This window comes from Pseudomonadota bacterium, from assembly GCA_023229365.1.
Classification (GTDB): domain Bacteria; phylum Myxococcota_A; class Polyangia; order JAAYKL01; family JAAYKL01; genus JALNZK01.
Genome location: JALNZK010000021.1, coordinates 1 through 56,237, shown reverse-complemented (window position 1 = coordinate 56,237; position 56,237 = coordinate 1). Strand labels below are relative to the sequence as shown.

54 protein-coding genes, 2 tRNA genes and 1 pseudogene (1 of these 57 running past the window's edge) are annotated in these 56,237 nt (G+C 69.2%); 27 read left to right on the top strand and 30 right to left on the bottom strand.

Going from position 1 to position 56,237, the window contains the following annotated elements:
• Positions 1-227 carry the 5' end (the start) of a DegQ family serine endoprotease gene (locus tag M0R80_12105; protein ID MCK9460372.1) on the bottom strand. It extends 1,231 nt beyond the left edge of the window, so only the first 227 of its 1,458 coding nucleotides appear in the window; its start codon is at positions 225-227; its stop codon lies beyond the left edge, outside the window.
• A 98-nt stretch (positions 228-325) separates the two neighbouring features.
• On the opposite strand from M0R80_12105, the gene M0R80_12100 reads away from it, so the two are divergent.
• On the top strand, positions 326-1,795 hold the full coding sequence (locus M0R80_12100) for a GspE/PulE family protein (GenBank protein ID MCK9460371.1): 1,470 nt from the start codon (positions 326-328) through the stop codon (positions 1,793-1,795).
• Positions 1,796-1,880: 85 nt separating this feature from the next.
• Positions 1,881-3,200, top strand: a complete 1,320-nt coding sequence (gene lat / locus M0R80_12095) for an L-lysine 6-transaminase (GenBank protein MCK9460370.1) — start codon at positions 1,881-1,883, stop codon at positions 3,198-3,200.
• A 6-nt stretch (positions 3,201-3,206) separates the two neighbouring features.
• On the opposite strand, the gene M0R80_12090 is transcribed toward lat, so the two are convergent.
• The 10 genes from M0R80_12090 to lexA all read right to left on the bottom strand — a co-directional run bounded on the left by M0R80_12090 (position 3,207) and on the right by lexA (position 11,051).
• The gene (locus M0R80_12090) at positions 3,207-3,704 is read right to left on the bottom strand and encodes a cyclic nucleotide-binding domain-containing protein (GenBank protein MCK9460369.1); all 498 of its coding nucleotides are present in this window, start codon (positions 3,702-3,704) and stop codon (positions 3,207-3,209) included.
• A 1-nt stretch (position 3,705) separates the two neighbouring features.
• Positions 3,706-4,893 (bottom strand): NAD-binding protein, encoded by a 1,188-nt coding sequence (locus M0R80_12085; protein MCK9460368.1) that lies wholly within the window; start codon positions 4,891-4,893, stop codon positions 3,706-3,708.
• A 107-nt stretch (positions 4,894-5,000) separates the two neighbouring features.
• Complete coding sequence (locus M0R80_12080; protein ID MCK9460367.1) at positions 5,001-5,378, bottom strand: hypothetical protein; 378 nt, start codon at positions 5,376-5,378, stop codon at positions 5,001-5,003.
• Positions 5,371-5,751, bottom strand: a complete 381-nt coding sequence (locus M0R80_12075; protein MCK9460366.1) for a P-II family nitrogen regulator — start codon at positions 5,749-5,751, stop codon at positions 5,371-5,373. Before M0R80_12075 ends, M0R80_12080 begins: the two co-directional genes overlap by 8 nt.
• The gene (locus M0R80_12070; GenBank protein MCK9460365.1) at positions 5,748-7,526 is read right to left on the bottom strand and encodes a DUF1538 domain-containing protein; all 1,779 of its coding nucleotides are present in this window, start codon (positions 7,524-7,526) and stop codon (positions 5,748-5,750) included. Before M0R80_12070 ends, M0R80_12075 begins: the two co-directional genes overlap by 4 nt.
• Positions 7,527-7,622: 96 nt before the next feature.
• Complete coding sequence (locus M0R80_12065) at positions 7,623-8,027, bottom strand: type II toxin-antitoxin system VapC family toxin (protein MCK9460364.1); 405 nt, start codon at positions 8,025-8,027, stop codon at positions 7,623-7,625.
• Positions 8,024-8,251 carry an AbrB/MazE/SpoVT family DNA-binding domain-containing protein gene (locus tag M0R80_12060; GenBank protein ID MCK9460363.1) on the bottom strand — a complete coding sequence of 76 codons (228 nt, stop codon included), beginning with the start codon at positions 8,249-8,251 and terminating at the stop codon, positions 8,024-8,026. The genes M0R80_12065 and M0R80_12060 overlap by 4 nt, the downstream gene beginning before the upstream one ends.
• Positions 8,252-8,312: 61 nt before the next feature.
• Entirely contained in the window at positions 8,313-9,803 is a 1,491-nt protein-coding gene (locus M0R80_12055; protein MCK9460362.1) for a DNA polymerase Y family protein, read from the bottom strand.
• Positions 9,781-10,416 carry a recombinase A gene (locus tag M0R80_12050; GenBank protein ID MCK9460361.1) on the bottom strand — a complete coding sequence of 212 codons (636 nt, stop codon included), beginning with the start codon at positions 10,414-10,416 and terminating at the stop codon, positions 9,781-9,783. Before M0R80_12050 ends, M0R80_12055 begins: the two co-directional genes overlap by 23 nt.
• A complete protein-coding gene (gene lexA, locus M0R80_12045) occupies positions 10,416-11,051 on the bottom strand; it encodes a transcriptional repressor LexA (protein ID MCK9460360.1) in 636 nt (211 codons plus the stop codon). Before lexA ends, M0R80_12050 begins: the two co-directional genes overlap by 1 nt.
• 102 nt (positions 11,052-11,153) lie before the next feature.
• Between lexA and M0R80_12040 the strand changes: the two genes are divergently transcribed.
• From M0R80_12040 to M0R80_12030, 3 genes are all read left to right on the top strand, one after another.
• Positions 11,154-12,011 (top strand): esterase family protein, encoded by an 858-nt coding sequence (locus M0R80_12040; protein MCK9460359.1) that lies wholly within the window; start codon positions 11,154-11,156, stop codon positions 12,009-12,011.
• Positions 12,012-12,074: 63 nt separating this feature from the next.
• The gene (locus tag M0R80_12035) at positions 12,075-12,596 is read left to right on the top strand and encodes a hypothetical protein (protein MCK9460358.1); all 522 of its coding nucleotides are present in this window, start codon (positions 12,075-12,077) and stop codon (positions 12,594-12,596) included.
• Positions 12,597-12,636: 40 nt separating this feature from the next.
• Complete coding sequence (locus M0R80_12030; GenBank protein MCK9460357.1) at positions 12,637-15,069, top strand: hypothetical protein; 2,433 nt, start codon at positions 12,637-12,639, stop codon at positions 15,067-15,069.
• Between the two features lie 3 nt (positions 15,070-15,072).
• Here M0R80_12030 and M0R80_12025 read toward each other — a convergent pair whose 3' ends face one another.
• Both M0R80_12025 and M0R80_12020 read right to left on the bottom strand, forming a co-directional pair.
• On the bottom strand, positions 15,073-15,405 hold the full coding sequence (locus M0R80_12025; protein ID MCK9460356.1) for a helix-hairpin-helix domain-containing protein: 333 nt from the start codon (positions 15,403-15,405) through the stop codon (positions 15,073-15,075).
• Positions 15,402-15,695 (bottom strand): hypothetical protein, encoded by a 294-nt coding sequence (locus M0R80_12020; protein MCK9460355.1) that lies wholly within the window; start codon positions 15,693-15,695, stop codon positions 15,402-15,404. The genes M0R80_12025 and M0R80_12020 overlap by 4 nt, the downstream gene beginning before the upstream one ends.
• 221 nt (positions 15,696-15,916) lie before the next feature.
• On the opposite strand from M0R80_12020, the gene M0R80_12015 reads away from it, so the two are divergent.
• On the top strand, positions 15,917-17,386 hold the full coding sequence (locus M0R80_12015) for a leucyl aminopeptidase (protein MCK9460354.1): 1,470 nt from the start codon (positions 15,917-15,919) through the stop codon (positions 17,384-17,386).
• A gap of 33 nt (positions 17,387-17,419) precedes the next feature.
• Here M0R80_12015 and M0R80_12010 read toward each other — a convergent pair whose 3' ends face one another.
• Entirely contained in the window at positions 17,420-19,471 is a 2,052-nt protein-coding gene (locus M0R80_12010; GenBank protein MCK9460353.1) for a zinc-ribbon domain-containing protein, read from the bottom strand.
• A gap of 230 nt (positions 19,472-19,701) precedes the next feature.
• Positions 19,702-21,126, bottom strand: coding sequence for a zinc ribbon domain-containing protein (locus M0R80_12005; GenBank protein ID MCK9460352.1), 1,425 nt, complete (start codon positions 21,124-21,126; stop codon positions 19,702-19,704).
• Positions 21,127-21,300: 174 nt separating this feature from the next.
• Between M0R80_12005 and M0R80_12000 the strand changes: the two genes are divergently transcribed.
• Positions 21,301-22,839, top strand: coding sequence for an outer membrane protein transport protein (locus M0R80_12000; protein ID MCK9460351.1), 1,539 nt, complete (start codon positions 21,301-21,303; stop codon positions 22,837-22,839).
• A gap of 24 nt (positions 22,840-22,863) precedes the next feature.
• Positions 22,864-23,937, top strand: coding sequence for a hypothetical protein (locus M0R80_11995; GenBank protein MCK9460350.1), 1,074 nt, complete (start codon positions 22,864-22,866; stop codon positions 23,935-23,937).
• Between the two features lies 1 nt (position 23,938).
• Here M0R80_11995 and M0R80_11990 read toward each other — a convergent pair whose 3' ends face one another.
• The 3 genes from M0R80_11990 to M0R80_11980 are packed head-to-tail and all read right to left on the bottom strand — an operon-like array spanning position 23,939 to position 28,075.
• Entirely contained in the window at positions 23,939-24,907 is a 969-nt protein-coding gene (locus tag M0R80_11990; protein ID MCK9460349.1) for a hypothetical protein, read from the bottom strand.
• A gap of 1 nt (position 24,908) precedes the next feature.
• Positions 24,909-27,014 (bottom strand): PEP/pyruvate-binding domain-containing protein, encoded by a 2,106-nt coding sequence (locus M0R80_11985; protein MCK9460348.1) that lies wholly within the window; start codon positions 27,012-27,014, stop codon positions 24,909-24,911.
• Positions 27,011-28,075, bottom strand: a complete 1,065-nt coding sequence (locus M0R80_11980) for an SMP-30/gluconolactonase/LRE family protein (GenBank protein ID MCK9460347.1) — start codon at positions 28,073-28,075, stop codon at positions 27,011-27,013. Before M0R80_11980 ends, M0R80_11985 begins: the two co-directional genes overlap by 4 nt.
• Before the next feature lie 105 nt (positions 28,076-28,180).
• Here M0R80_11980 and M0R80_11975 point away from each other — a divergent pair, with 105 nt between their 5' ends.
• Entirely contained in the window at positions 28,181-29,365 is a 1,185-nt protein-coding gene (locus M0R80_11975; protein ID MCK9460346.1) for a hypothetical protein, read from the top strand.
• A complete protein-coding gene (locus tag M0R80_11970; GenBank protein MCK9460345.1) occupies positions 29,343-30,488 on the top strand; it encodes an A/G-specific adenine glycosylase in 1,146 nt (381 codons plus the stop codon). The genes M0R80_11975 and M0R80_11970 overlap by 23 nt, the downstream gene beginning before the upstream one ends.
• Positions 30,489-30,646: 158 nt before the next feature.
• Here the strand turns inward: M0R80_11970 and M0R80_11965 are convergent, their stop codons facing one another.
• Together M0R80_11965 and rpoZ are read right to left on the bottom strand one after the other, a co-directional pair.
• The gene (locus M0R80_11965) at positions 30,647-31,003 is read right to left on the bottom strand and encodes a hypothetical protein (GenBank protein MCK9460344.1); all 357 of its coding nucleotides are present in this window, start codon (positions 31,001-31,003) and stop codon (positions 30,647-30,649) included.
• Between the two features lie 502 nt (positions 31,004-31,505).
• Positions 31,506-31,748, bottom strand: coding sequence for a DNA-directed RNA polymerase subunit omega (rpoZ, locus tag M0R80_11960; GenBank protein ID MCK9460343.1), 243 nt, complete (start codon positions 31,746-31,748; stop codon positions 31,506-31,508).
• Between the two features lie 271 nt (positions 31,749-32,019).
• Between rpoZ and hrpB the strand changes: the two genes are divergently transcribed.
• From hrpB to M0R80_11935, 5 genes are all read left to right on the top strand, one after another.
• The gene (gene hrpB / locus M0R80_11955) at positions 32,020-34,575 is read left to right on the top strand and encodes an ATP-dependent helicase HrpB (GenBank protein MCK9460342.1); all 2,556 of its coding nucleotides are present in this window, start codon (positions 32,020-32,022) and stop codon (positions 34,573-34,575) included.
• A gap of 66 nt (positions 34,576-34,641) precedes the next feature.
• The gene (locus M0R80_11950) at positions 34,642-34,917 is read left to right on the top strand and encodes a Smr/MutS family protein (protein MCK9460341.1); all 276 of its coding nucleotides are present in this window, start codon (positions 34,642-34,644) and stop codon (positions 34,915-34,917) included.
• Positions 34,918-34,940: 23 nt separating this feature from the next.
• A complete protein-coding gene (locus M0R80_11945; protein MCK9460340.1) occupies positions 34,941-35,480 on the top strand; it encodes a rhodanese-like domain-containing protein in 540 nt (179 codons plus the stop codon).
• Complete coding sequence (locus M0R80_11940; protein ID MCK9460339.1) at positions 35,477-35,956, top strand: DoxX family membrane protein; 480 nt, start codon at positions 35,477-35,479, stop codon at positions 35,954-35,956. Before M0R80_11945 ends, M0R80_11940 begins: the two co-directional genes overlap by 4 nt.
• On the top strand, positions 35,949-36,818 hold the full coding sequence (locus M0R80_11935) for a DsbA family protein (GenBank protein MCK9460338.1): 870 nt from the start codon (positions 35,949-35,951) through the stop codon (positions 36,816-36,818). Before M0R80_11940 ends, M0R80_11935 begins: the two co-directional genes overlap by 8 nt.
• Before the next feature lie 1,669 nt (positions 36,819-38,487).
• Here the strand turns inward: M0R80_11935 and M0R80_11930 are convergent.
• Positions 38,488-39,177, bottom strand: a pseudogene (locus tag M0R80_11930) (response regulator).
• A gap of 182 nt (positions 39,178-39,359) precedes the next feature.
• On the opposite strand from M0R80_11930, the gene M0R80_11925 reads away from it, so the two are divergent.
• Positions 39,360-39,752 carry an IPT/TIG domain-containing protein gene (locus M0R80_11925; GenBank protein MCK9460337.1) on the top strand — a complete coding sequence of 131 codons (393 nt, stop codon included), beginning with the start codon at positions 39,360-39,362 and terminating at the stop codon, positions 39,750-39,752.
• Between the two features lie 12 nt (positions 39,753-39,764).
• Here the strand turns inward: M0R80_11925 and M0R80_11920 are convergent, their stop codons facing one another.
• Positions 39,765-40,700, bottom strand: a complete 936-nt coding sequence (locus M0R80_11920; protein ID MCK9460336.1) for a CAP domain-containing protein — start codon at positions 40,698-40,700, stop codon at positions 39,765-39,767.
• Positions 40,697-41,590, bottom strand: coding sequence for a diguanylate cyclase (locus tag M0R80_11915; protein MCK9460335.1), 894 nt, complete (start codon positions 41,588-41,590; stop codon positions 40,697-40,699). The genes M0R80_11920 and M0R80_11915 overlap by 4 nt, the downstream gene beginning before the upstream one ends.
• A 69-nt stretch (positions 41,591-41,659) precedes the next feature.
• Between M0R80_11915 and M0R80_11910 the strand changes: the two genes are divergently transcribed.
• Together M0R80_11910 and ybeY are read left to right on the top strand one after the other, a co-directional pair.
• The gene (locus M0R80_11910; protein ID MCK9460334.1) at positions 41,660-42,691 is read left to right on the top strand and encodes a DUF1730 domain-containing protein; all 1,032 of its coding nucleotides are present in this window, start codon (positions 41,660-41,662) and stop codon (positions 42,689-42,691) included.
• Positions 42,688-43,149: an rRNA maturation RNase YbeY gene (gene ybeY, locus M0R80_11905; protein ID MCK9460333.1), complete on the top strand. Its 462-nt coding sequence runs from the start codon at positions 42,688-42,690 to the stop codon at positions 43,147-43,149. The genes M0R80_11910 and ybeY overlap by 4 nt, the downstream gene beginning before the upstream one ends.
• Positions 43,150-43,449: 300 nt before the next feature.
• On the opposite strand, the gene M0R80_11900 is transcribed toward ybeY, so the two are convergent.
• Entirely contained in the window at positions 43,450-43,752 is a 303-nt protein-coding gene (locus M0R80_11900) for a hypothetical protein (GenBank protein ID MCK9460332.1), read from the bottom strand.
• Positions 43,753-43,796: 44 nt separating this feature from the next.
• Entirely contained in the window at positions 43,797-44,504 is a 708-nt protein-coding gene (locus tag M0R80_11895; GenBank protein MCK9460331.1) for a Crp/Fnr family transcriptional regulator, read from the bottom strand.
• Between the two features lie 169 nt (positions 44,505-44,673).
• Between M0R80_11895 and M0R80_11890 the strand changes: the two genes are divergently transcribed.
• From M0R80_11890 to M0R80_11860, 7 genes are all read left to right on the top strand, one after another.
• Positions 44,674-45,405, top strand: a complete 732-nt coding sequence (locus tag M0R80_11890; protein MCK9460330.1) for a sigma-70 family RNA polymerase sigma factor — start codon at positions 44,674-44,676, stop codon at positions 45,403-45,405.
• 11 nt (positions 45,406-45,416) lie between these two features.
• Positions 45,417-45,980, top strand: coding sequence for a zf-HC2 domain-containing protein (locus M0R80_11885; protein ID MCK9460329.1), 564 nt, complete (start codon positions 45,417-45,419; stop codon positions 45,978-45,980).
• A gap of 11 nt (positions 45,981-45,991) precedes the next feature.
• Entirely contained in the window at positions 45,992-46,483 is a 492-nt protein-coding gene (locus tag M0R80_11880) for a hypothetical protein (GenBank protein ID MCK9460328.1), read from the top strand.
• Positions 46,483-47,796, top strand: a complete 1,314-nt coding sequence (locus M0R80_11875; protein ID MCK9460327.1) for a hypothetical protein — start codon at positions 46,483-46,485, stop codon at positions 47,794-47,796. The genes M0R80_11880 and M0R80_11875 overlap by 1 nt, the downstream gene beginning before the upstream one ends.
• 129 nt (positions 47,797-47,925) lie before the next feature.
• The gene (locus M0R80_11870) at positions 47,926-49,716 is read left to right on the top strand and encodes a PEGA domain-containing protein (GenBank protein ID MCK9460326.1); all 1,791 of its coding nucleotides are present in this window, start codon (positions 47,926-47,928) and stop codon (positions 49,714-49,716) included.
• Positions 49,717-49,744: 28 nt separating this feature from the next.
• Positions 49,745-50,182 (top strand): hypothetical protein, encoded by a 438-nt coding sequence (locus M0R80_11865; GenBank protein MCK9460325.1) that lies wholly within the window; start codon positions 49,745-49,747, stop codon positions 50,180-50,182.
• A 26-nt stretch (positions 50,183-50,208) separates the two neighbouring features.
• The gene (locus M0R80_11860; protein ID MCK9460324.1) at positions 50,209-51,126 is read left to right on the top strand and encodes a PEGA domain-containing protein; all 918 of its coding nucleotides are present in this window, start codon (positions 50,209-50,211) and stop codon (positions 51,124-51,126) included.
• A gap of 18 nt (positions 51,127-51,144) precedes the next feature.
• Here M0R80_11860 and M0R80_11855 read toward each other — a convergent pair whose 3' ends face one another.
• The 3 genes from M0R80_11855 to M0R80_11845 all read right to left on the bottom strand — a co-directional run bounded on the left by M0R80_11855 (position 51,145) and on the right by M0R80_11845 (position 54,385).
• Positions 51,145-52,869 carry a protein kinase gene (locus tag M0R80_11855; protein ID MCK9460323.1) on the bottom strand — a complete coding sequence of 575 codons (1,725 nt, stop codon included), beginning with the start codon at positions 52,867-52,869 and terminating at the stop codon, positions 51,145-51,147.
• 52 nt (positions 52,870-52,921) lie between these two features.
• Positions 52,922-53,347 (bottom strand): hypothetical protein, encoded by a 426-nt coding sequence (locus M0R80_11850; protein MCK9460322.1) that lies wholly within the window; start codon positions 53,345-53,347, stop codon positions 52,922-52,924.
• Positions 53,348-53,425: 78 nt separating this feature from the next.
• Positions 53,426-54,385 carry a tetratricopeptide repeat protein gene (locus M0R80_11845; protein ID MCK9460321.1) on the bottom strand — a complete coding sequence of 320 codons (960 nt, stop codon included), beginning with the start codon at positions 54,383-54,385 and terminating at the stop codon, positions 53,426-53,428.
• 167 nt (positions 54,386-54,552) lie between these two features.
• Between M0R80_11845 and M0R80_11840 the strand changes: the two genes are divergently transcribed.
• Positions 54,553-54,625, top strand: a tRNA-Lys gene (locus M0R80_11840).
• A 51-nt stretch (positions 54,626-54,676) separates the two neighbouring features.
• A tRNA-Glu gene (locus M0R80_11835) sits at positions 54,677-54,748 on the top strand.
• A 63-nt stretch (positions 54,749-54,811) separates the two neighbouring features.
• Here the strand turns inward: M0R80_11835 and M0R80_11830 are convergent.
• Both M0R80_11830 and M0R80_11825 read right to left on the bottom strand, forming a co-directional pair.
• On the bottom strand, positions 54,812-56,026 hold the full coding sequence (locus M0R80_11830; protein MCK9460320.1) for a tyrosine-type recombinase/integrase: 1,215 nt from the start codon (positions 56,024-56,026) through the stop codon (positions 54,812-54,814).
• Complete coding sequence (locus M0R80_11825) at positions 56,023-56,211, bottom strand: DNA-binding protein (GenBank protein ID MCK9460319.1); 189 nt, start codon at positions 56,209-56,211, stop codon at positions 56,023-56,025. The genes M0R80_11830 and M0R80_11825 overlap by 4 nt, the downstream gene beginning before the upstream one ends.
• Positions 56,212-56,237: the final 26 nt, after the last annotated feature.

Here is a 56,237-nt window from a genome sequence, read left to right as displayed (position 1 = left end):
GGCAGGTTCACCTTCGTCTTCGTCTGGATGTTGACGACCGCGGGGGCCACCTTCTCCACGAGCGGCGCGAACGAGAGCTGCGGATCGTAGGTCGTGGGCTTGAGCGGCCCGCCCTTCCCTTTGTCCGCGCCCTTGTCGCCCTGGGCGCCGGCCGCGCCGCACGCCACCGCCGCGACGACCACGACGAGGCAAGTCAACCAGATCCTCTTCGCCTTGACTCTCGGCATCCCGTTGCCTCCCTTCGACATCGCGTCTTGCCGGTTCCGGAACACGCGAGGCGGCATCTTTATTTCACGGCCGCGCCGGGCTTGCTATGCTCGCCGTCGTGATCAAGCACTACCGCATCTTCATGGCCGCCCTCCTCCTCGCGGCGGCCGGCGCGCTCGTCCGGCACGCGCCGTCCTTCGGGTGGGCGATCCCCGCGCCCCCGTGGCCGTTCCTCCTCGCGGCGGTCGTCCTCCTCGTCGCGAGCCTCGTGCCGTTCCGCAAAGGCCCCAAGGAGGGTGCCGGCGCCCGGCGCCGCGACTTCCGGCCCGAGGCGCTCGCGGCGGTGGCGGCCCGCGTCGCGTCCTTCGCGAAGGCCGAGGCGCCCGACGTCCCGCTGCTCGTCGACTACACGGTGTTCCAGGCGATCGCCGCCGGGGCTTCGGACATCCACTTCGATCCGAAGCGCGACGGCATCGGCCTGCGCTACCGCATCCAGGGGATGATGACGGACGTGTGCACGATCCCGCGGCCGCTCGCGCAGCCGATCGTCAACCGGCTCAAGGTGATCGCGAACCTCGTCGTCTACCGCGAGGCGCTGCCCCAGGACGGGCGCTTCGGCGCCGAGTCGAAGAACCCGGGCACCGTCCAACGCGAGCTCCTGCGCTCCGGGCTCGCGAGCGCGGACTTCCGGATCGCCTTCATGCCGACCCTGCACGGCGAGCGGATCGTGATCCGCATCCTGGGCGGCGGCGACCGCCGGCTCGACCTCGCGGATCTCGGTCTGGACGAGCAGGATCTCCGCACGATGAGCCGCCTGCTCTCGCTCCCGCAGGGGATGATCGTCCTCACGGGCCCGACCGGATCCGGGAAGACGACGACGATCTACGCCATGCTCCGCGAGATCCAGGCGCAGCACCGGTCGGTCCGCTCGATCGCCACGCTCGAGGACCCGATCGAGGTCGATCTCGAGGGGATCAACCAGTCGCAGGTCGACGAGGAGCGCGACTTCACGTTCGACAAGGGGCTGCGCGCCTTGCTGCGCCACGATCCGGACGTGATCCTCGTCGGCGAGATCCGCGATCTGGAGACCGCGCGCATCGCGATCCAGGCGGGCATGACGGGGCACCTGCTCATCACGACGGTCCACGCCGGCTCGTCCGCGGCCGCCTTCTCGCGCCTGCTCGAGATGGGCGTGGCGGCGTACTCGCTGAACGCGGCGGTGACCGCCGTAGTCGCCCAGCGGCTGGCGCGGCAGATCTGCCCGCACTGCCGCAAGGAGCGCGGCCCCACCGAGCACGACCTGCGCGACCTCGGCGTCGCGGTGCCGCCGCCCGGCCTGCGGATCTTCCACGGGGCCGGCTGCGAGGCGTGCGGCGGCGAGGGGTACCTCGGCCGCACGGCGCTCTTCGAGATCCTCGAGGTGACCGAGGAGATCCGCAAGGCCGTCACGGACGGCGCGGCGATCGACGCCATCCACGCGATGGCGCGGCGGGCGGGCATGCGGACGCTCTACGAGTCGGCGATCCGAGCGGTCTCGCTCGGCGTCACGACGCCCGAGGAGGTCGCGCGCACGGTGACGCGGGAGTGAGCCCGCGGCCCCTTTCTTCCCCCGAGCGTTAGGGGGTGTTGCTAATCGTCAACTGATAGTAAGAAGGCTTGTAAGGAGGACGAACATGTCGAAATACACAATGGACGCTGGCAAGGTGATCGACACCCTGAAGAAACACATCCTCGTCGACGGCTTCCACCTCATCATCGACCTCCAGAAGAGCCACGGCTCGTACATGGTCGACGCCGCGACCGGCAAGGAGTACCTCGACTTCTACAGCTACTTCGCCTCGCTCCCGGTCGGGCACAACCACCCGAAGCTGCACGGCGACGCGGAGTTCCTCGAGTCGCTCAAGTGGGCCGCGATCGCGAACCCCGCGAACTCCGACATCTACTGCAAGGAGTACGGCGCGTTCGTCGACCGCTTCGCGGCGCTCGTGAAGCCCGCGTACATGAAGTACATGTTCTTCGTCGCCGGCGGCGGCCTCGCCGTCGAGAACGCGCTCAAGGCCGCGTTCGACTGGAAGGTCCGGAAGAACCTCGCCAAGGGGATCCAGGGCGAGAAGGGCCAGCAGGTGATCCACTTCCGCGAGTCGTTCCACGGCCGGACCGGCTACACCATGTCGCTGACGAACACCGACCCGACCAAGACCGACTTCTACCCGAAGTTCAAGTGGCCGCGGATCGTGAACCCGAAGCTCCGCTTCCCGGTGACGCCCGAGGTGATCGCGGACGTCGAGAAGGTCGAGAAGCAGGCGATCGACGAGATCGAGAAGGCCTGCCGCGACAACAAGGACGACATCGCCTGTCTCATCGTGGAGTCGATCCAGGGAGAGGGCGGCGACAACCACTTCCGCAAGGAGTTCTTCCAGAAGCTCCGCGAGCTCGCCGACGAGAACGAGTTCCTGCTCATCTTCGACGAGGTCCAGTCCGGCATGGGCGTCACGGGCAAGCTCTGGGCCTACGAGCACTACGACATGCGGCCCGACCTCTTCGCCTTCGGCAAGAAGGCCCAGGTGTGCGGCGTCATGTGCTCCGCGCGCATCGACGAGGTCGAGGACAACGTGTTCAGGAAGTCGAGCCGCATCAACTCCACGTGGGGCGGCAACCTCGTCGACATGATCCGCGGCGTCAAGTACGCCGAGATCATCCAGGAGGACGGCCTCGTCGAGAACGCGGCCAAGGTGGGCGCGTACTTCCTCGAGAACCTGAACGGCCTCGCGGCCAAGAGCGGCGGCAGGATCTCGAACGTCCGCGGCAAGGGCCTCTTCGTCGCGTTCGACATGAAGGACACCGCGGCCCGCAACGAGCTGCGGACGAAGTGCTGGGATGCCGGGCTCGCGACGCTCGCGAGCGGCACGAAGTCGGTCCGCTTCCGCGGCTGCCTCAACGTGACGACGAAGGAGATCGACGAGGCGATGCGGCTCCTCGAGAAGAACCTCTAGCCTCCTCTACCCGTCCTCGATCTCGGACACGAACGCGGTGAACATGGTGACGAGATCGTTGTTGGTCTTCGTCAGCCGTTGCGCCTGGACGCGGGCGACCTCGCGCGTGATGAGCAGGCCGAGGCGCGGGTGCTCGTCCCCCATGGCGTCGAAGTCGTTCTTGGACAGGGAGTAGCACTGGGCCTCGGTCTCGGCGACGACCGCCGCGCCGCGGCGATCGGTCGCGAGGAGCGCGGGCTCGCCGAACACGGCGTTGGCGCCGGCGTCGATCATCGCGACCGGGTAGGTGTCGCCCTGCGGCGTCTTCTTCTCCACGCGGACGCGGCCCCGGTGCAGGATGTAGCAGCACGTCCCCTCCTCGCCCTCCTCGAGGATGACGGCGCCCGGCTCGAACCTGTGCGCGACGAGCGCCCCGACGAGGTGCTCGGCGTCCTTCGGGCACTCGGCGAAGGCGCGGGCGAAGATCGGGATCGCGGCGAGCCGCTCTTGAAGCGTGGGCTCCATCTCAACCCTCCTTCCGCTCGATGACGATCGCCAGGGTGTTCGCCTTGACGACGTGATCTTCCGGCGGGTTCAGCCGCGGCTGGTTCGCGACGAGCGTCTTGACCGCCTTCAGGTTCTCGACGAGCCGCTTGACGTCCGGGGTGCGCTGGGCCTCGCGCAGCGCCTCGGCCTTGCGCTCGGCGTGCTTGCCCGTGTGCTCGACGAGCCCGATGACCAGGGCGCCCGGCCGCTCGCGGCCGATCTCGGCGCGCAGCTCGGCGAACGGCCGCCCGATCAGGGCGTCCGGGATGCGGCACGTGACGACCTGCCCCTCGCCCTGCCCCTGGACGAGCGCGTTGAACGTGTTCACGAGCCCGATGCCGTCCATGGCGAGCCGGAGCAGCTGCCCGCCGTACCTCCGCGGGTAGATGATCTCGTCGACGATCCGCGAGTTGCGCAGGAACGCCTCGTGGCTCTCGTCGAGGAGCTCCGCGACCACGTGCGCGTTGCGGACGTGCTTCGCGAGGACGAGGGCGGCCATCACGGTGCGGGAGTCGATCTCGAAGTCGTTGCTCCCGGGCTTCGACTCGTCGGCGAGCAGCAGCACCGCGCTCGCCTTGTCCGGCGCGGCGAGCTTGAGCGTCTTCTCGGCGTAGTGCGGCCCGCGGACCACGCGGACGCCGGTGAGATCCGGATCCGACATCAGGTCCTCGGCCCGCTCGGCGTCGATGTCCGCGACGACGACGACGTTCTCGGCGCCCAGGTCGCGTTCCGCGAGCAGCCCCTCGAGCAGATCGGCCATGCGCTCCTTCCAGCCGAGCACGAGGAGGTGCTTCCTTTGATTCACGGCGTGGTTCAAACCTCTCACCTCCTTGATCTTCCTCGCCGTGAGGGCCGAGGTGATGTTGGCGCCGAGCAGGACCGCGAACGCCATCGCGAGACAGAGGACGACGATCGTCAGCGCCCGGTCCGCGGCGATCGCGCGCGGGCGCAGGAGCGCCCCGAAGCCGTCGGTCGCGACGGCGACGAACACCAGCCCGCTCACGACGACGAGGGCGAAAAGGAACAGGAGATAGAAGGAGACGCCCTCGCGGCGGAAGAGCCGCAGGTTGTCGTAAAGCCGCGCGAACGGGGACACGAACCCCGCCTTGAGGAGCTCCGCCAGGCCGCTTCTCCCGCCGCCTATCACCGGTTTCGCCGGTTCGAACATCAGGCCCCTCCCCTCGCGCCGCGAGATGGTCAGTCCGCTCTATATAGCATCTCACCGCGGTGAAACGAAGCGTGTGCGCGCAACGCGCCCCGGGTCGCCGAGGCCCGCTAGCAGGGCCCTTGGCCGTGCCCAGGCAGCGCGAACGGCGTCACCGCCGCCGGCCTCTCCATGTACAGGAACGCCTGCGGGCGCTCCGCGATCCCGACCTTCTCGTAGAGGTACTCGAACAGCTCGTCCGCGCGCTCCTCGGGCGCGAACACCGTCAGGATGTCCTTCTCCGCCTCGCGCCCCATGCCGCTCCTCCGCCCCCCCCCGGCGAACGCCGCGCCGCGGGCGTTGTGCAGGAAGGCGGTGGCGACGCCCTTGTCGACGCGCAGCGCCTCGAGGATCGGCAGCGCCTCCCCGCGCGGCAGAACGCAGACGACGGCGCGGCTCGGCCGGGCGAGCTCCTTCGACCACCGGCGTGCGGCGGCACCGTCAGTCATCGGCCTCCTCGCACTTCCGCTCGAGCCGCTCGAGAACGTTCCGCGGGACGTACGTCGCGGCCTTCTCGAGCGGGCGGACGCAGATGAACCCCATCCCTGGGGTGTCCAGCTTGCCGGCCAGGTACATGCTCTCCATGACGCGATCGGTCTGATCGGTCGACACGACAATGTCGACGACCTCCTTCTCCACGTCCACCGCGACGCCGAGGATGCCGAGCCGCTCGCGCACGCCGTACCCACGGGCGTAGTGGACGGTCGCACCCTGCGCACCGGCCTGCCGGGCCGCCTCGACCACCGCGTCGGCGCCCCCCTTCTGCACCACGCACGTGACCAGCGCCACGTCCGTGAGCACCGTGATCTCCCTCTCGCTCATAGCGACTTGACCTCCGATAGCGCGACCTGTGCCCTCTCCGCAGCCCGCCGCCGGATCCGCCGTTGCACGAAGAGCCCGGTCGCCAGGACCGACACGATCGGGCAAACCGAGGCCATGGCGAGGATCCCGAAGCCCTCTACGACGCTGACCGCGTCACCCAACCCGAGGCCGATCGCCAGGACCAGCGGCACGGTGACCGGGCCGGTCGTGACGCCGGCGCTGTCCCACGCCACGTTGACGTAGTCCTCGTCCGAGAAGGCGGTGAGGAGCACGGCCGCCGCGTAGGCGGGGATGAGCAGGTACGCGATCTTCACGTCGAAAACGATCTTGGTCACGCCGAGCGCGATGCCGAGACCGACGCCGACCGCCACCGAGAACGACAGGAACGACTTGCGGAAGGCGCCGTTCGTCATGTTCTCGACCGTGCTGCCCATGGCGTTCAGCGCGGGCTCCGCCAGGGTGGCGCCGAAACCGAGCGCCCAGGCGAACACGAGCGCGATGGCGATGCCGAGGGAGTAGGTGTAGATGGGCGACTGCGCCACCGCGTCGATCGCCGCGAACGCCGCCGGCATGAGCCCGCCGGCCTGGTTGCCGAGCTTCGCGAGGCCGTAGGTGAGGCCGAGGTTGAAGACGATCATGCCCAGCACGGCGAGGGTGACGCCGTACGCGACGATCTGCGGGTTCCTGATCTTCTTCCGGAGGACCGCCTTCATGACCAGAATGAGGAAGAGCAGGAGCGGCACGATCGCCCGCAGGCCCATGACGATCTCGGCGCCCGGGGTCCGGGCGTACCACGGGATCGACGTCTGCGAGGCCGCGGCGGCGGCGGCGGCCCGCGCCCCGTCGATGATCATATCTGGCGTGTAGGCGTTCACGAGCACGATGCCCAGGATCAGGATGAACAGGATCGGGAACAGAGAGGCCAACGTGACGATGCCGAACCCGGAGATGGTGGAACCGCCCCTCCCGGCGGCCGCGCTCACGCCGATGCCGAGGGAGAGGACGAGGGGCACGGTGACCGGACCCGTCGTGATGGCGCCGCAATCCCAGGCGAGGCCGACGATGGCCGAGAGGTGCGGGTGGAGCATGGCGTAGATCGTGAGGCCGATCGTCGGGATGATGGTCGCGTAGATGATCCTGGCGAGCCGCCACCCGTAGAGGAACCGCAAGGTCCCCAGCACGGCCGCCACCCCGACCCCGGCTCCGACGACGAGCACCAGCGCCGTCGACCACTGGTTGAGCAGCGCGTAGAGGTACGGCGCCTGCTCCACGCGGATGATCGAGCCCGCCGCCTTGAGCGCGCCGATCGCCGGCTCCGCGAAGGTGACGCCGACCCCGAGCAGCAGGGTGACGAGCAGGACTGCCGGGAGGGGGAGCTTGGCCGGGAGCGAGTCGCCGATCGCCTCGCCGAACGGCATGAGCCCGACCTTGAGCCCCTCGAGAAACAGCATCAGCCCGACGATGACGGCGCAGATCCCGGCGACCACGACGTACCGATCCTCGATCCGGCCTTGCAGAATGAGGATCTGGAAGAGGACGAGCCCCAGCGCCAGCGGCACGACCGCCCTCAGCTGTTCGACGGCGCGGACGCTCACGTAGGGTTTCAGTATCCTGAACACGTCCACCAGGCGCAAAACAAGCCGCGGCGCGGCCGACGGGATCGCCCGCCCGTGCTCGTCGGTGGTCGGCTTGGGTACGAGGTCGTTGTAGCTCAGCGACTTGTGGGTCGCGGATATCTCGCGGGCGTAGTCTCCGTAGCGATACGAATTGGCCATGGTGCTCCCGCGATCCGTCCCCCAACTTGGGAAGGGGAATTATAGGGACGGTTCCCGGGTTCCACAAGGCTGTAGTCGGCAGCTGCGCTGATCGATCTACGCGGGCTCCATGACGGAGAGCCCCTTGAACCACCTGCGGTAGAAGCCCCGATCACGAGTGAGGAGCCTTTCCGCGTGATGCTTCGCGTGAGAGGCCACGAGGAAGTCCGGGATCAGGTGGTCGCACTTCCCGCCGCTCCTCCGATAGGCGCGCCACGCCTCCCCTGCTGTCAGCGCCGCATCGCGGCCGGACGGTACGAAGGTCGCACCGAGCGTCTCGAGCGCTTCGAGGCACGCCTCGCGGGTCGCGAACCACGGCCGCAACTCGGCCAAAACGACGTCGCAAACGATGATCGCCCCCTCGTGTATGACGCGCCTGAGAGCGCGCTGGGACGCTTCGACATGCGCGGGATCCGCAGCAAAGACGTCGAGCAGGACCGAGGTGTCGACGGCGGTGATCATTCGACCGGCCCCCGCGTTCGGGAGAGGTAGTCGTCCACCCCTCTCGCGCGCTTGACGATACCGGTGACCGCGGCCACCGGATCTTCCGAGAGCTCCCGTTTCTCGCCCACGAGCCGTCCCTCGGCGGCCTCGAAATCGATCACGGTTCCCGCGCTGATGCCGAGCCTGCGGCGGAGCGCCATCGGGATCGTGACTTGCCCTTTTTCGGAAACGATCGCCTTCATGGGCGCGCCTCGCTTTCCTACCATCAAAGTAGTTTTTCCTACTTCATTGATCAAGACTCCGTCACGCCACCTCGCCGTGCAGGAACCAGCGGCGGCGGCGGCGGTCGAAGTACACCCACAGGATCCGGCCGTTCTTCGTCTTCGCGAAGTAGTACTCGCGGTGCACCTCGCGCTGCCACCAGCCGCCGGAGATCACGTACGGCCCGTCCGCCCGGCTCACCGGCGCGTCCGCGAGGCCGCCGAGGTGGATCCCCTGCGGGCCGCCCGCCGGACGCGTGCCGAGCGGCGTCGGGCGGGCGCGGATCCGGCGGACGAGCGGCATGGGGAGAGCCGCCGCGCTGCCCGAGGACGGGAAGACGGCGCGATCGAGCGGCTCCCAGGCGAACTGCGCCTCCGGCAGGTGCCCCTCCGTGAGCCGCGCCCGCACCACGGCCGCGTCGCCGAGCTCCGCGCGCAGCCGGGCGAGCGCCCGGTTCGCCGCGTCGAGATCGCGTCTCCCGCGCTCGGCGAACAGGCGGAGCTGCTCGGGATCGGCCTCGACGGCGCGCGCCTCCAAGGCCATGCCGACCGCCCCCGCGCCGAGCTCCGTGGCCTCGAGGCGCAGGCGCACGAGCTCCACGAGCACGCGCGCGTCCAGGGTGGGCGCCGCGGGTCGGAGCCGCGCGAGGAGCGGCGGGTGGTGGTCCAGATCGATCCGCAGCTCAAGCTCGGCGACCGCCTCCCTGCGGGCGGCGAGCCGCGCGAGGATCGGGTCGAGCAGCCCCTTGGCGAGGAACCCGAGCCGCTCGGCGTCCGCGTCGGCGTAGTCGAGCGCGATCTCCGCGGCGAAGCGCTCCGAAGGCGCCCTGGGCGCGAGCGGCCGCCACGCATCCCCCCGCGCGAGGAGGGCGAGCGCGTGCACCTCGGGGCCGAAGCGCGTGAGGAGCCCGTCCGGCGGCAGCGCGAGGAGCTGCGCGATCGTGACGACGCCGAGCCGCGCGAGCGCTCCCCTCGCGGACGGCGGCAGGTCGTAGCCCGCGAGCGCCGTCCTCCCGGCGGCGGCGCGCTCCTCTTCGGGGCTGCGCGTCGCGACGGCGCCCTGGACCGACCGGGCCAGGGCGTAGGCGCCGAACCGGCTGAACCCGACGGCCACGCTCGCCTCGAAGCCGATCTCCCGGAGGGCGGCCCGCACGGTTCGCGCGAAGGCCGTCGCCGAATCGTGCAGCCGCTCGAGGCCGGACGCGGCCAGCCAGAAGACCCCCGGCGCGTCGGCCGACGGCTCGACCCCGGGCGAGAACCGCGCGAGGAGATCCGCGACCTCCCCCGCCGCGCGCGACACCTCCGCGGCCGGGACGGTCCCCGCGCGCAGCTGCGGGCACAAGGCGAGCGCGGTGCCGTAGCGCTGGCCGGGGCTCACCCCGAGCCTGCGCGCCTCGGCGTCGGCGCACAGGATCTCCCCCTGCGGCGCGTCCCGAGCCACGACGGCGGCCGGGGCGCCCTTCCACTCCGGGTGCCGGCGGCCGAGGAGCTGCAGCGGCAGCGCCGGGAGGTCAACGCAGGCCAGCCGGTCCACGGCACGGCTCCGCGTGGATCGTCCCCGAAGCGCCCCGCTTGTCGCGCACGATCCGGATCTCGAGCCGATGCTCGCCGCGGCGCCGCGCCTCGCCGCGCAGGGAGACGAGCGGCCCGAGGCGCATCCCCCGATCGGCGTCGGCGAGGAGGATCACGGCGGTCCCGTGCCGGCGCGCGAGGCCCGCGAGCCGCGACTCGTACGCCGCGGGGAACGGCGCGGCGGCGCCGTCGTCGGAGGCCAGGTCGAGGACGGCCAGGCCCAGCGCTCCGGAGCGGATCAGCCTGTCCGCGGCGCGCGGGATCTGCGCGGCGGACGAGAGGCGGACGACGATCAACGCGCCGAGATCGACCCCGGCCGCGGCGACGTCCGGCGGGAAGAAGCTGCTTTTTTCCGAGGTCACCCAGGCCGCGATCTCTCCGCGCCGCTGCGCGCCCCGCACCGCCGTGAACGCCGCCGTGAGCTGGGCCGGCTCGTCCCCGGCCGCGAGCTCCACGAGCCTCCCGGCCAGGGCGTCGAGGCCCCAGCTCGGCGCGGAGCGGCGGGCGCTCGCGGCGCCCCGGTCGACGTGCCTGGCGTCGAGGATGTCGGCGAGCGAGGGCGCCGGGCGCGGCATCAGCGGGCGGCCGCGAACGGCCCCTCCAGGTAGCGGCGCACCTCGATCACCACGCCGAGGACGGCGAGTTCTCCCTGTGCCGGGACGATCGGCGCGAACGCGGGGTTGGCCGGGTGGAGCTCGGCGCGCCCGCGCACCCGCCGCAACCGCTTGACGGTCGCCTCGTCGCCCACAAGCGCCACGACGATGTCGCCCGAGGACGCGGTGGATTGCCGCCGCACCACGACGACGTCGCCGGGGAGGATGCCGGCCCCGCTCATGCTCTCGCCGCGGACGCGCAGCGCGAAGAGCCCCTCGTCGAGTGAGGGGACCTGCACGCTGATGTATCCACCGTCGGGCTCCTCGATCGCGGCCGTGAGGTCGCCGGCCTGGACCCGGCCGAGCAGCGGCACGAGCGCCGGCGTGCCGAACACCGAGGCGGGCGGCAGCCGGTATCCGCGGGCGACGCCGCTCTCCTTGACCAGCTTGCCCTCGGCCACGAGCCCCTCGAGGTGCTCCCGGGCCGACTGCACGGAGCGGAAGCGGAACGCCTCCTGGACCTCGCGCACGGTGGGCGGCCGACCGGCGAGCAGGCGTTCGCGGACGAACTTCAGGACCTGGCGTCTCGTCTGACCGGGCGGCGTCTTCGGGGACATGCGGGACCTCCTCTCGGCACCTGGATCCCTGATACCATACAAATGTATGGCACACAACGGCCTTCGCGCCGCGAGGAGAAAAATGCGTGCTATGGATCTTCGATGCGGGCCATCCCGATACTCGCCGCCGCGCTCTGCGCCTGCGCCGCGCCCGAGCCCCGCCTGGAGTACGGCGAGGTGCGATCCGAGATCCTGGACGAGGAGCTCGGCTTCTCGGTGCTGCGCGCGCCCGCCGCCCCGGACGTCGATCCGCGCGATCTGCCGATCGTCGTCCTGCTCCACGGGATGGGCGACGATCACCGCTCCCTCGACAGGTTCGGCCTCTCCGCCCGCCTGCTCGACGCCATGGAGAGCGGCCGCGTCCCGCGGGCCCACCTCTCCATGCCCGACGGGGAGCGCGGCTTCTACACCAACTGGCACGACGGCAGCCACCCCTACGAGGACTACATCCTCGAGGAGGTGCTCCCCGCGGCCGAGGCGCTCCTCGGCGTGCGCCCGACCCGCGAGCGCCGCGTCATCCTCGGCGTGTCGATGGGCGGCGGCGGCGCGCTGCAGATCGGCATGCGCCACCCGGAGCTGTTCGGCGGGTGCGGCAGCCTCTCGGGGCTCCTCCTCGACGAGGCGGACGCGAAGCGGCTGCTCCGCACCTCGCGGATGCGCTTCTTCGTGGATCTCGAGCGCGTCTTCAGCGACGGCAGCGACCAGGAGTTCTTCGACGCGCACAACATCTACGAGATCGCCGAGCGCAGGAAGGCTGCTTTCGACCAGCGGATCTTCCTCGCGGCCGGGTCGCGCGAGGATCCCGAATTCCTCCGCACGACGAAGCACTTCCGCGACCACCTGGCGGCGCTGGGCATCGATCACGTCTTCACGGAGTACGACGGAGGGCACGGCTGGCGGTACTGGGCGCCGGTCATCGAGGAGGCTCTGCGCGTTCTCCTCGACCGAGGTAACCTGTAGCCCGGCAAGGTGTTTTGGAGTATAGTGTCCACGTTTTCGTATCCATTTCGTAGAGGAGGATCCATGCTGCGCGCATCCGCCGTCGCCCTCGCGCTCGTCGCCATCCCGGCCGTCGCCCTCGCCGATGTGCCGGTCGGCAGCTCCTACGACGCCATGCTCACGGCCGGCCACAAGCTGTACGTGAGCGGTGACACCAAGGGCGCGCTCGAGAAGTACGAGGCGGCCAAGGAAGCGACGAGCGGCAAGGCGGCGGCGTACTATTTCATCGGCGCGGCGAAGGCGAAGCTCGGCGAATTCCCCGAGGCGGTCGCGGCGCTCAACACGGCGGCCACGATCGCCGGGGACAAGGACGTCGTCCTCCACGCGAAGGCGATGTTCGCCACCGCCGTGGTGCAGGAAAAGAGCGGCGATTGGGACGCCGCGTACGACGCGTGGAAGAAGCTCCTCGAGTACGCGGAGGCGCACGCGGACGCGAAGAGCTTCCCCGACTCCGCCAGGTCGAGGATCGGCGCCATCGAGAGACGCCGCACCCTCGAGACCGAGGGCGCCGCGATTCGCAGCCGGGCCGAAAACAAGGGCGAGTAGGGACGGGCGGCCGGCCGGGCAGGTGTGAACGAAGCAAGAGATGGGCAGTCGAAGCGACAAGCCGGGTTTCCAGGAACGCGATTCCGCTTGGAGGGACAAGAAGAGTCGCGACGACACACCCTCCTTCATTCGCGACGTGCAGGCTCGTGCCGAGCTGCTGAACCCGAACAGGAGCGGGGAGAGCATCCCCGTCCTGGCGATGCCCAAATCCGTCCGGCTTTGGCGCAAGATCCGGTGGCCGCTCTTCGTCGCGATCGTCGTGCTGCTGCTCGCCGTCATCGGCGTCTTCACGAACGACAGGCTCGTCGCCCGCAGCGTGGAGAACAAGATCGAGGAGGCCGCGGCGGTCGAATCGAAGGCCGAGATGGACGGCCTGGTCGCGATGGAGAAGGCGCTCGCCGCGCTCGCTGATCGCCATGCCGGCCGCCGGAACGCTCAGGCCGCCAACGCGTGGCACTCCGTCCTCCTCGCCGAGCTGTTCGGCCCGAAGGACAAGTACCGGCAGGCCGCGTCCCCGTCGCTCGCGCTCATCGAGAACGACACGACGGCGCTCGGGTTGGCGGCCCGCGCCGGCGCCGAGCACCTCGACGGGCGCGACGAGCAGGCGATCCGGCTCGCCGACCAGGGGCTCAAGACGTTCCCCGGCGATCCGCGGCTCGGGCTCGTTCGCGCCTGGGCGTTCCGGGCGCTCGGCCGCGCCGACGACGAGGCGAAGGCGATCGCCGACCTCCGGCAGAGCTCGCCGCACTACCTCCCGACCGCGCAGATCGCGCTCCTGAACGCGATCGACGACGGCGACATCCTCGCGGTGAAGGGGTACTCGGCCGAGCTGCTGACGCTCTCCCCCGGGGACCTGATCGGCGCGCTCGGCTCCATCGCCGTGCGGTTGCCGGAATGGGACGAGGTCGCCGACCCCGCGCAGGCGGCCGCGCTGCTCGACGACATCTCGACGCTCAAGTCGCACTTCGGCGACGCGCCGGCGAACATCGGCGCCTTCGGCTTCCTCCTCTCCGGCCGCACCAACCTCGCGTCGGGCGACACGAAGGAGGCGGTCGCCGACCTGCGCGCCTCCCTCGCCAAGAAGAAGTCGGACAAGACGCTGGCGTGGTACGCGCTCGCGATCAGGCGCGAGGACGGCCCGGCCGCCGCGCTCGAGATCCTCTCCTCCGCGGACGAGCGGAAGTGCGTCGAGATCGCGAGCATCAAGACCCGCTGCCACCTGGACCTGCACCACGTCGCCGCGGCATCGAAGACGATCGCCGCGATGAAACCCGGCGCCTCCGGCGAGCTCGCCTGGATCCTCGCGGTACGGAGCGGCGACGCCGAGGGCGCGAAGGCGGCGATGCCCGCTTCGATCGACGCCAGGCTCCAGTGGGTCGCCCTCGAGATGCACGATCTGCTGCGGCGCAGGGGCGACGCGAAGGGGGTCTCGGCGCTCGCGGAGCGGTTCGAGGAGGAGGCGTGCTCGGACGCCATCCGCGCGTGGCACGCCTGGAGCGTGAACCGACTCCAGGCCGCCTTCGAGTCCAAGGCGAAGCGGGACGTCCCCTGCGTCGCGGCGCTCTCGGCGCGGTTGATGCGCGGCCACATCGCGCCCGCCGCGCTGCGGAAGGCCGCGGACGCGGCGGTGGCGGCGAGCGAAGGGGATCTTCGCGCGCGCGTGGACAGGGCGCTCGCGATCTGGCTCACCGAGGGGCGCGAGGCGGCCGTCGGGGAGCTCGACGAGGTCGCGAAGATCGAGCCGGAGGGCACGGGGATCCTCGCGGCGCTTGCGGATGCGTACACCGCCATGGGGCTCGCGGAGCGCGCGGTGGAGGTGCTCGCTCCGTGCAAGAGCGCGGAGTGCGCCGGCCTGCGCATCGCGGCCTTCAGGCGATCGAAGACGCCCGAACGCGCCACGGCGGAGCTCGACGCCGCCCTGGCCGAGGGCGCCGACGCGAAGGAGCCCGGAATCGCCGTGGCGCTCATGGAGCGGGATCTCGCGGCGGAAAAGTTCGACGAGGTCATCGCGAGCGCGGAGGCGGCGTTCCCGACGGCGGGCTGCTGGGCCGCGGAGATCGCGGAGCTGAAGGCGAAGGCGCAGAGCGCCAAGGGGGACCGCGGCAACGCGGATCGCACGCTCTCGAGCGCGGCCGACAAGGTCGTCAAGGGTGTCGGGATCGACGAGTCCTGGGCGGCCAAGATCGCCCTCGTCCGGATGAACCTGGATCGCGGCGGCGCCTTCGTGTTCAAGGCGTTCGGCGTGACGTTCGAGATGTACAAGTCGGGGGTGAAGGACGCCGAGCTGTCGTACTCATACGCCGTCGCGAACATCGATCAGGGCAACGATCGCGGCGCCCTGCGCTACCTCCGAGAGGCGATCGACCTGGATCCGTCGTTCGTTCCCGCGTACACGCGGCTCAAGCTCCTCGACAAGCTCCCGGAAGAGCTGGCCGCGCTGCTCGAGCGCACCCTGCCCGGCGTCCAACCCTGATCGCTACTTGCTCAGCTTGACCTTGGACTTGAGCGTCGTCGGCCCCTCGACCGCCAGGTAGGGCTTCATCGACTGGAAGCTCTTCTTGCCGATGCCCTTCACGCGCATGATCTGGTCGACCTGCTTGAACGGCCTCTCGGCGCGGTACTTCACGATCGCCTCGGCCTTGGACGGCCCCACGCCCGGAAGCAGCGAGAGCTCGGCGACCGTGGCGGTGTTGATGTTCACGACGGCGTTCGCCGCGGATCCCGCCTCGGCGGCGAGCGCGCCGCCGCCCGCCGCACAGATTGCCGACATAACCACGAACGCGATCACGATGCTGTTGGCCTTCTTCATCTCTCTCCTCCTGGCCGCCTGAACGGCGGTTGGTTGTAGCCGCTCCCCGCGGCCTTCTCGTCCGCGCGGCGCCTGTCACCGTTGTCGTAGCGCCGCGGCTCCCACTGTCGCACCTGGATGCTGCCGCTCACCGGCAGGCAGTCCAGCTTCCCGGAGATCGAGCCGTCGCGGTTTTCCGTGGCGACCCCGATCTCCAACCAGATCCCCTTGCTCGCCCCCGGCTTCTCGATCACCGTGTAGATCTTCATCACGCGGCGAGCGGCGGGCTCCCCTTCTTCCTTCGCTTCCAATCTCCGTCTCCTTTTTTTTTGCCTCCGCTCCGGCTCCGTCGCGACGAGCACGCGGACGCACTTTGCACGTCGCGTGCCAGGAGCGGATCGCCGAAACGGCGCTCCGGGAATCGCCTCGCGCGGCGGCGCCGCCGGCGGCCGGCGCCGGACGCCGCCGGCGTTTGACAAAGCGGGACCCGCCGGGCATCTTGGATGGCCGCCGGGGGGCGGGAGCAGGGAAGATGCGAGTCGAATGGACCGGAAAGCGGATGGATGCGTGCGACGCCGCGCTCGTCGTCGTGCTCTTCCGCGAGGGCGCGGACAACCGGGCGTTTCACGACCTCGACGGGCGGAGCGATGGCGCCATCCGCGCGCAGGCGTCGGAGGAGTCGTTCAAGGGACAGGAAGCCCGCGTGCTCGAATGGCGCGGCGATCTCGGCGGTCGGACGCGCCGGGTCGCGGTGATCGGGCTCGGCGACCGTGGGGCAGCTGCGGCGGCGGTCAGGGATGCCGTGGCAAAGGCGTACGTCGTCGCGACCAGGCAACGGGTGAAGACCGCCGCGCTCTTCGTGGACGCCGACGCCTCACAGCTCCTCGGCTGGGCGGTCGAGGCGCTGCACCTCGCGAGCTACAGGTTCGACGCACACCGTTCGAAGCCCGCGACCGGCGCGGAGATCCGCAAGTTCGCCGTCGGGATCCACGCGACCTCCGGACGATCCGCCGCTCGGGCCGCGTTCCACGAGGCCGCTGCCCGAGCCGCTGCGGTCAACCTCTGCAGGGATCTCGTAAACGAGCCCGCGAGCTCGCTCGGCCCGTCACAGTTCGCGGCGACGGCCAGGCGGATCGCGCGGGAGAAGAAGCTCGTCTGCCGCGTGTGGAACGCGGCGCAGCTCGAGCGGCGCGGTATGCGCCTCGTCCTCGCCGTCGCGGTGGGCTCCGGGGTCGAACCGCGGCTCGTCCACCTGACGTACAAGCCGACGCGTCGCGCGCGCCGACGCGTCGTGCTGGTCGGCAAGGGGGTGACCTTCGACTCCGGCGGGCTCTGCATCAAACCCGCCAGATCCATGTCCGACATGAAGACCGACATGGCCGGCGGCGCGCTCGTGCTCGCGGCGGTCTGCGCGGCGGCGGAACTGGGCGTGGACGCCGAAATCCACGCACTGATCCCGCTCGCCGAGAACGGCGTCGGTCCGGGCGCGAGCCGGCCCGGCGACGTCGTCGAGGGCTACTCCGGCACGACCGTCGAGATCGTCAACACCGACTGCGAAGGGAGGCTGCTCCTCGCCGACGCGCTCTCCTACGCCAGCGAGCTCGGCGCGGACGAGATCGTGGATTTCGCGACCCTGACCGGTTCCTGTCCGGTCGCGCTCGGCCCTTGCCGTGCCGGGTTTCTCACATCAGACGACGCCCTCGCACGGCGTTTCGAGACAGCCGCCGGTTCGGCCGGCGAGCTCGCCTGGCGGCTCCCGCTCGCGGACGAGCTCGAGCGCGATCTACGCAGCGACGTCGCGGACATCAAGAACCAGGGCGGACGGTTCGGTGGCACCATCACGGCGGGCCTCTTCCTGAAGCGGTTTGTCAAGGCGGAGATCCCGTGGCTCCATGTCGACATCGCCGGACCGGCGCGCGCGGAGCACGCGACGCCGTTGTGCCCGCGCGGCGCGACCGGTTACGGCGTGCTGTCGTGCCTCGCGTTCCTCGCCCGGAGCTGATCGTCCGAGAGGCCCGGTTCCGCCGGGCGCCGGCTAGAACTTGAAGGGGTAGGTCACGGTGAGCGAGCTCTGCGTCTGCGGGAACCGCGCTCCGCGGACGGCGCGCGCAGCGCAGAGCCCGGCCGGGGTCCCCGCGAAGGTGCCGGTCGTCGTCGCGCTCGTGACGCGCCCGGTCGGGGCGATCGTCGCCTGGACGGTGACAGTGCCGGTCTGCCCCTGGCCGCACTTCGAAACCGCCCCCGAAACGGCGTTCATCCCCGCCTGAACCTGGGGGCGTTCGAGCTTCGCCGGCAAGCTGCCGCCGCCGCCGGCACTGCCGCCGCCGGTGGTCCCCCCTGCCTTGGGCTCTTCCTTCTTCTTCGCGGTGCCTCCGCCAGAGCCGCCGAGCAGGTCGTCGAGCTCGTCGACGCCGCCCTTCTTCGGCTTCGTTCCGGTGTCGGTGCTCGCGGCCGAGCTTCCGCCGGTGCCGCCGCTCGCCGTGTCCTTGGTCTCACCCTTGTCCTTGGTTCCGCCGCCGCCGCCGCTCCCGGCCTTCTTCGTCTCGCCGGCCTTCTTCGTCTCGCCGGCCTTCTTCGTCTCGCCGGCCTTCTCGCTGCCGGCCGCGGCGGTGTCCTGCTCCGAACCGCCCGACGACTGATCCTGCTCCGCTTGGTTGAGCTTGTTCTGGAGCGCGGCGACGTCCTGCGTGGTCCCGCCCTTCGCCATGAGCGCGGCGATCTGGGCCTTGAGCGCCTCCACCTCGGCGTTGTTGACGGTCGGGGCCTTGGGCTCCTCCGGCTGCAGCAACACGACCACCACGACGACGGCCGCGATGAGCACCGCCACGCCGCCGCCGATGATCCCGATCTTCGCCCCGAGGCTTATGCCGGTGTGCTGCGCCGCGAGGACCGGCGCGCCAAGCGACGGAGCGAACCCTCCACCACCTATGGAAATCAAATCGTCGAGACCGGTCTTCTCGGGTCCGCCCATCGAGCTCGCCATCGAGCGGATGTCGATGAGGCCGGACGCCTCGCCGCCCATCGAGAAGCCGCCGCCGGATTTCGCCGCCGGCGCCTCCGCTGAGCTCGCCAGCGCCTGCAGGTTGGACAGCGAGAACAGCACCGAGTTCTCGTTGCGCTGCCCGGTCATCATCGATTGGGCGGCGCTCACGCGCGGGCTCGCGGCCGCGGGCGCACCCGCGCCGGCCGACGAGAAGATCCCTCCGCCACCCGCCTCCGCGTCTTGGCTCTCTCCGAAGAGATCCCCGCCGCCTTCAGCGCCGTCGAAGAGGCCGCCGCCGGCCGCACCGCCGCCACCGCCTCCGAACAGACCACCCGCATCGCCAGCCGCGCCGGAGGAGGCCGCGGAAGAGAACACGTCGCCGGGGGTCGCCGCCGCCGCACCGCCTCCGAAGAGGCCGCCCGTCGGCTTCGCATCGAACAAGCCGCCGGCCTTCGGCGCCGCCGCCGCTGCCGGCGAGTCGAACAGGCCCCCGCCGCCCGCCGGTGCGTCGAACAGACCCCCGCCACTCGCCGCCGGGGAGTCGAACAGGCCCCCTCCGCCGCCCGACGGCGCGTCGAACAAGCCACCGCCACTCTCCGCCGCCGGAGCCGCCGCGAACGGGCTCGCAGCGACCGCCGCTACCGCCGCGGGCGCATGCGCCGCCGGTGCACCACCGCTGAAGTCGGCAACGTCGCGAATCGGTTTCCAGTCGTCGAACCCCTCGCGCCAGATGAACATCTCCCAGTCCAAGTTGCCGCCAGCGAGGTACTCCTTGATCTGGTCTGTCGTGTACGGACCCTGCTGGTTGCCCTCGACGACGATGTGCCACACGGCCTCGCCGCCCGTGCTCGCGCCACCTTGCTGGTAACCCGAATAGTCGAACACGCGCGTCTCGGCGTCACCGTCGTCGGCCCCGACGTCGGCCGCAGGCATCGGGGGCGGTGCCGCCATGGGAGGCGCAGCCGCCGCGGCCTCGGCCTGGGCGTCGCCGCGAATGACTATCGACTCGTTGCACTTCTTGCAGCGGATTTTGAAAATCTTGCCTTTGATCTTTTCATCCGCGATGGAGTACTTGGCGCCGCAATTCTCGCAAACGATTTTCATTTCACTTCCTCGGGTTGTTCTGCCGCCTCTACCGATCGAAGCGGCGTGCCCCTACGCCCATCCACAGGCACACCAGCCGAACGCAACTGCACATATTAAGTAAACAACCATATCGAATCAAGGTGGTCAGGCTTTAAAATGCCGTTCTCACCTACAGACGAGCATACGCGGACGACGATCTGAGAGTACTGCAAGAAAATCGATCTTGATGCATTAAAATGCGTTTTCGCTCAACGCCCGCTCCGCCTGCCAGAACGCCACTCCGGATAGGGGACCAGCCTCGCGGAGTCGTGTGGGCAGAAGCGCGCGTCGGAGCCGTATCCTCTGTGGCACTTGGGGCAGACCATCCCAGGCGCGTCGGGCGGGGGGACGCTCGGCGAGCTCCCCGGCGACGCGATCGCCGTGCCGTCGAGCGGGCAGAAGCGCGAGCCAGCCGGCAGCATCTCCCCGCACTTGGGACAGCTGACCTTCGAGGGGTCCTGCTTCGGCGCCTTCGGCCAAGCACCGCCGTCAGCATCTTCGTCGTCTTCGTCCACGCGCGCGGCTGTTCTTTTACGAAAAACGATTACGATGATGACCACGCCCGCCGCCACGACGATGACCAAGCAGACGGCTAGGATGAGCAGCAGCGGTGCGCCTGCGGGTTCGGGCGCGGCGATCGGCGCCGGAGTGGAGTTCGTCGCGGCCGGGCCCGAAGCCCCTCCGGCCTCGGAGCCCGCGGCCGCCGGCGCTCCGAGCTCTCTCGCGGGATCGAGCCGGACATGGAGGAGGTCGCTCAGATCTGGGAAGACGACACGCACGGACGCCGAAGCCTTCTTCCCCTCGGCCATCGCGATCACCTCGTAGCCGCCCTCCGACTCGGCCGCCGTGGCTCCCGCCTGGAAGCATCCGCCGCGCGACATCAACCCGCCCACCTCGACGCCGTTCTGCTGCGCGAGCCAGACTGCGGCGGCGTCGAACCTGCACCCGCTCGCGTCGAAGCCCGAGGCCTTGAAGCAGATCCGTTCGCCCGGACCGATCTCCGCATCTCTCGGAAAGACTTGGATCCGCATGATCTCGCCCTGCCGCTCGCACGCAGGGGGCGCCTCGCCTGCGACCTCGGGCTCGGGGCTCGGCGCAGGCGTCTCAGGCTCCTTCGCGCCGACGGGCTCGCCCTTGAGGGACGTGCCGGACCGCTCGAAGACGCGGCGCTCTTCGAGCGACAGCACGCAGTGGTCGCCCTTGAGCGTCCAGTCGTAGTCGGACTTCACCTTGTACTCGATACGGTTATCGTTGATCGCCACGTAGAAGTATTCGTCGCGTTCGTACTTCGAATCGTCGGGGGCGGTCTCGCACACCCTCTCCCAGCGCGCGCCCGTGATCTTCTCGCTCTTCGTGATCAAGCGCGGATTGGCCGAGGAGCACCTGTCGGTCCGCAGGCCGCCCTTCGTGAACACGAGGTGGTTGCCCTGCGCGACGATCTCGACCTCGACAACGCTCGAGTTCGAGTAGGACTTCGGCTCCGGCCCGCAGTTCTCTCCCCAGCTCCCGATCTTCACGGAGGTGCTCGCCGAGACGCGCTTCCACTGGCCGGCGTACTTGTCCGCGGAGCCGCTGGCGCAAGGCGCCGCGACCGCGACCACGAGAGCGATCAGGAGTGCCGGAAGACATCTCATCGATTCCCCAAATACCCCTCGCCGAGCGCGACAGCGACGACACTAGAAAACTAAACAGTTTCACCGCATTGGTCAATTTCGACGTGCCGAGGCGTCGGCGGCTGTTGCGCTCAGCCTGGCGTTTTGCATACTCTATGGAATTATCGCGTGGCGCGGACGCGGTGGAGGTTGTCTTTGCAGAGGTGCGCCTTCAGATGCTCGACTCGGGAGATCCTCGCCGCGGTGGCGCTCCTCACGGCGCTCCTGGCGACGCCCAAGCCGGCGAGGTCCGCCGGCGCGCTCTCTTGGTTCGGGAACGAGGCGCGTTCGGCCGCGATGGGCGGCGCGGGATCCGGCGCGGGCGGAGGTCCGGGGCAGCTCCTCGCGAACCCGGCGTTCATGTCTTTCCACGAGGGCGGCCTGTGGATGACGTTCTCGGTGAGCCCGAGCTTCCTGCACATCCGTCCCAAGGACAGGCCCGCGGGCTACGACATCCCGGACTCCATCTACCAGTCCCACCCGTCCGGTTGGGGCATCGATCGACCGGTGCCGACGAGCCTGTTCACGCACGAGCGCGGCGACACGTCCGATATCGACCCGACGATGCTGTTGTCCATCGTCGCGATCGGTTCGATCTTCCACGAGGATCTGCGGGTCGGCCTCGGCTTCACCACGCCGCTGCCGGGGATCATATCCATACGGACATGGTACAACGACGAGCGCGAGCAGCACTTCTCGAACAGGCTCCACTTCGAACGGTTCGGCGAGTTCGACTCCGCGATGACGTTCTACCCCGGGCTCTCGTTCTCGCCGCTCGACTGGTTCTCGGCCGGGCTGACGCTCCAGATCGATCTCGCGATGGCGCTCGACTCGCGCATCTTCCTCACCGAGAGCACCACGTGGGACTACTCGTACCTGAACACCGGCGGCCGGGTCGTCCCGATCGTGCGGCCCATCGTCGGGCTGGCGTTCCGCACGCCCTTCGGCCTCGGCCTCGGCGTCGTGTACCGCCACGAGGCGTACACCGCGGTCGACGTCGACATCGACATCCGCGTGTGGAACGGCGAGCGGTACATCGAGGACACCGGAGAGCTCAAGAAGAACTTCGGGCAGAGCCACAGGAACGTGTTCGGCTACAAGCCCAAGGAGATCGCCGTCTCGGCCTCCTACGAGCGCAAGCGTTTCTCCGCCGAGCTCGTCGGCACCGTGGAGCTGTGGTCCGACTACCTCGATCGCCACGCCAACCAGTGGACGCACCCCGTCGCGCCGGGCGACACGCAGGAGGTGAGCTGGCAGGATCCGCGCTTCGACGACGTGGTCAGCGTCAGGGCCGGCGCGGAGATGCGGATCACCGACCTGTTCGCCCTGCGCGCGGGAGCCGCGTACTCCCCGTCTCCGATGCCGTCGCAGACCGGCCGGTACAACTACGTGGATAACGACCTGCTCCTGTACAGCCTCGGCGCCGGGTGGCGGTTCGACGTGCGCGGGCACACGGTGACCGCGGATCTCGCGGCTCAGCTCTGGCAGATGATCGAGCTCACGGTGCTCAAGTCGCGCATCGGCGCGGACCAGGGCGGGATCGTCGACGAGGTGCCGGACACGGTCACGGACTTCGACGGGGTCCCGCTCGCGGACGGCCAAGGCCTGCAGACAAACAACCCCGGCTTCCCGGGGTACGAACTCGGAGGTTTCGCCCTGAACCTGGCGCTCACGTTGGGGGTCGTCTTCGACTGACGCCCCGAAGGAAGGGAACCGCAGATGACACGACGCATCCCGACGCCCCGGTTCGTTTTCACGACGGCCCCGATCCTCGCGCTCGTCACGATGCTCGCGGCGGCCGGTTGCGGCGGCAAGCAGGGCACGGGCCTCGACGGCGGCTCGACCGACACGGACACCGACTCGGATGTCGACACGGACACCGACTCGGACACCGACTCGGACACGGAGTTCGACGCCGGACCGGACTCCGGGCCGGGCGCGGATCTCGTCGGCAAGTGGGGCGCCCTCATCAACGTCACGATCATCCAGGAGGTCGGCATTCCGCTCGTGCCCGCCGATCAGTGGACCGCGTCGCGCAACTTCTACCTCGTGACGCTGACGACCGACGGCGCGGGCAACCTCACCGCGCACGAGGAGTTGTGCGCGCTCAAGCTGAAGGTCCGGGCGTGCGGCGTCGAGATCGGGAACAACACGTCGGGCGTGTCGCAGAACTTCGTGGATCACATGGCGATCAACGAGCGGCACGTGACCGTGGCGTCGAGCGAGCCCGGCACGCCCTGGGTTTCGGACATCGTCTACGAGGTTCGCGGCGCCGATCTCTGCAACGGCGAGTGCAACCCGGACGTCGACGCGGAGTGCGATCCGCTCCCGGCGAACGACTCGGCCGAGATCGGCGTCACGAACGAGTGCGGCGGCGAGTGCGACGGGGTCGAGTGCGATCAGGACGAGGACGGGCAGCCCGGCGTGACCAACACGCTGACCGGCCTGCTCAATTGCGACACGTACGTGACGCAGCGCTGGTGGGCGCGCCTCGACGGGGAGATCGTCGACGGGAACACGATCGCGGGCGCCGTCGTCGACAACTTCAGCGAGCAGACGGTGATCGCGGCGACGAGCGTCTGCGACACGGGCTCGCCGGACACGCGCTCCGAGGAGTGCCCGGCGCACCAGTACTTCAAGATGATCCGGCTCGCGGACGGCGCGGGCTGCGACGACGTCCTCGCGCTCACGGACTGCGACGAGGACGCGGCGACCTGCGACGTCAACGCGGTCCTGCCGCTCGACCCGAACAACGACAACGAGGCCGACTGCCCGGACGACGGCTGCGATTAGCCTATTTCACGGGCGGGATGTAGTCGAGGTTGAGCTGGACCTGGCTCAGCACGCGGAGCTCTGCGCACCCCTGCGGCAGCTCGACGGAGTCGACGGTGCGCCGGAAGAGCCGGGCCGTCGCGAAGCCGAGGAGGGGGGCCTCGAGCAGGTCGAGGTACAGCTCGTGCACGAGGTTCGCGGGGATGATCCCGGAGCCGTCGTCCTCCCAGTTGCAGTAGATCCACATCTTGGAGGCGCCGTGCTGGTCGATCATGAACTCGCCGTAGATCTCGCCCGCCTCGTCGTCGGCCGGCGTCCAGGTCACCTCCATGTCCTCGTCGTCGTACATGACGTAGTCCTTGTTCTCGACCACGAGCGGCGTGACGCCCATGCCGTCGAGGAAGATCTCCTCGGTGCCGGCGCCGCCCTCGGCCCACAGCACGATCGGCTCGTCGGCGACGAACGGAGGGTTGTCGATGTCCTGGTACTGGTAGTTGAAGCTGGTGTCGGGATCCATCTGCACCCACTTCACGAGGCCGTCGACGTACACCGTGCCCCAATCGAGGTTCGCCGGGAACGGCACGCAGTCCTCCTCGCTGTTGCAGATCTCGCCGCCCTCGCACGCGGGGCTGCAGCTCCAGAGCGAGTACTCGTAGAGCTTGCAGTCTCCCTCGTCCTGCTGGAGCAGCGCCGTCGTGTTCCAGTTCACGGAGTCCGCGATCGATCCGCCGATCACCGCGTACTGGAAGGTCCCGGTGTCCCGGGACGCGACGTCGAACGCGCCGACGAGCGTGTTCTGATCGCACGGACCGTCGATGCCGAACACGTGGCCCTCGGTGTCGATCCCGGCGTCGGAATCCGAATCGGCGTCGGTGTCCGAGTCCGTGTCCGTGTCCGTCCCGCCGTCGCCCGCGGCCGCGTCGTCATCGCCGCAGCCCCACGCGAGGCACGCCGCGACGAGAATCGCTCCTGCCGTCGAAATGCGTCTCATCTCACCCTCCTCCGCCGGAATTCCACCCCGGGTACGGCCTCGCCTGCTTGATGACGAGCCCGTACGGGTTGTCCGGTTCGATCCACTCATCCTCGAATTTGAACTCCGTGTCCATGCCGTAGAAGTCGCCGGCCTCCTTCGGCCCGTACTCCTCGGCGAAGAAGGTGTGGATGATGCTCAGCTTCTCGCTCAGGGCGAGGACCTGCTCGCGCGCCAGCACGTTCTCGTCGTCGGGCACGAGGTTGGAGTGGCCGAGGTAGACGATCGGCTTGCCGGGGACGGCGTAGTACACGAGGAGCTGGTCGGTCGTCAGCCCCGGATCCGGGAGCACGACCGAGAAGCCGCCCTTCTGCACGTTGATGTAGTGGCCGGGCTCGAGCCCCGCCGAGTCGAAGATGTTCGCCGTGATGGCGACGCCGTTCGCCTCCTCGTCCGGGAACGAGCGGTGGACGAGCAGCGCCATGCCCACCTTCCGGTGGTCGATCGAGCGGTACTCGCGCTCCTCGAACGCCCGGAACCGCCACGTCGCGGCCCACACGGTGCGCACCGCGTCGAACACGTTGTCGTCGGGGTCGTCCAGGTCGCCGGTCTTCGACTCGTACAGCCCGGCGCCGGTGAACCCGTCGAGATCCTCGGCGTTGGTGCTCGACCGGAACCGGCACGGGATGCCCGGGTACTCGGTCTTCAGCTTGTGGATCAGCATCTTCGCGAACCCGAGATCGACGGGCGCCGACTTCATCGCCTCGCGCAGCTCGGCGAGCCGCTGATCGCGGATCGCCGGATCGCCCTGGAACTCCTCGTCCGCGAGCATGTCGTCGACCCAGTCGAGGAAGCCGTTCCGCTCCATGAACTCCCAGTAGTAGCGGACCGGGACCGCGAACGCGTCGGGGTACGGGATCAGCGGCTCCCCGGAGTCCTCGTCGACGATGTGCGGGAACGCCGAGTAGTGGCTCGCCTTGCCGCCGAACGCGGGGATCGCCTTGTCGAGCGCCATGCCGAGCGTCTCCTTCGGCCCGATCTTGAGGACGTCCTCCACGTCCCAGAGCCCGGTCACGGAGAGGTCGAGGTCGGGCACGCCGACCTCGCTCGGCTTGTGCTCCTCCCACCAGGCGTCGGCCTCCTCCTTCGTCACCTCGACGATGCTCCAGTCGAACTCGTTCACCTCGAACCGGACCCACCGGCCCTCGAGCTCGCGGAGCTCCTCGTCGTCGAACGCGCCCTTGAGCCCCATGTTGGGCGTGCCGCGGTTCTGGGACAGCACGTTGACGTGGGAGAGCGGCGTCTGGAACTGCTCGGTGACGATGCCGCTGCACACGGAGATGTCGTTCGGCACCTCGTCGAGCACGGCGATGTCGCGGAACGAGAGGTAGCTCTCCGCGAGATCGTCCGCGTGGAAGAAGCGGAGCTGGCCCATCGACATCCCGAGGTTGAGCGGCTGGTAGTCGATGCCCGCGTACAGCTCGTCGTTCGTGATCACCGGGACCGTGTCGGGCAGCTTCGCCGCCTCGGCCTCGACCGTCTCGGACGTCGGGTGGAAGAAGAGGTTGTCGCCGACGTAGACGTTCGGCTGGATGAGGAGGAACGCCTTCTCGATCATCCCGGCGGTCGCGGTGTCGTACGGCGCGATCTCGTAGACCCAGGCGTCCGGCCCCTCGTAGTAGCTCAGCGCGCCGAGCAGGAAGCGCCGCGCCGGGTCGTAGTACTCGGTCGTGTTGAACTGCCCGAGATCGGTGATGTACGGCTTGCCGTCCCCGGACAGGTGGCTGGAGCAGAAGTCGAAGTGGATCGGGTACGTCCCGGTGTTCTGGAAGTAGAGGGCGTCCTCGCCGTCGTACTGATCGATGACCGTCTTCACCGAGCGCCCGCCCGAGATCGTCGCGGACATCGGCGCCGCCGCGAGCTGGAGGTAGTCCTCCCAGCACCCGATCTGCCGGGAGAACTCGGGCTCGCCGCCGCCGTCGACCTCCTCGATCACGCACTCCCAGCTCGGCCCCGCGTCGGCCGCGCCGCCGCCACCGCCGCACCCCGCCGCGGCGGCCGCCACGGTGATCGCGAGCGCGCCCGCCGACACGGCCAACCCCGACCTCGAGACAGACTTCAATCTCATGGGTACACCCTCGGTTTGCCGGAAACGCCGACGTACACCTCGAAGACGTGGTGATCCCAGCCGCCGGCGAAGTAGATCGACTTCGCGTCCCAACCCCCGGCGCCCGTGCCCCAGTCGAAGTTCGGGAGGTACTGCTGCCAGGACGGCCGGATGAGGGGATCCGGTTCCACGATCCCCTCCGGCGAGATCCTGTAGACGCAGCTGTCGTCCCAGCTGCCTTCGCACCCGTAGTCGCAGATGTAGACGTACCCGCAGGCGTCCACGCCGATGCCGTCGAGGCAGCCCGAGCCCACGTTCTCGGCGAACACCTCGATCTCGCCCGGCTCCCCGTCCTCGTCGATCGGGAGGCGGTACACGTCGCCGCTGCCGCAGAACTCGCCGATGTACAGCGCGGTGTAGTCCTCGTTGAACGTGACGCCGTTCGGGTTGGTCATGCCGCTCACGAGCAGCAGGCTCTCCCCGGTGTACGGATTGAGCCGCCACACCCTCCCCGCGTTGTGCTCGGAGAAGTACACGAGGCCGTTCTGCCCCACGGTGATGCCGTTCGGGTAGGAGAGCCCCGTCATCACGGTGGTGCGCGTGCCGGTGTCCGCGTCGACGCGCACGATCGACCCGGCCTGATCGTTGCAGTAGACGATGTCGCCGGTCGGCAGCGCGCGGAGCCCCGCGCGGAAGTTCGTGTTCGCCACCCAGAAGACCGGATCGCCCGAGTAGGGCGACTTGAACAGCGAGGAGTCGTCCGAGCCCACCACGTTCCCGTCGCCGTCGAACGCCAGGTCCTCGGACGCGATCGCGTTGCCGACCTGCACGATGTCGAGCGGCCCCGTGATCGGGTCGTCGCAGTCGATGCCGGCGTCGCCGTCCGAATCCGTATCCGAGTCCGCGTCCGTGTCCGAGTCCGTGTCCGAGTCGGAATCGGTGTCCGAGTCCGAGTCCGAATCCGAATCCGAATCGGAATCCGAGTCCGTGCCGGACATGAAGAAGTACGGCGGATCCTGCGCGCAGGACGCCGCGCCCGAGAGAGCCAGGATCGTGAAGACAAAGTACAACTGTTTTGCCATCGTTCGAGTCCTCTGCTCCCTATGTGCCGAGCCCCGGTTCCTTCCGGCAGAAAAACATTCTATCACATCCGCTCGGCAGTCCAGGGGACGTGCTATCCTTCCGGGATGGACAGGAACGTGATGAAGACGACGACGGTGCTCCTCGCGGCGATCCTCTCGGCGCTCGCGGCGGCGGCGTGCGACGGCGAGGCGGCGCAGGGGGGGCTCCACTGCGACACGGACACGGGCTCCTCTGCGGACTCCGACTCGGACGCGGACTCGGACACGGATACGGATTCGGACACCGACACCGACACCGAGCCGACGGAACCGTGGGTCTCGATCGTCTCTCCCGACGACGGCTCCTTCGCGCCGAACCCGGTGGAGCTCGTCTTCGAGGCCGGCGGCGGCGTCGCGACGGTCGAGTTCTTCGCGGACGAGATCTACCCGCTCCAGGACGCGCCGCTCCCCGCGGATCAGGGGACGCTCGTCTACGAGTTCTCCTCCGTGAACGCGCTGCGCGACGTCTCGCTCGTCGGGTACGACGGCGACGGCGTCGAGGTCGCGGAGGACGCGGTGAGCTTCGTGCCCTCTTGGGCGGAGTGCGCGATCCCGGATCAGGGCGGGTTCAACCGCTACACGGTCGAGGCGATGAACGACTGGCTCAGGTTCCCCAGGGACGAGACCTACCCGTACTGCTGGGAGTACTACGGCGACGTCTGCGGCGACAACTGGGGGCAGATCTACGACGGGATCTACGCCGGCGAGACGCTGTTCGGCGGGGGCGGCGACTGCTTCTGCTCCGGCCACACGCTCGAGATCTTCCTCGACGCCTGGCGCCGCTACCGCGAGGAGAACGGGCTCTCAGGCGACGCGCTGTTCCAGGTCGACTCGAGCATCCTGACCCTGGACTCGGTGGACATCGGCGAGTTCTACCAGTGGTGGCAGGGGTTCGGCGTCGGCGACACCGCGAGCGCGGCCGAGGCGTTCGAGTCGCAGGGGATCGGCGAGAACGTCTACGAGGAGGACTGGGACACGGTGCTCCCCGGCGACTACGTCAACCTCTCGCGCTCCACCGGCAGCGGCCACGCGGTCATCTTCGTCGACTGGATCCTGGACGGCGACGTGGAGATCGGCCTGCGCTACTACGGCTGCAACGGCTCGGGCGACTCGTGCGCGGTCGAGAGCTCGGAGCACAACGTCGCGGGCGTCAGCGGGCCGTCGTTCAACACCGAGCTCTTCTACGACTACGGCGGCACCGTGCTGCCCGCCTACCTCTTCATCGGCCGTGTCTACGAGCCGACGATCTAGGAGCGCCGCCGCCCTGCTCGCCTGGTACGTCCGGGCGAGGAAGCCGTTGCCGTGGCGCGACGATCCGTCCCCCTACCGCGTCTGGGTCGGCGAGGTGATGAGCCAGCAGACCGCGCTCCCGATCGCGGCGCGTAGGTTCGAGGAGCTCGTCGCGGAGCTGCCGGGCGTCGAGGCGCTCGCCGCGTGCGACGAGCCTGCGCTCGGGCGCCTCTGGGCCGGGCTCGGCTACTACGCGCGGGCGCGCAACCTCCGCAGGGGCGCGGCGTACATCGCCGGCGAGCTCGGCGGGCGGTTCCCGACCGACGCGGCAGGCTGGCGGCTCGTGCCCGGCTGCGGCCCGTACACCGCGGCGGTGATCGCGAGCGTCTGCTTCGGCGAGCGGGTGGCGAGCGTCGACGGGAACGCGGTGCGCGTCGCGAGCCGCCTCCTCGCCCTGCGCGATCCGTGGAGCAAGGAGGGCGGGCGCGCGATCGCCGAGCTGCTCGGCGCGATGGTCGGCGGCGCCGAACGGCCCGGCGATCTCAACCAGGCGATCATGGAGCTCGGCCAGGAGATCTGCGCCGTGCGCTCCCCGCGGTGCGGCGAGTGCCCGGTGGCGATCGCGTGCGCGGCGCGGCGAGAGGGGATCGTCGATCTCTGCCCCCCACCCAAGCCGCGGCCGGCGCCCGTCGACGTGGCGCTCGCGGCGATCGTCCTTCGGCGCGCGTCGACGGGGAGGATCGCGCTCGCGCGGCGGACCGACGGCTTCCTCTCGGGCACGATCGGCTTCCCGCTCGCCCCGCCGGAGATCGCAGCCGCGCTCGGGGCTCGGCTCCTCGAGGGCGGGTTCAGGCACACCATCACGCGCCACCGGCTGACGTGCTCCGTCGCGGTCGTGGAGTGTCGCGGCGCGTCGCGCGCGTTCCCGAAGCCGCTTCTCGCGCTCGTCGAGCCGAAGCCGCTCTGGCTCACCCCCGCCCAGGCCGAGTCCCGCCTCGAGGCGTCGCTCGATCGCAAGGCGATGGCGGTGCTGCGCGAGGCGAGCGGGACGAAGGCAAGCGGGACGAAGGCAAGTGGGACGAAGGCAAGTGGGACTACGGGGACTTGGGGGACAGGTGGGATTGCGGGGTCCCAATGGTTCTAGTTGTCCCCGCTGTCCCACGCTTCTTCGTCCCACTCGCCCAGGACAAACGCGGGGGCGGCTCGCGCCAGCCGCCCCCACTCGGGCTCAGGCCCCTCTCCCCGACCCTCTCCCGGCGGGAGAGGGCAGGGTGAGGGTTTCGGATCAGGGGCTCGCGCGGCTCATGCCGCCGCCTCGGACGGGGCCTTCTTGGACCCCTTGGCGACGCGCTTGAACCTCTCGAGCTCGACCAGCACCGCCTTGTCGTTGCGGAAGACGCTGCGGGCCACGGCGAGCGCGGTCGCGTACCTTTGGTAGCGCGCGTCCTGCGCCTGGGCGAACCGCTCGTGCAGCGCCAGGAAGCCGCTCTGCGCCGCGTCGTGCTCGATCCGCTCGGTGCGCTGGGCCTCGACGTCCGTCTCGAGCTGGGCGAGGTCCACGCCGCTAAGCTCCCAGCCCTTGGCCTGGATCAGGAAGACCAGCGCCTCCAAGAGATCGTCGAACGTCTTCATCGGATGATAGGCCAGCTTCGTTTTCATAGGACAGCTCCTCTCGTCACCCGCCTTCGCACGGAGCGAAGGCGAGCGGGTCCGCGCGTGTTCGCACGGCGGACACTCAGTGTGACCTTCCGGTCGTTTGGTTTTACGGCCCGTTGCGCGCCGGGCCGTCGCTCCGACGCTATTGCAATCCAGATGCCAACGGCATCTCGGCTGCCTCGCCGGGCATCTCGGCCGTGTCCCCCGGGCAGCGCGGCTGCCTCAAGAGGCATCTCGGCCGTGTCCCCCGGGCAGCGCGGCCGTGTCCCCCGGTCATCTCGGCTGTGTCCCCCGGGCAGCGCGGCTGCCTCAAGAGGCATCTCGGCCGTGTCCCCCGGGCTTCTCGTCTGTGTCCCCGGGCATCTCGGCCGTGTCCCCCGGGCAGCGGGGGTGTGCCCCGGAGGTCACAGTGTGGCGTTCGGGATACAGGTGGCGGCGGGCGCTCCCGAGCTCGAGGCTGGGCTCGACCGCAAGGCGATGGCGCTCGTGCGAGGCCGCGGCGCGCTCAATGGCGCGGGCGGCGGACCGTCGACTCGACCGTCTTCTCGATGAGCTCCTGCAGGTTCTGCTTGACCGTGACCACGCCGACCGCGATCTCGCGGAGGGCGGTCACGGCCTCGCGGTTCTTGCTCCGCACGCGGCGCTCCGCCCCGTTGCGCAGCTGCCGCGTCCGCTTGGTCGCGACGACGACGAGCGCGAACCGGCTCGGCACGTTCTCCAGGCAATCTTCGACGGTGACTCGGGCCATCTCAAACCTCCGTGTTCATGACATTCGCGGCGTTCGCGGGCCGATCGCCGACAGCTGCGGCAGCAGCTTCCGTGCCAGGGACACAAGAACTTGAATTCCAAGTGGTTGCGGCTCTTCGCGTTTCGCGGACAGCGGGATATTCCATCAAAATGAAGCGGCGCATCCTTCGATTCGAAGGATGCGTGGCGAGAGAAACGTGGCGCGAGAAACGGCGCGGCGGGTTCGTTCCGTGGCATACTCTCCACGCCGTCCGCCGAAGGAAGAGCCAGCGATGCCCGACACCCTCACGAGCCCGCTGCCGGTCGACGCCGTGCTCCCGGAGCTCGTCGACGCGCTGCGGCGCGGCCCCGCCGCGATCCTCAAGGCCCCCCCCGGGACCGGCAAGTCGACGCGGGTGCCGGGCGCGATCCTCGACGCGGGGCTCCTCGGCGCGGGGGCGCTCGTGATGCCCGAGCCGCGGCGGAACGCGGCTCGCGCGGTGGCCGCGGCGATCGCGAAGCGGCGCGGGTGCGCGCTCGGCGGCGAGGTCGGGTACCAGGTCCGCTTCGACAGGCGCGCCTCGGCCGGGACGCGCATCCTCGTCGTCACCGAGGGGATCCTGACGCGCCGCCTGATCGCCGATCCGCTGCTCGAGGGCGTCTCGTGCGTCGTCCTCGACGAGTTCCACGAGCGATCCGTGCACGCGGATCTCGCGCTCGCGTTCCTCAAGGAGCTCGCGTCGGTCCGCGACGACCTCAAGATCGTCGTGATGTCCGCGACGATCGACGCCGGGGGGATCGGCCGGTACCTCGGCGGCGCGCCGATCGTCTCGGCAGAGGGGCGCGCGTTCGAGGTCCGCGTCGAGCACGTCCCCGCGCCGGACGATCGACCGCTCGCGGTCCGGATGTGCGCCGGCATCGCCGCGGCGCTGCGCAACGCGGGAGGCGGCGACGTGCTCGCGTTCCTGCCGGGCGCCGCCGAGATCCGCGCGACCGCCGAGCGGCTCGAGGGCGCGCTCGCGGGAGGCGGGATCGAGATCGCGGCGCTCTACGGCGCCCTCGGCGCGGCGGAGCAGGATCGCGCGCTCGCCCCCTCCGCGCGCCGGCGCGTCGTCCTCGCCACGAACATCGCCGAGACCTCGCTCACGATCCCCGGCGTCACCGCGGTCGTCGACAGCGGCCTCGTCAAGCGATCGCGGTGGGATCCGCGCGTCGGCCTCGACCGGCTCGAGCTCGGCGCGGTGAGCGCCTCGAGCGCCGAGCAGCGCGCCGGCCGCGCCGGCCGCGTCGCGCCGGGGTACGCCCTGCGGCTGTGGAGCTCGGCCGCGCACGCCGGCCTCGCGGCGTCGGACGAGCCCGAGATCCGGCGGATCGATCCGGCGCCGGTCCTGCTCGCCGTGCTCGCCTTCCACCCCGGCGATCCGCGCGCGTTCGGCTTCTTCGAGGCGCCGCGTGCGGCGGCCTTCGACGCCGGGCTCGAGCTGCTCGCGCGCCTCGGCGCGACGGCGCCCGGCGGTTTCGCGCTCACCGAGACCGGCCGCTCCCTGGCGGCCCTCCCGGTCCACCCGCGCCTCGGGATCATCCTGCGCGAGGCGGCGCGGCGCGGGCGGCTCGAGCGCGGGGCGCTGCTCGCGGCGCTGCTCGAGGAGCGCGACGTGCTCGAGAGAGGGGCGCCCGCGGAGGCCGGGGCCTGCGATCTCGAAAGGCGCGCGGAGCTCGTGGAGCGCTTCGGGCGGGAAGGGGGCGACCGGGACGCGGCGAGGCGCCTCGGCCTCGACTTCCGGGCGGCGGCGAACGCCATCGAGGCGGGCCGGCAGCTCGCGCGATCCGTCCGTCCGTCGCGCGGCGCGCGCCGGGAGGACGCGGCGAACCTCCTCCTGCCGGGCTTCCCGGATCGCGTGTGCCGACGGCGCCGCAAGGACGGCCGGGACGCGCTCATGGTGGGCGGCCACGGCGTCCGCCTGAGCGAGCGATCCTGCGTGCGCTCCGCGGAGCTGTTCCTCGCGCTCGCGGCCGACGCCGGCGCGCGCGGCGAGCGATCGACGGGCGACGTGCTGCTCGCGAGCGGGGTCGCGCGGGCCGATCTCGAGTCGGCCTTCCCCTGGCTCGTCCGCACCGAGCGCGCCGCGCGCTTCGATCCGGAGCGCGAGATCGTCTGCGCCACGAGCCGGACCGTCTTCGACGATCTGCTCATCGAGGAGCGCCGCGAGGAGCGCCCGGACGCCGAGATCGCCGCCGCGCTGCTCGCCGAGGCGGCCGCCGCGCGCTTCGACGACGTGTTCGCTCCCGCCCCGGACGCCGCGCGCCTCCTCTCCCGGCTCGCGTTCGCGGCCGCCGTGCTCCCCGAGGAGAGCTGGCCGGACGTCTCCCGCGCGGCGCTCGCCGCCAGGCTGCCGGCGGTCTGCCGCGGGCTGTCGAGCTTCGCCGAGCTGCGCCGCGTCGACTGGGGAGGGGCCGTGCAGGGCGAGCTCGGCCGCCGCGCGCGGGGCCTGCTCGACGAGGAGGTGCCCGATCGCCTCGCGGTCCCGTCGGGCCGCCGCGTCCCTATCGACTACGCCCCGGCGCTCGCGCCGTGCGGGTCGCCCGTCCTCGCCGTGCGCATCCAGGAGCTGTTCGGGCTGCGCGCGGCGCCGCGGATCGCCCGCGGCCGCGCCGCGATCGCGATCCACCTGCTGGCGCCGAGCGGGCGGCCCGTGCAGGTGACGACGGACCTCGAGAGCTTCTGGCGCAGCACCTATCCCGAGGTGCGCAAGCGGCTCCGGGCGCGGTACCCGAAGCACGATTGGCCCGAGGACCCGACGACCGCCGCTCCGACCGCGCGGCCGGGACGCCGGGAGAAAAGGCGGTGATCGCGATGCCACGACCTCGAAGACGACGACGAGGACGACGGCGAGCCGTTCGATCCCGAAGCGCCCGTGGCACTCGCGATCGACGGCGTGCTCGATCTGCACGGGTTCCGCCCGTCCGAGGTGAAGGATCTCGTGCCCGAGTACCTCGCCGAGTGCCGCGCGCGCGGCATCCTCGCCGTGCGCGTCATCCACGGCAAGGGCGACGGCACGCTCCGCCGCGTCGTGCACGCGGCGCTCGGGCGGCTGCCGTGGGTCGAGGGCTTCACCCTGGCCGGCCACGGTTCGGGCGGCTGGGGCGCAACCCTCGTGGGTCTCTTGCCACCGACCCCGGACAAGGAATAGATCCAGGACGAGGAGGGAGCGAGATGCTTCGAGTCACCCTGCGGATCGCCGTCCAGGCGCTGATCATCGTCCTCGCCGCCGCCGGCGTCGCCACGGCCACGGATCTCGCGCGCCCGGACGGCATCCCGCTCGTCGCGGAGCTCGAGTACGACATCTTCGCCCCGTGCGTGGACTCGGCGGCCGAGGCGCAGGCGGCGACCGCGAAGGATCTCGGAACCACGGGCGCCTCGATCCTCTACGTCGACGCGCGCCCGGCGGAGGCGTTCGCCGCGGAGCACGCGGAGGGGGCCGTCAACGCGCCCTACTCCGTCCTGTTCGGCGCGTCCCCCGAGATCATCGCCGCGGTCAAGGCCGAGGCCGCCGCGCGCAAGGTAAAGGAGATCGTCGTGTACGGCGAGATCTCCGAGCCCGGCGCCGACGGCGGCGCGGTCGACGTCGCGAAGCCGCTCGCCGAGCAGCTGGTCGAGAGCGGCCTGCCCGGCGTCAAGCACTTCAAGGGCGGCCTCCCGGCGCTGAAGAAAAACGGCGTCGACGTCGTCCAAGGGTCCGGAGGCGCGCGATGAGCGGCCGGGCGATCCAGTGGGCATGGGACATCGCCCTCGTCGCGGCCCGCGCGGTGCTGGCGGTCATGTTCATCTGGGCGTGCGTGCACAAGATCCTCGATCCCGGCGACTTCGCGCTGCAGGTCGCGACGTACCAGATCCTGCCGCTCGGGCTCGTCAACCTGCAGGCGATCATCCTGCCCTGGATCGAGCTCGTGGCGGGAGTCCTCCTGATCCTGGGGCTCTGGACCCGCGCCGCGGCGCTCGTCACGTGCGGGATGAACGTCATGTTCATCGTCGCCATCGCCATGGCGCTCGCCGCGGACCTGCAGCTGCAGTGCGGCTGCTTCGCTTCGGCCGACGCGGGCCACGAGATGAGCTCGAGCCTCATCGTCCGCGACGCGGCGCTCCTCGCGGCCGGGGCGCTCCTCGTCGTACGTCGCCCGGATCGCTTCACGCTCGACGGCTGGCTCGCAAGGAGGAAGACACATGCGTAGACTCGGCCCGCTCGTCCTCATCGGCCTCGCCGGCCTCGCGGCGTCGACCGTCCTCGCCGGACCGCCGACGTCCACGGCCTGGGACAAGATCGTCGGCGCCAGGCCCGACGACCTGGACGCCGCACAGAAGGCGCGCGTCGAGTCGGTCCTGGGCTCCGTCGCGAACACGCGGGGCTGCAAGGGCACGCTCGCCTCTTGTCTCGCGGCCGGGGATCAGACCGCACGGCGCCACGCGGGCTTCGTCGCGCGCATGGTGCGCAAGGGGAAGCCCGACGACGTCATCAAGACGGGGATCGCGGATCGCGCGGCGTCGGCGTTCCCGGACGAAGTCATGACCATCGACGTCGCCGACCACCCGCTCAACGGGAACGCCCGCGCCAAGGTCGTGCTGGTCGAGTACGCGTGCTTCGAGTGCCCGTTCTGCGCCCACCTCGCGCCGCGGCTCGCGAAGCTCAAGGACACGTTCGCCGACAGGATCGCGCACTACTACAAGTTCTTCCCGGTGCGCAGCCACTCCCGCGGCGTCCAGTCCGCGCTCGCCGGCCTCGCGGCGCACCGCCAGGGCAAGTTCTGGAAGATGTACGATCTCATGTTCGCGGGGCGCACGGACCTCGACGACGACGATCTCCTCTCCTATGCGTCGCGGGCCGGCCTCGACACGGCGCGCTACCGGGCCGATCTCGAGGACCCGGCGAACATGAAGTACATCGAGAAGGACAAGCTCGAGGGGATGCGTCTCGGCGTCGACGGGACGCCCACCTTCTTCGTGAACGGAAAGCTCTACCGCGGGCTCGCTGACTTCGACGAGCTCGCCGACCGCCTCGGGGAGGAGATCGACATCGTCGAAGGCCGCATCAAGTGACGCATCCCTAGCGATTCATCCGCTTGCACTCGTTGACGAATTCCTTGGGGCCGCTCGCCGCGGCGCACTTGGCGTACGCTTGGCGGGACTCCGGCTTTCGGTTGTCGAGCTGGTGGATGTAGCCGATGACGAGCCACGCCTTGGCGTCGTCGGGTTCGGCCTCTACCGCGCGTTCCGCGTAGCCGAGCGCCTGCTGTCGCGTCTTCCCGTTCTCCATCATGAGGAGCGCGAGCTCGGCGAGCGCCTCGTGCCCGAGGGGGTTCACCTCTATCGCCTCCTGGAGCAGGGCGATCTTCTTCTTGAACGGCTTGCCCTTCGCCTGCGCGAGCAGATCGGCGTACGCGTCCTCGTCGGGGACCGGCGCGGGCTCGACCGCCGGCGCGGGCTCGACGACCGGCGCGGGCTCGACGACCGGCGCGGGCTCGACCGCCGGCGCGGCCGTCGCGACCCCGGCATCCGGGGCGACCGCGGGCTCTCCCTGGGGCGCCGCCGCGACGGAAGGCTCCTCGACCTTCTTCGGGGCCGCGGCCTTCGGCTCCGGCTCCTCCGCATCGTCCGGCATCCCGCCGACGTCGGTCTGGAGGATCGGCGCGCTGTCGAAGTCCCTGACGTCGGGTCTGAGCAGGAAGTACCAAGCCGCGAACCCGGCGCCGCCGAGCAGCGCCACGACGAGCAGCCCGATGAAGACCGGCTTCGCGCTCACCCCGGGCTCGGGCTGCGATGCCCAACGCTCGTCCTCGTCCTCATCCTCGTCCTCGTCCGCTTCGTACGCTGCCGCGGACGTCTGCGGGAACGAGGGCACGGCCGGCGCGGCGGGTGGGGGGGGTGAGGCCTCGAGGCTCTGCGCCTCGCGCGGCGCTCGATAGGCGGGCGCGCCGAACTCGCGGGAGTACGCCTCGCCCTTGAAGTAGATGTCGTCATCCCGCGTCGGTCGCACCTCGGACATCGGCGGCTTCGGGATCGCGGCGTCGAGCGCGGCGATCAGCTTGGCCTTGGATTCGTGCTCGAGCGCCGGCGCAGCGGCCGGCGCCGGGGCCGCGGCGGCGACCTGGGCCACGGGGGCGGCCGGCGTGGACGCGGGCGCGGGCGGCACCTGCGACAGCGCGGCGACGAAACCCGAGCCGCGGGGTCCGGCGGACGACCTGTCGCCTCCGCGGGGGAACAGGTCTATCCGAGGCAGCCGCAAGGTGGACGGCGGGGCGTCGGACGCCTCGGGCGCGGGTCCCTCGGGCATCGGGGCGGTAATCGACGGCTCGTCCTCGTCTCCGGGGTCCGCGCCACCCGCGGCGGGATCCTCCACGCCGAGGCGCCCGTCGCTCGTGAGGAGCGCGTCCTCTCCCGCCAGGTCGTGCAGGTCGTGCAGCTCCGGCTCCGACGGCGGCGCCACCTCCGAGATCAACCCCTCGAAATACAGCTTGGAGATCACGGTGAGCGCCTCGAGATCCCCGAGCGTGCTCGCGTCCACCACTCCCATCAAGTCATGGCGGCCATCGAAGTGTCGAAGCAGCGCGTTGATCTCGTCCGGGATCTCCCCGAGCCGCTCGGCGAGCATCGCCTCGTCGACGTCGAACACGCTCGTCAACGCCGGGAGCTGCTCGAGGAGGCGCCCCCACTCGTCGAGTCGGCGCATGCCCTCCATCAGGAGACCCTGCGTCGACAAGGTGATCGCGTCGGCCCTTTCCGGCATCGTGAACTCGATCTCGAAAGTCCCCTCCGACCAGACGAGCATGCGGTACATCGCATCCTCGCCCCGGCGGTTACGGGTCTCGGCGTCGATCACCTTCCCCTCGCGGAAGTAGATCTCGCCGCGATCGTCGGAGCGCACGAGGTGGATCACCCCGGACTTCCTGCTCAGGTCGATCGTCTGGATGAGATCGATGATGCCCATGTCCACGAGGTTGCCCGAGAACTTCGTCTTCGAGCCGCGGTTCTCGAGGTTCTCCCGCTGGCGCCGCTGCAGCACGAGCCCGACGCGGGCGAGGATCTCGCGGATGAAGATCGGCTTCGTCAGGTAGTCCTCGACCCCCTGCTCGAGGCCGCGGATCTTGTCCTCCACGGACTTCTGCGCCGTGAGGAAGATGACCGGGATGTCCGCCCACTCGGCGTTCGCCTTGAGGCGCCGGTTGAGCTCGAAGCCGTCCATCTCGGGCATCGCCGTGTCCGAGATGATGAGGTCGGGGGCGGATATCTGGATCTTCTCGATCGCGTCGACGCCGTTCACCGCGCGCGTGACCGAATAGCTCGCCTTCTTGAGGCTGACCTCGAGCACGCGGAGGCTCTTCGGATCCGAATCGACGATCAGCAAATGTTGCTTGGCCACACGCGCCCCTTCTTCAACACCCGAGGTCGAGGCGATCATCGGAGCCCCGCCGCGGCTTGTCAAGAACTGGCGCCGCCGATCCCGCACGGCGCGCGGGAGATCGGCGAGCGGCCCGGACAAATCCGCTTGACGCGGCGCCGGCTCCTCTTGTACCAGATTATCTTATCGATTTGCTTGGAGTATTCGGCTGGTTCGCCACGAGACAACGAGGAGGAGCAACCGTGGACAGGATTCTTCGAATGGTCGGCGTCGTCGCGTTGATCGCGTTCGTCTGTGGCTGCGAAAAGGAGTTCGGGGCCGAATCCGTCCTCCCGACCACTGGGATCCTGACCGGTGGCGAGACGGTCACGATCTCGGGCGGAGGGTTCCGCCGCGACATCGGCATGACCGTCTACTTCGGCTCCTTGAAGGCCGAGAACGTCATGGTCCGCAGCGCCGAGACGATCGTCGTCACCACCCCACCGGCGAAGAACGAGGGCAAGGTCGACATCCGCATCATCACCGACGACGGCAGGGAGCTGCTGCTCAAGCAGTCGTTCCACTACCTCAACAAGGGTGCGCCTGCGGCGAAGGAGCTCGAGTCGCTCGATCAGCGCAAGAACCTCCGCGAGTAGCCGCCGCCCGGATCACTTCTTCGCGGCGTAGAACACGACCGCGCACCCTCCCACGGCCCCGGCGTCTCCCTTCGCGCGCGCGACGGCCACGCCGACGTGCGTCAGGTGCGGCGACGAGCTCTGCTCGCTTCCGACGAGGCTCTCGGCGATCTGCTCCAGGGTCCCGCCCTCGATCTTGACCGCGCGCAGCAGCCGGAACGGGGGCGCCTTTTCCGCCCCGCTCCCCGCCTTCAGCGAGCTCGCGCCGCAGTCGGCGAGCGCCTCCGCCGCCCTCGCGTCGAGCCAGGCGTGCCGCGCGAACGGCTCGAGATGCCTGGCGCGGCGGGCGGCGTTCAGACGCTCGATCAGCTCGCCGGGCGCGGTCGCGGGATCGATCCGCTCCTGCGGCGCCGCGAACAGCTGCGTCACGATCAGCGACTCGAGGCCGTCCACGACCGAGAAGATCGCGCCGACACCGATCTCGGTCACCGCCGGATCGAGGATGTTGGCGCGGTGTCCGGGCGAGTTCATGAGCCCCTCGTGCGCCGCGTCGGCGTCCGCCGCGACGGCGAGGTTCTCCGTCAGGCGCGTGAAGCGGATCCCCGCCCGCGCGGCGCGATCCCCGGGGCCGCCGGAGATCGCAGACTCGTGTGCGACGAGGCCGGTCCTCTCCATCTCGGCGCAGTACGCGCGGCTCACCGCGGCGAGCGGCTTCGAAACGACGAGCGGCGTGAGGCCGCTCTCGGCCCGCGCGGCGTTCACGAGCGCGACCAGCGCCAGGGCCGCCGCCCGCTCCTCACCCGTGGCCTTCGGAACCGGCGCCTGCCCGCCGTCGCCGGTCATCGTCGCGATCTCGGCTGCGGCCCCCTTCTCCGCTACGACGTCGTCGGCACCCGTGCCCGGGCCAACGGCGCCGCACGCGCCGAGCACCGCGAAGGCCGCGGCGAGGGCTGCGGGGCGAGCCTTCATCCGCGGACGCAGTTCCTGCCCTCGGACTTCGCCAGGTACAGCTTCTCGTCGACGCGGCGGATGAACTCGTTCTCCGGGAGGTTCTCGTCCACGACCGTGGACACGCCGATGCTCACGGTAATCGGGATCTCCTCGGCCTCGAAAACGAACGTGTGCGAGGCGACGCGCTTGCGGAGCTGCTCGGCGAGCTCCATCGCGCCTTCCTTCTGCGTTTCGGGGAGCAGGATGCAGAACTCCTCTCCGCCGTAACGCGCGAAGATCTCCTCCCTCCTGGCGCGGGTCGAGATGACACGCGCGAGCGACTGGAGCACGTAGTCTCCGGCGAGGTGGCCGTAGTTGTCGTTGACCCGCTTGAAGTGATCGATGTCGAACATGAGCATGGACAACGGCCTGCCGTACCGCTGGGCGCGCGCCATCTCCCGGCCGAGCGCCTCGAGGAAGTAGCGCTTGTTGAAGACGCCCGTGAGGCCGTCGATGATGGTCATCCGGTAGATCTCCTCGTGGTAGGAAGCCTCGACGTCGCTCCCCACGAGGTACTTGAAGATCGTATCGCCGATCTTGATCTGATCGCCGTTGCGCAGGACCTGCGAGATGATCGGCTGATCCGCGATGTAGCTCCCGTTCGTGCTCTCGAGATCGGTCAGGATCCGGCGGCTGCCCTCCATGCTGAGGCGCGCGTGCCGGCGCGAGACGGAATCGTTGCTCACCAGGATGTCGGACGCCTGGTCGCGGCCGATGGTGATCACCTTGCCCTTGAGCTCGTACTTCCGCCCCATGTTCGGCCCCGGCGGGTAGATGAGCACGAGGACGTCCTGCGCGGAATCGGAGGGCTTGATCGCCACCGCATCCGTGACGCGAGTCTTCTCGCTGACATCCTCGAAATCCTTCATCTGCCGTCCCGTGTCTCCATGCCACCCGCCTTTGCCCAGAAGCTCCAGATAGGGTTACATTGTGGTAACATGACCGTCGTTCCGCGGGAAGATCGTTGCGAAACCGTGATCCCGGGCCACGCCCCGCCGCCTTGGGATTTCCTCGGTCCCGCCGCACGCCGCCTGGGGTTCGCGGCGGCCGGGGTCGCGCCGGCAGGAGCGGTTCCGCTCGCGGCCTCGGCGACCTACGAAGCATGGCTGGCCGAGGGCATGAACGCGGAGCTCGGATACGCGTCGCGGTGGCTGGCGCCGCGGATGGACCCGCGCCACGTCGGCATCGTCGAGGACGCGACCGCGGTGGTCTGTGTCGCGATGCCCTATGGCGCCGGCGCCACGACCATGGGGATATGGCGGCACACGGCGGCGCACGCGCGCGGTTCGGACTACCACACGACGATCCGCCCCCGCCTCGAGCGGCTCGCGTCGGAGCTCGTCTCGCGCTTTCCGGGGGCGCGCTACCGCCTGTTCTCGGACACGGCGCCGATCCTCGAACGGACCTGGGCGGCGCTCGCGCGCATCGGATTCATCGGCATGAACGGCGCGCTGATCGTCCCGGGGATCGGGCCGCGCGTCGTGCTCGGCGAGATCGTCCTCGCGCGCGTGCCGCGACCTCGCGACCCTGGCGCGCCGCTGGTCGCGGAACTTTGCCGCGGCTGCGGCGCCTGCGTGGCGGCCTGCCCGACGGGCGCGCTCCGCGAGCGCGGCGTCATCGACTGTCGATCGTGTCTTTCATACCACACGATCGAGAACACGACCGGCGGCGTGCCAGCCGCGCTCCGCGGCGCCGTGCGGCTCGTCTTCGGATGCGACGCCTGCACGGACGCGTGCCCTCGCGGCACGGGGTTCGAAGAGCGGTGCGAGCTCGAGCCTCCTCTGCGGACCGGCCCCGAGGATCTCGATCTCGCGCGGATCGCGGCGATGCCCGACGCCGAGCTCGCTCGGCTGGTCGAAGGGACCTGCCTCGAGCGCACCGGCGCCGTAGTCATCCGCCGCAACGCGCGCCTCGCGATCGCGGGCCGCGCCTTGAACCGCCCGCGCGTCCATGGGATACCGATCCCGTGAAGCCCGCTTCGACAAACGCCGTCCTCGTGCGGCGCGTCCGCGCTGGCCGCGCGCTCGACTCGCGGACGGTCGCCGGCCGCGCCTCGAAGATCCTTGCGTGTCTCGGGCTGCGGGGAGCGGAGCTCTCGATCGTGCTGTGCGACGACGCGTTCATCCGTGAGCTGAACCGCGACTACCGCGGGCTGGACAAAGCCACCGACGTCCTCTCCTTCCCGCAGGACGGCGCGGCCGAACGCGCGGTCGCCGTCATCCTCGGCGACGTCGTGATTTCGCTCGAGACCGCGACGCGCAGAGCGCGCGCGGAGCGACGCGGGCTTCTCGACGAAGCGACGGCGCTGCTCGTGCACGGCGTGCTCCACCTCGTCGGCCACGATCACGAGCGCCCCGAGGACGCAAGAAAGATGTTCGCGTGCGCCGCGCACCTCGAAAAAGCGGCAAAAAGTCAAATTCGCTATTGACCGGGCAAGACAACTCATTTAAAGAGGCGCCTTCATCCCCTCCCGAACGGCCCCAAATGTGAATAACTGCCACAGGTCGGCCTCGCTCACAAAGGCCCACGATGATAACCAAGCACGAAACTTTCGCAAACGGTTTCTAATGGGTTTCTGGCGATTTCATCTTTGAATTCTGGCCAGTTGCGGTCGCCGAGCTTGCGCGGCCAGAGGTGGAATGGAAAAAGCAATGAGAATCCACGGCGTTTACCCCTCCTGTGGATAACCGGTGGATAACCTCGGGCTCCGGTGTCCAACTCCTCGAATTCACTGTGGGTCCAAACAGGTCTCCACGGCGCGGTAAAACGCCTCGAAGAGCACCTCGTATGTCGCCCGCGGGTAGCGCTCGAGCGCGTTCGTGTCGATGACAAGCGCCTCGCTGGCCGTGCGCCCGACGAGCAACCGCACGACGTCCTCGGAACCCTCGGGCACGGCACCGTCGTCGCTCGCGAAGCCCAAGCTGCGGATGACGCCGTCCTTCAATTCCACCGTCGCGATGACGTACTTCTGCTTGCGCTCGAACTCGCCCGTGCCCGTGACCGTGCTGCCCGAAGCCCCTTCCTTAGTCATGCAACCCAACTGACAGAGATGACGCGGCGGGAGAATGACGCGGATCATATGTGCGTGGTAATACCCGCGGCCAGGTCCTCGAGCGTCTCGCGATCTCGAATGAGAATGCCGCGCTTGTCGTTCGTCACGATCCCCATTTTCCGCCAACGGCTCATGACGCGAATCGCGGTCTCCACGGTCGTGCCGACGAGATCCGCGATATCCTGGCGGGACAGCACGATCGGGATCGTGATCCCGTTCGAGGTCTCATCCTCGCCGACACGGTCCGCGAGCTTGAGGAGGAGGTGCGCGATGCGGTATTCGACCCCGCCCGCGGCGAGTTCCTTGATCTTCTGCATGAGCATGCGCTGCCTGCGGGCCATGCCCCGGAGCGATCGGAGCGCCATCCCCGGAACGGTCTCGAGCAGGTTCAGGATCTCGCTGCGCGGGACGCACAGCAAACGCGTCTCGGACAAGCACACCGCCGCGGTCGTGTACGCGCTGCCGACGAGCACCGAGGTCTCGCCGATGGCGTCCTGCGGCCCGTAGATCTCGATGATGACGTCCTTGCCGGTTTCCGAGTGTTTGATTATTTTCACGCGGCCGCTCAGCAGGAAGAAGAGATAGCGGCACGTGTCGCCCTCGTTCCAAACGAGCTCGTGGCGCTCGAGAGCCAGCTCGGTGGTCTCGCGGGCGACCGATGCGAGCCGGCTCGCCGGCACCTCGGCGAACACCTTGAACGTGCGCAGTTTGTCGACGAGATCAGATCTCACGAGCAACTCCCGGTCCAGCAGATCAAGCAAGTACCGGTGGTCCCGCACGTTGTCAATTCCAGACGAGGTTGCGGTCCCGGCGCGAAATCACCATGTCCCGTGCGGGGCGGACAATTGCGGAGGCGGACCCGAGATGCTAGAGTCACCCGGGTGGCGAGGTCGCCCCTCCATGATCGGAAGAGCCAGCACCGCGGCCCCGGAGCGGACTTCGGGGAAAACCGCTGACAAGACAATATCGAACGTGAATAAACACGTGCCATCGCTGTCCATCCCCACGAGGGCGGCACCGGATAGAAAGAGTGAGGCGGAGCAAGACCTCGAACTCGTCCGGCGCTGCCAGCAGGACGACGAAACGGCCTTTGGCCAGCTGGTGAGCCGGTACCAGAGGAAGGTTTACACCATCGCATTGAGCATGGTGAAATCGCCCGACGACGCGATGGACATCAGCCAGGAAGCGTTCATCAAGGTCCATCGCTACATCGGGAACTTCCAAGGCTCTTCGAGCTTCTATACCTGGCTCTACCGGATAATCGTCAACCTGTGCATAGACCACATGAGGAGGTCCGGGAGGTTCATCAGCGCGGAGTTCGACGAGAGGACGCACGATAGGGAGCACGATGAGAGGGAAGTCTGCGTATTGTCCACCGACCTCGGCAACAACCCGTCGAGGACGATCGGCCGCAAGGAGCTCGCGGAGCAGATCCAGCGAGCGATCGACGAGCTGCCGCCGTATCACAAGGCGGTGATCGAGATGCGGGAGATCCAGGGGATGTCGTACGCGGAGATGGCCAAGGCGATGCGGGTGTCAAAGGGAACGATCATGTCGCGGCTCCACCACGCGCGCCACAAGCTCCAGAGGCTCCTCAAGGACTATCTGGACGGCGAGATGATCGTGAAGTAGGAGGTCGGCGGATGGCGAGGGTGACACAGGACGAGCTGGACCGTTATCACGACGGGGAGCTCTCTTCTTCCGCGCGAAAGCGCGTCGAGGAAGCTCTGCGCACGTCACCCGCCGAGGACCGCATCTACATCGAGAAGCTCGGCCGGCTCGGCGATCTTCTGCGCGTCGCGCACGAGGAGCAGGCCGCGCAGGTCTCGTTCGACGGGTTCGTCGAACGCGTCGCGGCGGGGATCCGCGCGGAAGAGAGGCCTGGGCTCGGCGAGCGGCTCGGGGTCTGGTTCGCGGAGTTCTTCGAGCACCGCCGCACGATCTGGATTCCCGCCGCGTCCGTCGTCGGCGTGGCGGCGGCAGTGCTGCTCGTGCTGCCGTTCGTCAGCACGCCGAAGCCCGCGGTGCCGGCTCCGCAGGGAGTCGCCGGCGGGATCTGGGCCGCTTCGACCGGCGTCGAAACGGCGGCTCCCGTTCCGCGCGGATCCGAGGTGTTCCTCGCGAACCGAGGCCAGGTGACGGGATGGGAGCTGTCCGTCCCCAACGAGCACGGCGAGCCGATCGGCGTCGTGTGGGTGAACGACTGAGGAATGTGAAGATGTTGCGCAAGATCCCACGGCCCAACGCGAAGCTCGCCGCCCTCCTCTCCGGTCTGCTCGTCCTGACAAGCTTGGCGGCGGCGCAGGCCTCGGAGCGGATTCGCTGCGAGGTGCTCACCATCGAGGCGTCGCGGACCGGCCAGGGGATCGACCCGGCGCTCGCGGTCTACACTCCGGTGTTCAAGACGGCGCCGTTCGCGGAATTCGACACGTTCAAGCTCGTCGACCGGCGCAGCTACGAGCTGACCCTCGGCGGCCTCGCGGCGCTGTCTCTGCCGTCGCCGTATGCCGGTTCGCTGCGCTTCGATCGCGAGAGCGGCGGTCGCTTCGAGCTGTCGCTGACGCTGACCCGACCGACCGGGAACCCGGTGCTCGTGCAGGGCAAGGCGACGCCGGGCGCGCCGTTCTTCGCCGCGGGGCTGAAGAGCGCTCTCGGACGCTGGGTCTTCGGCGTGGCTTGCGATCACGCGAGCGGAGTCGTGCACTACTAGTGCGATTCGACCTCCATACGCCGTCCGCGGCGCTCGCGCTCGCGACCGCGCTCGTCGCCGTGTCGTCGTCCGCCGATCGCGACGGCCTGAAGCTCCACAGTGGCGTCGACGCGGGGTTCGGCTGGGCCGGCGAAGACGGCTTCGCGCTGGTCCTCCTCGAGCAAGGGCTCGCCTACGAGGGCGTAGGCCTCGTGCTGTCGGGGCCGTTGCGCTTCCGCATCATCGATGACGCCCCGGAGGAGGACGGCGTCCTGCGCGATCAGGATTGGGACGAGCCCTCGGACTTCGCGCGGATCGCCCGCCGCGTCGCGTTCGCGAAAACGTGGGACGACGCCGAGTTGGACGCCCGGCTCGGCGAGCTGAACGGCGTCGGCGTGGGGCACGGATCCGTGGCCGATCACTACTTCAACTCCGCGGACATGGACCACTACCAGGGCGGGCTGATCCTCGACGCGGAGTATGCGGGCAACGGCATCGAGTTCTTGATGGACGACGTCGTTGCGCCGGAAATCCTCGCCGGGCGAGCGCGGATCGCCCCGCTCGCGTGGTTCCTCGACGGCGACTGGCCGCGGCGGCTGGAGATCGGGTACACGCTCGGGGCCGACATCAAGGCCCCGCGCCGCGTCATGGGGAACTCGGACACTGTGATCGCGGTGACCGGCGGCGACGTTTCGCTGCGGGTTGTCGATCTCGACGTCGCATCACTCATCCCCTACGCCGACGTGATGGGCATGGACGGCGACGTCGGCGTGCACGCCGGCCTCGCGGCGTCGTTCACCTTTTCGCGGAAGGACGAGGCGGCGCTGCGCGCGCGCGGAGAGTACCGTCATCTGGGCTCCGACTACCACCCGGCGCTGCTCAACCCGTTCTATGACCGAAGCCGCCGCTTCTACAGCCGCGATCCGGTCGACGATCGCACCAACACGTTCGCGGATCACCTCGCGAACCCCAACACCGCGGACGCGTCGTCCCACGGCTGGATGGCCGACGCGGCGTTCTCCTTCCGGCGCGCGATCGAGATCGGCGCCCGTTTCGACAGCGAGGGTCGCGGCCGGCCGCACTGGCTGCTCGTGCGCGTGGCGCTCTCGCCGATGGAGCGGTTCGATCTGCACGCCCTCTACGCGGGCCGCGACGGGAACGGCGCCGGCGACGTTCTGTCAGCCGACGCCCTCGTCGGCCTCGGCACGCGGATTCTCATCTGGGGGCCGTTCAACGTGTTCGCGGAGTACGCGCGCCGTTTCCGACGCAAAGACGGCGAGATGCCGTATGCGAACGAATCCGGCGTGGGGATCGGCATGTATTTCGCGTATTGACCGACGCCGCTTGGTGAATGATGATCACTTCATACGCGGCGTCCCAGCGGTGTTTACAGCACTGAACCAAGCTGCTAATGTGCGGAGTAACGTCTCGGAATTCCACGGATGACGGGAGGTCTACCCAGGATGAGTCGATGCCCCCACTGCGGTGATTCGCACAACGCCGACAACCACTTCTGCCCGGCGACCGGCAAGCCTATCGATCTCGGGCCTCGACTCATCGGCCTGACGCTGCTCGATCGTTTCAAGGTCGTCACAATCCTGGGAGAAGGACCGACCGGCATCGTCCTGCAGGTGGAGGACGTCCGCACGAAGCAGAAGCTCGCGGCCAAGCTCACGCACCCGCGGCACGCGCGCGGCTCCAACGCCGGCGACATCCTCCTCAAGGAGGCGGCGAAGGCCGGGAGGCTCGGCTGCCCGAACATCGCGCACGTCGTCGAGGTCGGGCGCGACACGGGCGCGGCGCCGGTCGTGGTGCGCGAGCTCATGGTCGGCTCCTGCCTCGCGGACTACCTGGAGGAGAAGGGCCCGCTTCCTGTCGGCGAGGCGCTCCAGATCGCGCACGACATTCTCGTGGCGCTCGCGGCAATCCACAAGGCCGGGCTCCTGAACCTGGACCTCTCCCCCGCCGACGTGTTCCTGGATGACTCGTCGGGAAGACGAGTCACGAAGCTCGTCGATTTCGGCGAGGGCGGCATCAAGCAGCAGCTCGGGACCGACACGGACGAGGTGGAGAGTCACAAGTACTACGCACCGGAACAGCTCCGGAAGGGGCAGAAGGCGGACTCCCGTGCCGACGTCTTCGCGGCCGGAGCGATCCTCTACCAGATGCTCGCGGGGACCGAGCCGGCGCGGATCCCGACGCCGGTGAACGCGTCCCGCAAGGACATCGACGCCAGGCTCGTGACCGTCGTGCACAAGGCGATCGCGACCGCGCCCGAGAGCAGGTTCCAGTCGGCGACCGACTTCATCGGCGCGATCGACGATTTCTCGCGCGGGGCGAAGGCGGCCGCGGCCCCGGCAAAGGCCCCGGCGACCGCTCCTCTGCCAGCCGTTTCCGCGGCTCCTCCGGCGGCTCCGAAACCGGCGGCCGTCGCGAAGCCGGCCCAGGCGCCCGCCGCGCCGGTGGCGGCCAGCGCGCCGCTGCCGCTTCAGCCCGCCGCACCCGCGCCGGCGATGAGACCCGCGCCGGAACCTGCGAAGGTGCCGACGCCCGCGCCGGCGCCGGCAGCGCCTGTCGCGCCGACACCCGAGGCCCCGGTGCTCATCGCGCCGACCGGCAGCGACGAAGAGCTCGCGCAGCCGTCGGTCATCGTGGACATGCCCGAGGTCGCGGGCGCGGGCGGCAAGAAGAAGGTGATTGCGGTCGTCGTCGTCGTGTGCCTCGTCGCCATCGCTGCCGTCGTGTACTTCCTCGCGAGCGGTTCCGAGGAGATGAAGCCGCCGCCCGAACCGTTGCCGCCGGCAGAAGTGACGATCACCATCAAGGTGGTTCCCGAATCCGCCGTCGTCAGCGTCGACGGCGAACGCGTGGCCGGCAACCCACCTATCATCACCGTCGCCCCCAGTGACGCCTCGCACGCCGTCAAGGCCAAGGCCGACGGGTACGAGTCGCTCGAGAAGGACGTCAAGTTCGACGCGACGAAGACGATCGATTTGCAGCTGATTGAGGTCGTGGCACCGTCCGGCGAAACGGCGGTCGAGACCCCGCCGCCGCCGGAGCCGGTGGTCGTGCCGGAGCCTTCGAAGGTCGCCGAGCCGAAGCCGGCCGCGAAGCCGACCGCGAAGCCGACCGCGAAGCCGGCCGCGAAGCCGACCGCGAAGCCGGCCACGAAGCCGGCCACGAAGCCGGCGGAGAAGCCGAAGACGCCCGGGAAGAAGAAGGGGGGATTCGACACGTCGAATCCGTACGGTTAATGGTGTTCGGACAACGCGGAGGAAGTCGATGAGAAGGATTCTGATCGCCACGATTGCTCTTGTCGCCGCGATGGTGCTGATCGCATCGCCTGCGGACGCCCAGAAGGCGAAGGCCAAGAAGGAGTTCGACAAGGGTGTCGCGGCCATGGACGCCCACGACTACAAGGTGGCCCTCGTGCACTTCCAGTCCGCGTACGACGCCGCGCCGCACTGGGCCGTCCTCGGGCACATCGGCAACTGCCACACCAAGCTGAACGATCCGGTCAACGCCATCAAGGCGTACGAGCGGTTCCTCAAGGACGGCGGCGAGGACATCGACGCCGAGCAGCGCGCGGCGGCACGCCAGTCCCTGGAGGATCAGCGGAAGAAGGTCGGCGTGCTGCACCTCCTGGTCAAGCCCAAGGAGTCGACGGTGAGCATCGACGGCGAGTCGTACGGAGCCCGCCGTACGACGAGATCCTCCTGAAGGCGGGGCCGCACCACATCATCGTCGTGCGCGGCGAGGACGAAATCGAGCAGGATTTCAACATCGACGCGGGCAAAGAGAAGACGATGAAGATCTACCCCAAGGACGACACTGTCGCCGCGATCGTCGCGCCCGTGCCCGCGCCGGAGCCGGCGCCGACGCCGAAGACCGGTCCGTCCTTGGTCGAAGACGACGCTGCGCCGTACATGGACACCGCACCGGAGCCCAAGACCTCCCCGAAGCCGGAGCCCGCGGAGCCGGCGCCGCCCGCAGAGGGCGTGATCAAGGTGGCAGCGAACGTCGAGGGGGCGACGGTCGAGCTCGACGGCGCCGCCGTGGGCGCGGCCCCCTTCGAACAGACGGTGTTGGCCGGCGAGCACGGGGTCGTCGTGACCGCGGAGGGGTACCTCCCCTACACGGGGACGGTCACCGTGGACGGCGGCATGGCGAGCGCCGTCGACGTCTCGCTCGTCTCCGAGACGGAGAAGCCGTCGCGCACGAACGCGGGCTTCATCGCGTCGTCGGTCGTCGCCGGCGTCGGCCTCGTCACCGGCATCATCGGCTGGGGCGTCTACGGCAAGAACAAGGCCACGGTGAACAACTACGAAGACACGATGAGCACCGTGCAGTGGCAGACCTGGGGCGTCGAGAACTGCGAGACCGCGACGAAGCCGGACGGCACCTCCGCGAGCTCGAACGACGCGGACTGGGACTACTACTGCAACGAGCTCGTCATCACGCGCAACGACGCCGAGGACAAGTCCAAGATCGGGCTCGGGCTCGGCATCGCCGGCTCGGTCCTGTTCGTGGCCGGCGGCACGATGGCCGCCCTGTTCTTCTTCAAGCCGGAGCTGTTCTTCGGCACCGAGTCCGAAGGCAACGTCACGCTCGTCCCGGTGGCCACGAACGATCACCTCGGGCTCGTGCTCAGCGGCGAGTTCTAGCCGGAGACGCCGAAGCCCCTACTCGGGGTTCTTCTCCAGATACGAAGCCGGCGACGACAGGCCTTCCGGCGGTGGCTCGGCGACGATGCTGCTCTTGTCGAGCTCGTCGAGCTCCTGGAACAGCGCGGCGCACTCCCGCCTGTCCCGGAAGTGCTCGGTGAGGAGGGCCGCGGCGTCGGCCAGCGACTTGCCATAGGCGTCGCGCTCCTGCATCTTCGCCGCGAGCCGCTGCCGCCCCGCCTCGAGGTCGTCCTCGATCGACGTCGACTGGTTCTCGAGCTGCTTGCGGTACTCGACGAGCTGGACCTCGATGCGCTCGATGTCCTCCTGCCACTTCCGCATCTTCGTCTCGATCTTGGCGATCGCCTCCGCGCGCGCCTGCCTCCTCGCGGCGGCCGCGCCGGCCCGCTCGTACGCTCCCCGGAGCTGCTCCGTCATCTCGTCGCGCCCCTTGTCGATCGACGCGATGATCTTGCGCGCCTCGAGCAGATCCTGGTTGGAGCGCTCGAAGTCCTCCTTGTGGCGGCTCAGGTCCACGGACGCGGCCGCGACCTCGCGCTTCAAGCGCGACTCCTCGCGCGAGAGATCCTCGATCCGCCGGCCGACCTGCCCCGTGAACTCCCGGCCGCGGCGGCGCAGCCCCTCGTTCCGCGTGGACGCAGCGGCGAGCTCGCCCTCGAGCCGAGTGGACGCCGCGGCGAGGCGCCAGATGCTCTCGATCGCCTCCATCACGTTCTCCGGGCCGCCGGTGGGATACGCCGTCGCGACCATCCGGCCGAAAACGGTCGCCTTGAGCGCCCACGTCGCGACGATGTTCAGCCCCTGCATCGTCAGGCCGGGGTGCGCCCCGGTCGGGCGGCGGTCGCCCTGTCCGAGCTCCCACGGCGACGCCACCGGGCCCATCCGGCGCTGGAGCGTCTTGAACTCCTCGAGGAGGTGGTGGGCGTCGCGGAACCGCTTCGCCGGATCCTTCTCGATGAGGGTCATGATGATCTGCGACGCGCGCGCGTCGATATCCTTCTTGTACGTCTCGGGCGGCTGCGGCTTCACCTGCTTGTGGCTCTCGATGAAGCCGTCGCGATCCCGGGCGATGAAGGGGAGGCGCCCGGTCATCATCTCGTAGAAGATGATGCCGATCGAGTACAGGTCGGAGCTCGGCGTCGCGTCCTCGCCGCGCGCCTGCTCCGGAGACATGTACTCCGGCGTGCCGAACACGGCGCCCTTGGCCGCGAGCCGGCCGTCCCGCGCGAGGCGCGCGAGGCCGAAGTCGATGACCTTCACGAAGTTCTTCCGGCCCTCCTTGTTGATGAGGTAGATGTTGTCCGGCTTGAGATCCCGGTGCACGACGCCGAGGTCGTGCGCGCGGGCGAGCGCGGCGGTCGCCTGCTCCAGGATGTCGAGCGACACCCCGAGATCCATGGGGCCGCGGGCGATGTGCACCGAGAGGCCCTCCCCGACCAGCAGCTCCATGACGAGGTAGGCGAGGCCGTCCTCGGTCTCCCCGAAGTCGTTGATGTCGACGATGTTGGCGTGGTTGATCCGGTTCACCGCCCGCGCCTCGCGGAGGAACCACGCGCGGAAGTGCTCCTCGCCGCGGCGCTCCGGCTGCAGGATCTTGATCGCCACGACGCGATCGATGAGCAGGTGCCGCGCGCGGTAGACCGCGCCCATGCCGCCAACCCCGAGGCGCGTCTCCAGGCGATAGCGGTCGGCGATGACGCGGCCCAACAGTCGGTCTTTCATCGTCTCCCCTCGCGCACCGCCGGCTTCCCTCGGCTGCGTGCGCTCTCCTCTGTCACAGGTTGTCGAGCAGGAAGCGAGCGAGCAGCTCCCGGTCGTCGTTCTCGCCGGAGGACGCCCCACCGGCCCGCGTCATCACCGCACCCGAGATGTCCGCGCCGCGTGCGGCGGACGACACCTCGATGATCGGCTGTCCGGTGAAGCCGGGCGTCACCTTGTACGCGGAGTCGCCTATCAGCACCGAGTCCATGTAGTGCTCGGCGCCGAGCTTCTCGAGCGCGGCCTTCTCCTTGACGCGTCCCACGAGCTTGTGCGGATCCGAGCCGTCCCCGACGTCCGCCTCGAAGTACACCGCCTGGCTGATGTCGTAGCGCCGCTTCGCCTCGCGGATGAGGAGCACGTCGCCGTCGATGACGACCTTCTCCTCGACGATCCACTCGTCCATGGTCTGCTGCGGCCAGAAGAGGCGGTTTGCGCCCATGGTCTTCCTCCTCCATCGCCTATCACCCGTGGAGGGGAGGATCATACCGGCGCGCCATGAGGCCGTCAAACGGGGTCGTCACGGTTCCCTGCACGGCTCGCCGATCTCGTAGGCGATCGCGCGCCTGAGCTCCTCCCGCATCCCGGTCGGCTCCGCCGTGCGCTCCAGGTTCAAGGAGAACACCCAGAGGCGCTCGTACGATCTGCGCGTCGCGTCGACGCCCTCCGCCAGGACGATCTGCCGCGGATCGACCTCGCCCCGGATCTGCGCCTCGTCCGGGTAGGGCGCGACACGGACCTCGACACCCTCGACGAGCCGCCGCTGCTCCTCCGGGAGCCCCGCGATCGCCTCCGCGACGGCCGCGGCGGTCTCCTCCGGGCACGACGCGCCCCACGGCAGGCGCGGCAGCTCGAGATCCAGCGCGCGCACCCTCAGGAACGCGCAAACCGCGTCGACGCGGCGCCCCTCCTCCCGCGCGACGAGCCCCACGCAGTACCACGCGTCGACGAGCTCCCCGTCGACGCCGAGCGCGGCCTCGGCGTTTCCGCGCGCCCGCTCGAGGTCGCCGACGTCGTAGTACGCGCGGCCGATCGCCGCGAGGTAGGCCGGCGGGAGCGCGTCGACGTCGGCGATCGCGTCGAGCCTCTCGCGCACCTCGGCGTCGCGCCCCGAGTTGAACAGGGCCTCGATCTCGATGAGCGCGGCGTCCGCCTGCTCGTCGCTCGAGAGCTCCATCTCGGACGCGCGGCGGCAGAGGCGGATCGCCTCCTCCGGATCCGCGTCTGGGTGCGCGAGCAGCTCGGCCGCGTTCAGGATCGGATCGAGGTACCACTCGTCGAGGTCGATCGCGCGCCTGTAGCTCTCCAGCGCCTCGTCGAACTCGCCGTCGAGCGCGTGGATGTAGCCGATGAGGTTGTGCACCTCCGGGTTCTTGCGATCGAGCTCGAGCGCCTTGCGCGCGGCCAGGAGCGCCGGGGTGTTCTCGCCCCGGGAGATCAGATCCCAGCTGCGATCGATGTGTGCGGAGAACCTGTCCATCTGCTCCTCGTGCCTTCGGGCCGAACAGATATCGCCGTTGTCGGGCGCGCGGTCAACCGGCGAGACGGGGGAGCTTTCGGCCTTGATAACGAGAGGATTGCTTGGTACAAGCTGGCGCCTCGCACGTCGCGCCGAGGACGCGCGCGACGATTGAAAATCGAGAAGCCGGGCCGTTAGCTCAGTTGGTAGAGCAACGGACTTTTAATCCGTAGGTCGAAGGTTCGAACCCTTCACGGCTCACGAACGCGACTGGAGCTTCGAGCCGCATCACGGCCCGCGCGCCTATCGCAAGGCCCCGTCGTCTAGTGGTTAGGACACCGGCCTTTCACGCCGGCGGCACGGGTTCGAGTCCCGTCGGGGTCACAGTAGTTTTTTCGGAAAATTCCGAAGTCATCCCGCGACGTTTCCCCTCTTTTTGCCCGGACTTCATTTTGCAATCGCTTCCTCTCGTGCCCACTTAGTGCCCGTTTTTTTCACGTCGTCACCATCGAGCATCGAAACGGATTCGCTCACCGAGCCGGGCGCGAGGTGCGCGTATCGCATGGTCTGCTGAATCGTCGAGTGGCCGAGCTGTTCCTTGATCGCGATGAGCGGTATCCCCCTCATCGCCATGTGGCTCGCGCAGGTGTGCCGCAGGACGTGCCACCCGACCTCGTGCAGATTCGCAAGCTCGCAGGCGTGCCGAATCGCCCAATCCGAGCTGTTCGACGAGATGGCCGACCCATCTTCACAGGCGAAGACGAGCTGTGATCCGAATTCTCGGCGAACGGCAAGGGTCGAAGTCTCCGCGTTGGAGTTCTTCTTCTTCGCGCGTCGGTGCTCCTCGAGGAACTCGACGGTCGCGGGCGTCAGATACACGATCCTGCTCTTTCCGTTTTTCGGCGTGCCGACGATGCCGCGTGAGACGGCCCGCGAGATCCTGAAGTGCGGCTGATTTCCGGCGAGCTGAACATCCCGCCACCTCAGTTCGAATAGCTCGCCGCGCCGCAACCCGGTCTTCATGGCGACGAAGATGGGCCCGTACCACAAAGACGATTTCTCTCGCGCCGTGCCGAGGAGTTGCTCCGCTTCATCGAACTGGAAGTAGTCGAACGGCGGCTCCGGACACTTGGGGAAACGGACCGTCGGCGTTCTCTCGACGGCGCCGATCTCGACGGCATAACGGAACATCTTGGACACGACCGCAAGAGCGTTTCGCGTCGTCTTCGGCGACAACCCACAATCTTCGATGAGAGAGACGCGGAAGGCATCGATGTCTACAGTGCCGATCTCGTCAAGGCGCCTGTCTCCCATGAACGGATCGATGTAGCAACGGACAATCGATCTCTTCGTCCCGACCTCGGACGGCTTGTTGAGCCCTACGGCGTACTTTTCGATGAACGTCTGCGCGAACTCCGCTACTGTCGGCATCTTCTTCTGCTCTTCCTCTTTCACCTCCTCTTCCTTCCTGAACGTGCCGTCTTCGAGCGACTTGATGACCTTGCGCTCCTCGTCCTCGGCCTCTCGCCGGGTCGAGCCTTGCGCCCATAGTCGTATGCGCTGGTAACGGCCGTTGGGATGTCTGAAACGAATCTCGATCCTCAGTCTTTCCTGTGCCTCGCCCGTCTTCGGGTCGCGGCGCCGCTTGTGTCTGACCGTCATGGGTTCCCCCTCTTGCGGTCAGTACGCGGGCCAGCCGAGAACCACTCTATCACTGTTGGGACATGCGCGCGAAAGGCACGGCCGATGCGCCGAACACCGGGAATCATCCCTCGACGCGCGGCGGTGTAGACGGTTTTTCTGTTGAGATCCAGAAGGTCAGCCAGTGTGTCGAGTGACACGAACATCGGCATCGGAAGCGACGGGGCCGATG

Bases quoted from the DNA above. Each gene is read 5' to 3' on its own strand.
- M0R80_12050 (MCK9460361.1), bottom strand. From the start codon at position 10,416: ATGCCGCGCCCGGCGCCCTCGCTCGCCGACATCCTCGACGCCAGGCAC.
- M0R80_12015 (MCK9460354.1), top strand. From the start codon at position 15,917: ATGCGAGTCGAATGGACCGGAAAGCGGATGGATGCGTGCGACGCCGCG.
- M0R80_12090 (MCK9460369.1), bottom strand. From the start codon at position 3,704: ATGGAGCCCACGCTTCAAGAGCGGCTCGCCGCGATCCCGATCTTCGCC.
- lexA (MCK9460360.1), bottom strand. From the start codon at position 11,051: ATGTCCCCGAAGACGCCGCCCGGTCAGACGAGACGCCAGGTCCTGAAG.
- M0R80_11865 (MCK9460325.1), top strand. From the start codon at position 49,745: ATGAGAAGGATTCTGATCGCCACGATTGCTCTTGTCGCCGCGATGGTG.
- lat (MCK9460370.1), top strand. From the start codon at position 1,881: ATGTCGAAATACACAATGGACGCTGGCAAGGTGATCGACACCCTGAAG.
- M0R80_12010 (MCK9460353.1), bottom strand. From the start codon at position 19,471: ATGAAAATCGTTTGCGAGAATTGCGGCGCCAAGTACTCCATCGCGGAT.
- M0R80_12065 (MCK9460364.1), bottom strand. From the start codon at position 8,027: ATGATCACCGCCGTCGACACCTCGGTCCTGCTCGACGTCTTTGCTGCG.
- M0R80_11845 (MCK9460321.1), bottom strand. From the start codon at position 54,385: ATGGACAGGTTCTCCGCACACATCGATCGCAGCTGGGATCTGATCTCC.
- M0R80_12060 (MCK9460363.1), bottom strand. From the start codon at position 8,251: ATGAAGGCGATCGTTTCCGAAAAAGGGCAAGTCACGATCCCGATGGCG.
- M0R80_11980 (MCK9460347.1), bottom strand. From the start codon at position 28,075: ATGGCAAAACAGTTGTACTTTGTCTTCACGATCCTGGCTCTCTCGGGC.
- M0R80_12040 (MCK9460359.1), top strand. From the start codon at position 11,154: ATGCGGGCCATCCCGATACTCGCCGCCGCGCTCTGCGCCTGCGCCGCG.
- M0R80_11940 (MCK9460339.1), top strand. From the start codon at position 35,477: ATGAGCGGCCGGGCGATCCAGTGGGCATGGGACATCGCCCTCGTCGCG.
- hrpB (MCK9460342.1), top strand. From the start codon at position 32,020: ATGCCCGACACCCTCACGAGCCCGCTGCCGGTCGACGCCGTGCTCCCG.
- M0R80_11830 (MCK9460320.1), bottom strand. From the start codon at position 56,026: ATGACGGTCAGACACAAGCGGCGCCGCGACCCGAAGACGGGCGAGGCA.
- M0R80_11870 (MCK9460326.1), top strand. From the start codon at position 47,926: ATGAGTCGATGCCCCCACTGCGGTGATTCGCACAACGCCGACAACCAC.
- M0R80_11910 (MCK9460334.1), top strand. From the start codon at position 41,660: ATGACCGTCGTTCCGCGGGAAGATCGTTGCGAAACCGTGATCCCGGGC.
- M0R80_12085 (MCK9460368.1), bottom strand. From the start codon at position 4,893: ATGTTCGAACCGGCGAAACCGGTGATAGGCGGCGGGAGAAGCGGCCTG.
- M0R80_12030 (MCK9460357.1), top strand. From the start codon at position 12,637: ATGGGCAGTCGAAGCGACAAGCCGGGTTTCCAGGAACGCGATTCCGCT.
- M0R80_12035 (MCK9460358.1), top strand. From the start codon at position 12,075: ATGCTGCGCGCATCCGCCGTCGCCCTCGCGCTCGTCGCCATCCCGGCC.
- M0R80_12025 (MCK9460356.1), bottom strand. From the start codon at position 15,405: ATGAAGAAGGCCAACAGCATCGTGATCGCGTTCGTGGTTATGTCGGCA.
- M0R80_11945 (MCK9460340.1), top strand. From the start codon at position 34,941: ATGCTTCGAGTCACCCTGCGGATCGCCGTCCAGGCGCTGATCATCGTC.
- M0R80_12070 (MCK9460365.1), bottom strand. From the start codon at position 7,526: ATGGCCAATTCGTATCGCTACGGAGACTACGCCCGCGAGATATCCGCG.
- M0R80_12005 (MCK9460352.1), bottom strand. From the start codon at position 21,126: ATGAGATGTCTTCCGGCACTCCTGATCGCTCTCGTGGTCGCGGTCGCG.
- M0R80_12075 (MCK9460366.1), bottom strand. From the start codon at position 5,751: ATGAGCGAGAGGGAGATCACGGTGCTCACGGACGTGGCGCTGGTCACG.
- M0R80_11850 (MCK9460322.1), bottom strand. From the start codon at position 53,347: ATGGGCGCAAACCGCCTCTTCTGGCCGCAGCAGACCATGGACGAGTGG.
- M0R80_12080 (MCK9460367.1), bottom strand. From the start codon at position 5,378: ATGACTGACGGTGCCGCCGCACGCCGGTGGTCGAAGGAGCTCGCCCGG.
- M0R80_11885 (MCK9460329.1), top strand. From the start codon at position 45,417: ATGGCGAGGGTGACACAGGACGAGCTGGACCGTTATCACGACGGGGAG.
- M0R80_11825 (MCK9460319.1), bottom strand. From the start codon at position 56,211: ATGTTCGTGTCACTCGACACACTGGCTGACCTTCTGGATCTCAACAGA.
- M0R80_11965 (MCK9460344.1), bottom strand. From the start codon at position 31,003: ATGAAAACGAAGCTGGCCTATCATCCGATGAAGACGTTCGACGATCTC.
- M0R80_11890 (MCK9460330.1), top strand. From the start codon at position 44,674: ATGATCGGAAGAGCCAGCACCGCGGCCCCGGAGCGGACTTCGGGGAAA.
- M0R80_11985 (MCK9460348.1), bottom strand. From the start codon at position 27,014: ATGAGATTGAAGTCTGTCTCGAGGTCGGGGTTGGCCGTGTCGGCGGGC.
- M0R80_11935 (MCK9460338.1), top strand. From the start codon at position 35,949: ATGCGTAGACTCGGCCCGCTCGTCCTCATCGGCCTCGCCGGCCTCGCG.
- M0R80_11900 (MCK9460332.1), bottom strand. From the start codon at position 43,752: ATGACTAAGGAAGGGGCTTCGGGCAGCACGGTCACGGGCACGGGCGAG.
- M0R80_11855 (MCK9460323.1), bottom strand. From the start codon at position 52,869: ATGAAAGACCGACTGTTGGGCCGCGTCATCGCCGACCGCTATCGCCTG.
- M0R80_11995 (MCK9460350.1), top strand. From the start codon at position 22,864: ATGACACGACGCATCCCGACGCCCCGGTTCGTTTTCACGACGGCCCCG.
- M0R80_11915 (MCK9460335.1), bottom strand. From the start codon at position 41,590: ATGAAGGATTTCGAGGATGTCAGCGAGAAGACTCGCGTCACGGATGCG.
- M0R80_11990 (MCK9460349.1), bottom strand. From the start codon at position 24,907: ATGAGACGCATTTCGACGGCAGGAGCGATTCTCGTCGCGGCGTGCCTC.
- M0R80_11975 (MCK9460346.1), top strand. From the start codon at position 28,181: ATGGACAGGAACGTGATGAAGACGACGACGGTGCTCCTCGCGGCGATC.
- M0R80_11880 (MCK9460328.1), top strand. From the start codon at position 45,992: ATGTTGCGCAAGATCCCACGGCCCAACGCGAAGCTCGCCGCCCTCCTC.
- rpoZ (MCK9460343.1), bottom strand. From the start codon at position 31,748: ATGGCCCGAGTCACCGTCGAAGATTGCCTGGAGAACGTGCCGAGCCGG.
- M0R80_11920 (MCK9460336.1), bottom strand. From the start codon at position 40,700: ATGAAGGCTCGCCCCGCAGCCCTCGCCGCGGCCTTCGCGGTGCTCGGC.